This window comes from Streptomyces sp. NBC_00029 (assembly GCF_045160505.1).
Classification (GTDB): domain Bacteria; phylum Actinomycetota; class Actinomycetes; order Streptomycetales; family Streptomycetaceae; genus Streptomyces.
In genome coordinates, this window is the sequence record NZ_CP108292.1 from 1 (window position 1) to 57671 (window position 57671).

Genomic DNA, 57671 nt, shown 5'->3' on the forward strand with positions numbered 1-57671 from the left:
GAGACACGACGCGGAGTGACTGCGTCACTCCCAAGGGGCTGCAGCCGCTGCGCGACGCCGGGCGGAGTGTGGCCCGATGGGCCGTCACCTGCGGTGACGGCGGGGTGGTCCCGGTTGTTCGGGAACCGCGGGTCCGCGGTGGCAGGCTGGCAACGGAGGGAGGGCCTGCCGCGGGGTTCTTCGGCTTAATTGTAGCAGGTCAGAAGGGGTTTTGATGGTGTGTCAGGTTGTCTGTAACGGTGTCTCAGGACCGGATATCGGGGTGTGGCCCCTGCGGGGCCGAGGTCGTTCCGCTCGCGCTGCGCGCTCCCTCTCAGTAGCAGTATGCACACGGTCCCGCGCAGTGTCCACCCCGCCGGCCCCTCCCCCGACACGCTACACAACGTAACAACTACCCCGGACCAGCATCAGCGAGTGGTCTACACCAGAAAGATCGCCAACAAAAGGGAAACCACCAATTCCCGACCCACCCAAACCGACCCAACGTCAAATACCAAAACCGAAACACCCCCTGACCGAATACCAAAAACACAACCCCACAACCGCCCGCCAAAACCGCCCACATACCAAAAGCTCAAACGGGTGAATTGGGGGCTGCGAACCCCTCAAAGTTATATAACTTCAGCTAGGGTTGTTCTCAACGGGCCGGCCGAACAGGCCGCCCGGTCCAATCCCTTGGAGGTTCGAATGTCTGCTCTGACGTCCGGTACGGCGGCGGTCATCCCCAGCAGTGCCGAGCGGCTGATCCGCACGGCCGAGGAGAACGACTGGCAGGCCTCCGCCGTGTTCGGCGCGGCCGGCTCGAAGGGCCGGACCGCGGACGCGTGGGTCGTTGGGCTGGAGGCGTACACCACCGCAGGGGAGGTGTCCCTGCTCCTGTACTGGGAGCGCGGTCGCTCGGGCTTCCGGTACGTGGCCAAGGAGTCCCGGGGTGTGCAGGACGGCGTGCGGCTGGAGGACATGCAGCTCAAGGCCGTGACGACGCTGGTGACGGAGGCCGAGGTCACGGACCCGTTCGAGTACGGCGAGTGCGGGTGCGAGGACCCTGAGGAGGTCGACAACCCGCGGGTGTGCATCGAACACGCTTACTGCCCGGCGCGGTTCGACGCGCGGTGTGGGTGGGGCTCGGAGGTGACCCGGAACTACGAGCTTGCAGGGTGGGGCGAGGACGGCGGTACTGGTGGCCAGTACAGCCTCCGGGTGGAGCCCGTTGAGGGTCAGGTGGAGCTCACGCTGGCGGACGTGATCCCTGCCGCGGTGCGGACGGCGGTCATCCCGGGGATGCCGGAACCTGTCGACGTCGGCGACTGCTGCGTCCCGGTGGCGGACGGCTTCAACGGCTTCTGCGACGCGTACGGGGTCCGCCTGTACCTGGTGGGCACCCGTCGGGACGGTCGGCTCATGTGCGCCGAACACGCCGCGCAGCGCGCCGGAGTTCCGGTCAGCGCGCTGCCCGTGCTCGAAATGGATGCCGAGGAGCGGCAGTACGCCGCGGACTGCATCGAGGACAACCGTCAGCACCGGGTGCTGCGCGGGGCGGAGGAGTGGGCGGAGGCGCGCGAGAGGGAGGGTCGTACGATCTCGCACGCGTTCGAGGGGTGGGCGGAGAAGAACTGGACGGGTGACGACTTCGCCGCGGCGTACGTCGCGTGGCTGCACACCACCGGCCACGCCGCGGACCCCGTCCACGCGTGGGCCATCACGGGGCCGGTTGACCGGGTGCAGCAGGCCGAGGTGCGGCTGGAGGCCGCGCGCGGCCAGCTGGCGACCGCGCAGGCCCTGCACGTCTCCTCGCAGCGCTACGGCGGAGAAACCGCGATGCGCGAGGCTTTGGAGCGGCTGCACACCGCGCACGCCATGGTTGCGGCCTCGGCCGCGGACCACGCCGCGGAGGAAGCGGTGCGCGCGGAGGAGTCCGTGCTGGACGCTCCGGCCGCCGTGGCCACGACGTCCGGGGCGAGCGACCGATGCAGCTTTGGTCTGCCCACCGGTGAACTCGGCGGCCGCATCGTGCACGTCAACGGACACATGGCCGGACGCGTCCGGGAGTCGGGGCGCCACTGGTACGCGATCACCCCCGGACGGGATGCTCGGCCGGCCGAGCATGCGGACCGGGATTCCGCGGCCGCCCACCTCGTACGGTGCGCGGACCAGCGCGCGGCCGAGACTCGTAACCGCGTCCGGGCAGAGCGCGCCGCAGCCGCCGCCCACCGCCCCACCGCGGTACCCGCGGCCCGGTACGCGGTCGGCATCGCGCCCGTGACGGTCCCGGACCGTCACCACGGTCGGACCGTCGCCGAGTGGAAAGACGTAGCGGACGGACACGCGTTGCGTGCAGTGCGCGCCGGACGGGCCATCCAGGCCGTACGAGTCGCGGTTGAGGGGCCGGCCGTCCCGTGGACCGACACACCCGACACCAGCGTCCCCGGGTGGGCCGCGCCGGTCCTCCCCCGGATCCGGGACCTCGCCCGGACCGCCCTGCGCCGCGGCGCAGTGGCTCAGGAGCTGTGGATGCGCATCGGGTGGGAGGCGTGGGAGGCCGCCGAGGCCGGCGGAGCCCTCCCGGCCCGCCGCGCGGCGGAACTCGCCCACCGCACCGCGTTCCTAGCGGACGCGTGCGAGCACGCCGCAGCCGAGGCCGCAGCACTGGCCACACCCGTGCAGCGTCCAGCGGCCTCCGAACAGAGAAGTTATAGAAGTGCGTTCGCCTCATGTTCGGTCGCGTCGGACGCCTCGCCGGGGGCGGGGGTGTCGCCACCCCGGGGCCGATCCCGGCCACCCCGGAGCACCGCGCATTCCCGAGGGGCATCGAAACCGAGAAGTTATATAAGTCAAAGGGTAGGGTGGGGGCGTGGCCTGATACGGCCCCGGCGTCCTATCCCTGACCCACGGTGCAAAGTAGCTGCGGCTGACCTCCACTCTCCCGTTGCTGCGCGTTCCGGCTGTTCGTTAGGCCGGACGAGCCGGCTGCAGGACGCGCGAGCCCGACCGGCCGCTACCCGCAGGGATCAGCAACAACCGCCCGGATGCGGTCCAGGCGCTCCATGGTGGCGTCCACGCCGAACATGGCCACGAGACGGGCCACGGCGGACACCGCGTACACCGTGAGAAGCTCGGCACCAGGGCTCCGGGAAGCCGCCCGCACTGCCGAGACGGCGGCAGAGGCCTTCCGTGCCGCCGCCGAGTCCCGTGCCGGTCTGCAACCTCTGCAACCACACCAAGAGCAACCAGGCCTCGACCGAGGCCGGCAAGGTGCTCCTGCACCCGTACTTCGAGCACACCGGCACAGCCCGCTGGCTGCACGCGGCAGTCACCCCCGACAGCTACGGACGGCTCAGGTATTTCGTCACCGCGCCACCGCACTGGGACGAGGTCTTCGCCGACCGCGTCCAGTACCAGTTCGACTTCCTGGACCTGGGCAAGCCCTACAGCATCCGGGCCAACCAGCCCCTCATAGGCATGCGTCACCACCTCACCCAGCAGCTTCACTCCACCAGCCCGGCCGACCTCCGGACCCACCTGGAAGACCTCGCCGCAAGCCACCTGCACGACGACCCCAACGATTGGAAAGGCGTCGCCTACCGCGCATGGGCCGCCGACGACGCCTTCTGCGAAGGATCCTTCGCCGTGACCCCGTAGCCTGACGGGCTGGCGACCCCGCGTGCGATCGGCCGCCGCCCGACCTGTTCGGCCTCCCGGACAGGGGCCTCGGCCCAGGCCAGCCGACGCAGTGGCTCCCGGCAGGGCTGGATCGGCTTCCCGGGCGCCGGTTATCACGAAGCCGCCAGGACGGCGCGAGCGCTGCTCGTGGTAACCCCTCGGCGCCCAGCGCCAGCGGACAGCCGGTGGCACCCACGCCAGATGGCCGCCTCGATTACCCGGCGGCCGCAAGAACTCGCATGCTCAAGAGATGACAGAGGCAGCCGGACACGGGGGCGGAGAAGGACACTCCACGTCCCGGATCGTGAAGGTCGGAGTGATCGCCACCATCGTCGCGAGCGTCGCCGGCCTCATCACCACCGGTGTGGCGACGTTCTACAGCGCCAGGGTGGCGGACGACCAGCTGAAACAATCACGACAAGCTGCTGAGGAGAAGAAGCAGGCCCAAGCCGCCCGGGTCTCCTACTGGGTGGACATCGAACCTGGCGGGATGTCCCGGCTGCACCTCATGAACAGGTCACCGGACCCCATCTCCAACGTCGCCATGACGTTTGTCGTGCCCCTGGAGAGGACCGTCGACAACCGCTGGGATATTGAACAGGCCTCATTCTCTGTCAGGCTGCCCAGCGTGCCCCCATGCTCCGACATGGTGTTCACAACAGACAACATGAAGTACTACGGCAACACGGGACCGAGAGACCCATGGGCCACACCGTTCGACAAACTGCCACCCAGAGCAACAGGCTGGCGGGACTTCAGAAAGAGCCATCCGCCGATCTACGTGTTCGTGGCCGACTTCGACGATCGCGACGGTGTCCGCTGGCGCCGCGCAAAAGGCCTCCTGAGCCGCGACCCTGAGAAATCTGTCCCGCAACTGGGCATGCCGGGGTTCGTATCAACTGTGTCCCCACAGCCCCTCAAGTCCTGTGGAGAACAAAGCAAGCCCGCCGACTAACCCGACCGAAAAGCGAAGGCAGTCCCAATAGGCTTTCTTTTGCCGGTCCTGATCCCGGCGACCGTTCCGGTCGCCGGGATCAGGCAGCCTATCGCTGCGGCTTGCGGGACTGCTTCTGTTCGGGACTGCCGCCACGCCGCAGGTGTCCTGCTGTCCGGGGCGGGCCTTTCCACGGGCCGCTTGGCCGTGGTCGACCGGCCGCGGGCAGCCGAGGGAGAAACCCGGGGCCGGGTTCCCGGCATCGGGCGGGCCAGGGCTTCCCCCATCTTCCGCATGTCCGGGATGTCCACCGCGTCCGGTGCCTGCCCCGGGGCGAGGGCGGGGCGCTGTAGGAGAACGCCGCATTGCCGAGGCGAAGGAGCGCCTCGGCACTCGGCAGGTCTCGCTTCTTCCCGGGCGCCCGTCCGTCGTCCCGGCGGAGCCTGTCGGCGCCCGCCTGCGCCAGCCCGGCGACCTTCTCGCAGGCGCGTACGGAGACCTTGCGGATGAAGTCCGCGACGCGGCTGTCTCCCATGAGGCGGTCGAGGTGCTCCCCGGCCCGGTCCTTGAGGACGCGCCAGACGTTCCCGAAGGCACCGCGGAGGGTCTGGAGCCGCTGCCACTCGGGCAGGTCCTGAAGCGAGCGGGCGTGCGCATCCGCCTGGCGCAGGGCGGTGTTCACCGCCGCAGCTTCCCTCTGAGGATCACGAACCGGAACAGCCACAACCTGCACCCCAGCTTGTTCAGGTCGGGCAGGCGCCTCCGCCGCCCGATTAGTCGGCCGGACCCCGGTCACCGCGTGATCGGCTGTCGGCACGGCAATGCGGGTGGCCTCGCGGAGCAACTGCTGGAGCGCAACGGGAGGTCGAAGGTCAGCGGCAGCTACTTTGCACCGTGGGGCAGATACTGCGCCGCCCGGATCTCCAAAGACAGGGTCACCACCGAGGCAGCCCCGCCGCTGGCTAAACCACAATGCTGCCTGCCACCACGTCATGCGCTGACGATGGACCCCAAAACAGCGAATTTCAGAGAAGGTTGCAACGCTACGCCCCGCCCTCAGTCGGGGCGGGAGTTCCGGCCCAGGACATCCGCCACCGATACCCGCCCACGTGCCGCGCTCCTCGCGGACGCGTGCGAGCACGCCGCCGCCGAGGCCCTCCGGCGGACAGGCGGACAGAGAAGACCTCGGTAGGGGCGGCCCCATTGCCACCCTGGCCGCCTCGGCCCGCCACGCATTCCCGAAAGAGCATGAAGTTATATAAGTAAAGGGTAGGGTGGGGGCGCGGGCCTGATACGGTCCGCGCCCGAGACGAGAGGCGACGCCCCCATGGCCACCGCACCCCGCCAGGTCCCCAAGACGTATCCCGCCGGGACCGGCCGGCCCACCGAACGGAAACTCACCGACGAGAAGGTCGTCAGGGCGGTGAACGTGGCCGGGACCGTGTGGGAGGCGGGCAAGAAACGCGCTGGTCAGGACGAGGTCTCGATCTCCCACGCCGTCGGGCTGTTCCTCGAGGCGTACGCCGCCGGTCTCCTGGACCTGGACGCCATCACCGCGCAGCTCGACGCCCTCGCGGCCGGCGAGGACCCTGCCGCCGTCTCCAGCGCCGGCGCGTGGACGGAAGAAGCCCCTCCCGCCTTCCCGCACCCCAGTTGGAGCAGCGGGGACGGCGTCCCGCGCGCACTCGACATCCTCGACGCCGAGGACCGGTCCTGACCTGCACACTCGTACGCCCCGCCCGGAGTCCGGGCGGGGCGTTTGTCGTTCACGAGCAGGCCCGTTGCCGGGCCACGGTCAGCGCCGGCGGACGGCGAACGCGACGCCGACCGCCGCGGCCAGCGCCCCGGCCACCGTCGCAATCGGCCCGGTGAGCGACGGGTGAGCGAGGCACATGTAGCCAGCCGTTGCGAGGACCAGGGCGCCGACGATGACCAGGCACAGCGTCAGGAGCGGGTCCGTGGCCGGCGGCTGCGGGGGCTGCTGCTGCGGGGTCTGGGGCTGCGGGTCGGTAGCAGTGGACATGAGGTTCCCTCCCGAAAGAGCGGCCGCGGACGATCCGCGGCATGGCGCTGCCCACCTCTCCGGGGGTTGCAGTCCGCGCACTCCGGTGAGGGGCAGACAGCACAGTGCGGAACACGGGGGTTAGGGCGTGTCTCTTTGATGGGTTGGTCAGTTGATCGGATGTGTCCGTCCGATTAGTGATCACTGATGCGATGTGGGACCGGATCGAGCCGCTGATGCCGGCCGATCCGGTCCGTGGTCGGCGATGGGCCGATCACCGCCGAACTCTGGAAGCCATCGCGTGGAAGTACCGCACCTGCTCGCCCTGGCGGGACCTGCCGGACGAGCTCGGCTCGTTCCAGACCGCTCACAAACGCCTGATCAGGTGGGCCGTAGACGGCACCTGGGAACGCATCCTCGCCGCAGTTCTGGCAGCGGCCGACGCTGATGCCGATATCGGCTGGACCGTCTCGGTGGACTCCACCGTCTGCCGAGCCCACCAGCACGCCGCCGGTGCCAGGAAAAAGGGGCGCCAAGTCGGGCCGAACCTGACGATCATGGCCTCGGACGCTCCCGCGGCGGCCTGAGCACGAAAGTCCACCTTGCCAGCGATAGCCGTGCACGGCCCCTGGCCCTCCGTATAACCGCAGGCCAGGCGGGCGACGCCCCGGCCTTCGAGACCGTCATGGCAGGCATCCGTGTTCCGCGAAGCGGACTCGGACGACCGAGGACCCGACCCGATGCCGTCCTGGCGGACCGTGCGTATTCATCCCGCGCGATCCGCAATCACCTCCGGCGACGCGGAATCCGCGCCGTCATCCCCCAGCCGTCCGACCAGGTCGGCCACCGTCTGCGGCGAGGCCGCGACGGAGGCCGACCACCGGCCTTCGACGCCGACGTACAAGCAGCGCAACGCCGTCGAACGGTGCATCAACCGACTCAAGCAGTGGCGCGGACTGGCCATGCGAACGGACAAGCTCGCCATCGCCTATCAGGCCGCACTCCACCTCGCCGCAATCCTCATCTGGACAGCCGCTTGACCGCCGAAGCACGTTTCCCGAGAAGATGACCACATGGACGATCTTGTGAAGTTCCTCGTCGCACGCATCATGGACGACAACCACGCCTATGCCTACGTGGCCGACACCCTGGGCGGTGAGGCTCTTCTCGACAGCCATCTCCCCATGCTCGACCTGACCGAGCAACTGGCGCACGACTACAAGGCCATGGACCCCTCGGACTCCCGCTCGGCCGGCCTGGCATACGCGCTGCGAATCCTTGCCCAGTCATACGCCGAACACCCCGCCTACCAGCAGGAATGGCGCCCATAGCCTGTCAAGGAGACAGGCCCTAGTCGAGGTTCTACCGGCCGAGCGAGGCGAGACGGGCCTGTGCCTGCTGCTCACGCCACGCCTGGTACTCCGCGCTCGGCGACGACGCCAGCCCCCACGAGCTGTCCTCCTCGGGGCCAGGTTCCTCGGCCGGTCCGAGGCAGTCGGGGGCCTCATCGGCGAACTGCCCCTGCTGGGCGGCGTCAAGGTCGAGCGCCGGGCCAGCCGGATCCGGGTTCCGCTCCCGCCACGCGGTCATGTGCTGCTCCACCTGATGGTCGAGCATCGCGCCGTACCTCCCACTGCGCTCGAGCAGCATCCGGAACCGGAGCTCCTCCGAGGCCTTCGCCTCCGCCCAGCCTGTCACCGAGGCCGCGGTGGCCTCGCGCGCAGCAGCCTCGGCCCGCAACCGCTCTTCTGCCTGCGCACCAGCCCGGGCCGCAGCCCGCCGTTCTTGGGCGCGAACCTGGCAGGCGCGGCAGTCCTCACCGCCGATGATCACGCCGTCCTCGCATCCCGGGTCGGGGCAGTCCTGTTGCAGGATCGCTGCGGCCAACCAGGAGTTGCGGTTGATGATCCGGTCGCACCCCTCCGGTACCTCGAGGAACACATCGCTGCTCTGCGCGGGCAGATGGAACGGCACCGGGCGCAGTTCATCGAGGAGCAGCCGCAGCTGCGGGACGCGCTCAGACTGAGCGGGGAGCAGCATGCGGATGCGGTGGCCGCGACGGGGTCGGAGCGGAAGCGTGCTAAGGAGCTGTCCCTCAAGCTGGCCGCCGCCGCGAAAGAGATCGGCGCGTTGAAGAAGGGGCTGGAAGCCGTCACCGCCCGCCCTGAGGAGAAGGAGTCTGGGCGGGCCGGGTTGGCCGAGCTGGTGGTGCGGCAGCAGGGACAGCTCGTGCACGCCGCTGGGTATACCCGTGACCTTGAAGCCAAGCTCGCTTCCGCGCGCGCCGCCGTGGAGGCCATGGAACGGGAAATGGTGGTCCTGCGGCGCCAGGTCGAGCGCCTGATGGAGGAGACCCGCCCCGCCAGCGTGGCCCAGCCGGCCGATGCGGACGACGCAACGCAGGCCGACCCAGGCGAACCACCGTACGACTGGCACGACCCCTCACCCCCACTCACCAGCGATGCAGCCGATGCAACACAGGAAAAAGCAGGTCAACACCACCGCACCTCACCCGCTCCCCCGGCGGAAGGAGAACGGGCCGCAATCTGGCGCAGCGTCGACGCGCGAGCGGAAGACCCCGGTACTTTCGCCATTCGCACGCCCGTTCCCAAGCCGGTAGCTCCTGATTATTCCGCCATGTCCAAGAGTGAGCAGATCGCGGCAGCCGAGGAAATCCTCAAGGGGCAGGGTCCTGCAGCGTGGCCGCGCCAGGCGGAATCCGTCTCCGCCACCGGGGACACAACGGCGCCTCCCCGAGTCGGCCCGCGCAGCGGGCCACCCAGGCGCAGCGCACGCCGCCCCCGCAGCGCACGCCGACGCCTGCACGCCATGCCCCGGCGGCCGGGCCACGTGCCCGACGTGGGCAGATCGGGCTCGTCGCGGTCCTCGCCTGTACCGGGTTCCTGGCCTGGTGGCTCGGAGACAACACCGTCGGCGACCTCCTGCCCTGGACCGACCGACCCGCGACCACCACCTCACCCAAACCCAGCCCCTCCCCCACCCCCTCAACCTCACCGTCCCCCTCCCCGTCACCTGAGGCCTCGGCGTTCGACACCAACACCCCAGAACTCGGCACGACCCAGGTGCTCGCGCTGCCCGCCTGCGCCGACGACCGGATCCTCCTCAACGTCGCCGCTCCCAACGAAGTCGACACCGGTAAAGACGCCCGCATCGAGGTGCGTCTCATGCAGCCCTCCCCTGCCGGGAATCCCTGCCGCCTCAACATCAGCCCCCAGGCCCTCGTCCTCACCATCAAGAACACGGCCGGCGACACCGTGTGGAACTCCGCCCACTGCGCCCCCGTACAACCATCAGCGCGCTGGGCCCGACTCGACGAAAAATCCATCGACGCCACCTTCACCTGGGACCAGCACACCAGCAGCCCCGCCTGCCCCACGGCCGCACCCTCCGTACCTCCAGGCGTCTACATCGCAGAGGCCTCCCATAACCAGGTCACCGAACCGGCACGGTCCTCATTCGTCATCCACTGAGAACGGCGGTCGGGCAGGTCTCGTCGTCGTCTGGGCTCCGGACCGACGCCCTTCGAACGGTGATCTGGCCTGGGATCCGGAAAGCTCCGCCGCGACACCGCAGCCGTGCTCCATGATGTCCGCATGGGTGGGTGGCGATTCAAACAGACGGTCATCATCCTCGGTGTCGGCGCCATGCTCGCGCTCGCCGGCTACTACGCGTTGCACACTCTGCAAGAGAACGACCAGATGGCCAGCGTCGTGGCCTCCTTCGTGGGCGTCATCGCGCTCGTACTGGCGCTTCTCCAGTACCGCCAGCAGGGCGTCCAGCTTCCCTCGGCTCTTGACTCTTCGCAGGTCGCGGATGTTCTAGCCGTCAGGGTGGCGAGTCAGTGGGACGAGGAGTGGCGGGTGCGTGAGCTCGAGCGCCCCTACCTCCTGCCTGTCGCCTGGCAGGAGGTTGAGGGTGACTTGGTTGAGGACTGGGGCCGGCTGGCTTCCATTGCCACCGGGTGGCCGGGCGGGCCTCCCGGGGAACCCTCGCAGTGGCCGGCGGCAGCCACGAGCTTATGCGGGGTGGACGGCGAGATCGGCGACATCTTCCTCCGGCGTGTGCCCACCCGCCGTCTGGTGGTGCTCGGGGAACCCGGAGCCGGTAAGAGCGTGTTGTTGACACGGCTCCAGGGCGAGTTGCTGAGCGAACGCGCGAACGGCGGACGCGTGCCGGTCGTCTTTCCGCTCGCGTCATGGGACGTGAGTCGACAGACGTTTCGGGCGTGGATGACGGAACAGCTGGTGCAAGACCACGGACCTGCCCTGCTCTCCGCCTCGGTCTCCGTGGTGGGCCGCCGGGAGATGAACTCCCGGGCGAGGATCCACGCCGAGAAGTTGATCGACGAGAAGCGCATCTTGCCGCTGTTGGATGGGTTCGATGAGCTGCCTCGCTCGTTGCAGCCCCGAGCACTCGCCGGTATCAACGACTTGCTGCCGTCCCAATGGCCGCTGGTCCTGACGAGCCGAACGGCGGAGTACCGCGAGGCGCTCAGGAGCGAGCGAGAAGTAACGGGCCCCCTGCTGGCGGCGGGCGGCATACGACTGATTCCCCTGACACGGCAGATCGCTATGGAGTACCTGCGGAGCGACGCCGGCGCCGCCCATGCGCGGTGGGACGAGGTCGACTCGGTGCCCGCCGGCTCGCCCGTGACGCAAGCACTGGCGACGCCGCTGGGAGTGTTCCTGGCGAAGACGGTCTTCAATCCCCGCACGGGTGAGCCGCTCAACGCGGTACCCCACCCGAGGAGCATGCTTGACCATACGAGCAGGGAAGACCTTCTGGCCTTCCTGTTCCGATCGTTCCTACCAGCCGCCTACCGCAGCGATCCGCAGAGGCCGTGCCGTTGGACGCGAGAGCGCGTGGAACGGACCCTGCGTTTCCTGGCCGGCCACCTCGAACGAACACCGAACGACGACCAGCTGCGCTGGTGGCAGCTGCGGCGACTCTATCCGCACATGGCGGTCCGGTCTCTTGTGGGCGCACTCGCTGGTCTCCTCGCCGGCGGCACGGTGTTCGTCGGGTCCCTGCTGCTGACCGGAATCGGATTCGCGCTGTACTTCTTCGTCACCACGCTCGCGATACCCGGCGAGCAGGAGATCGGCCGCGTCACATGGGCCGCGTTTCGCTACACCGCGAAGGTGTCCGACCTCCTCGCGGTATCCAAGGCCATGAACTGGGGTGTGCTGACCGCGGTGATCACCGCGGTCACCGGATGGATCACCACCAGACGGTGGGAGGATGATCTGCCAGCAGTCGGAGTTCGCTGGTCCTGGCAGCAACTCAGGTTGGACGGCTTGGGGCTCGTTTTCCTGGCGATGGCAGCGGGTGCGGTCGTGACCAGCGGTGTGATGGCCGCGATCTCTGATGAACCTGCCGCCTGGTTCTCCGACACCGCAGTCATCGCCGTGCTGATTGTGCCCCTCGTGGCCGCGAGCGCCTTGGTCCCGCGCCCCGTAGCACCAGACCAAGCCGCTGGTCCCGCATCGCTCGTAACGCTGCACCGCCGGACGCTCCGTGCCACCGTGCTCCGGATAGGACTTGCCACGGCCGTGGTCACCGGCCTCCTGGTCGGGGTCAGCGTGGGTGCGGCTGAGGGATACCCGCTATCCATCCTCTTCGGAGTGTTCTCGGCCCTCGCCGTCGGTGCGATTGCGGGGCTCACGACCGGGCTGGCCTCCACGTCCTGGGCGCCCTACGCCGCGGCCACCTCACTCCTCGCGCTCAGGGGCCACGTGCCCTGGCACCTTCAGGCTTTTCTGGCCGATGCCCACCGCCGGGGGGTGTTGCGCCAGGCAGGTACGGCGTACCAGTTCCGCCACCGTGAACTGCAACGCCATCTGGCGGGGCGCTCCTGACAGGCGCGCCTCTGTCACAGGGGCTGCGCGCTTCAGCGGACAGAGGAGCGAAGGCCAAACGGGATGCCGTTCGAGCAAGGGGTGGATCAGGCTCCGATGCCGACGGAGGAGACGTAGGCGTAGGCGGCGTAGTCGGAGTCGAGGTCGGTGATGACGTCGTCCCAGATCTCGTCCACGAGAGCCTCATTGCGGGTGGCCCAGGCGTGGACGAGGTCGGGCCAGATGGAGCGGTCGCTGAGGGGGCGGCTGTACTTGGCGTCGACGTGGCTCTGGTCGACGGGGTAGATGAGACGGGGCGGGTCCGCGGGCAGTGCGGGAGCAGAACTTTCCTCCATGCCGCCCGTGCCGGGCCTGCGCGGCCGTCTCGCCGCCGAACTGGCGCACGCCAAACAGTGGAATCCCCCGACGTCCTCCGCCGAGCAGGGGCCGCCCGTGTCGGCCCATCGCCGTCTGGGCGCGGGATCCTGGCGGACGGACCGCTGATCGGTCGCGCCTGCGGAGCGCGACCGCGACATCGAAGGCCGCGGACAGCGTCGCCCCGACCCAGCCGAGCGCTGCAGTCGGGGCGGTCCGCGCGCGGGACGGGCCCCGGCCAGCTGCCCCTGAGTCCTGCTCAGGGGCAGTGTCCTGGTGAACACTCGACGCGTCTTGGGCGCAGACCCCCTTCCTGCGGCTGCTCTCCGGTCAGAGGCGCGTCCCGCGTCCTCTCAGCGCCCGGTCCCCTCCTCGTTCCGGTGCTCCTGTTCCTTGTCCTTGTCCTTGCGGTCGCGGTAGATCTCCAGGCCCACGGACAGGAGGGCGGCGGCGATGGAAAGAAGGTCCGCCGCGATGGCGATGGTGTCGTTCATGAAGTTTGCTCCTACGGTCTGCTGGTCCCGCGATCTGCGGCGTGAGGCAGACGATGGAGGGGAGTTGGGTTGTCCGGACCCCCTGGACAGGACACCGCAGGTAGGTTCCGGACGGAGAGGTGGTTGTCCGGGAGAGACCGGACGCTTCAGAACGAAGACGCAGGCGGGGGCAGCATGCCGACAGCAGGACGAAACGGTGGAGGCGGCCGACCCTGGGGGCCGATCCGGGCAGTGAACCCGCAGGCCCACCGGCTCGCGGTCTTCCTCCGTGCCCGGGTCGACGAATCCCAAAGAACACTCGCCACCCTGGCCACCGACATCGCCATGTCCAAGGCTCAGATCAGCGTCTATCTCGGCGGGAAGATCCCGACGCAGAGGTTCGTGACCGCCATCGTCGACGCGACGGTCCCCGCCCCCTTACGCGAACGCCGGCACCAGGAGGCCAACGCACTGCTGCGAGACGCACATAATCCGCCCAGGCCCGCCCCCGGAATCGCCGCGCCTTCCGTGGGTGCAGTGGAGCTGGCACACATCCAGGCCAGGCAGATCGACATCTACGACCGGCTCACCCGTTCCCTGGAACAACAGGCCGACCTGCGGCTGGCTGCGGACAACTCCGCGAAGCTCGTCATGGTCCTCCTCGGCATGATTCACAAACTCCAGAACCGGGTCACCGGGCTGACCGCGGAGCGCGACCAGCTCGCCCACACCGATCACGGCACTGCTCTGGAGACGGCGCAGCGCAAGCTTGGCCGGGCCGAGGCTCAGACGGAGAAGGCCAGAGAGGAACTGGAGCGGGCGGAGGAGAAAAGGCGTCAAGCCGAGGAACTCTCCGCCCGGCTCCAGCAGAGGATCGACGAGCTGACCGACGACCTCGACCGACTCCGCGGCGACGAACCCTCGCCTCACGACCACCTGCCAGGCCTCGCCTCTGCCCTGCCGCCGCTCGCGCCCGGCCCGGTCTCCGAGGACCCCGAAGGCGACGACATCGATACCGCCCTCGCCCGCGCGTCAGCGATCAACGAAACCGACGCCAATACGGTCGACCGCATCACCACGCAACTCGACGACGCCGTCCCCATCAACAATCCGACCGTGCCGAACAACCCCTCCACCAGCATGGACGTCCCGGACAACAGCTTTACGGAACAAGACCTCACCTCCCGGATCTTCGAGGCGGAAGGCACCGGAACGTCTGGAGACCCCGCCACGGCGCGCGACCTGTATGCAGGAATCGTCGCCGACTACGCCCGCAGTTTCGGTTTCGACCACCCGGGCGCCCTTGCTGCCCGCCAGCATCACGCGCTCTGGATCGGAGATTCTGGAGACGCCCCTACGGCGCGCGACCTCAACGCCGTACTCATCGCGGACTACACCCGCGTCCTGGGACCCGACCACCCCCACACCCTCGCCTCACGCCACAACCACGCACGCTGGACCGGAATAGCAGGAGACGCCGCTACGGCGCGCGACCTCGGCACTGTACTGATCACAGAGTTCACCCGCGTCCTGGGACCCGACCACCCCCACACCCTCATCTCACGCCACAACCACGCTCACTGGAGCGGACAAGCGGGGGATGCTGCTAGGGCGCGCGACCTCTTCACCGAGCTGACCGCCGACCGCGGCCGCGTCCTCGGACCCGACCACCCCGACACCCTCTTGTCCGGCCGATCTCTCGCTAACTGGACCCGTAGGGCGGATATGCCGGGCTCATGACGTGCACAGCATGGGTGGCTTGGCTCTGTTCACGGTTCGTGAAGCCACCCCGCCCTGACCGCCCCGGTCGCGGCCGTCGGCGGCGTCGGCGCCGCCCTCGCCACCGCTGTAGGCATCGCTCTGACGAACCACGGGCGACACAGGTGGCCGAAGGATGTCCACACGGGGGTGTTCACGAGTGGACCTGACCAGCCAATGTCCCGGCCCGTTGAAGATCGCTTCCCAAGTGAAGGGTGATCGCTTCCCGTTCCGGACAGCACCTAGGACGGCTGGGCGACGGGCACGCGAAGCCTGCCCTCACCGATTCGAAAGGTGAGGGCAGGCTTCATGTCGCTTCGTTCTGTCGGCGGCTACGAAGGCCAGCGGCTCGGAAGGCTGTCACTGCTACTGCCAACCGGGAGTACCCCGTGGTCAGGTGTGATCGTCCTCCAGGTGCCCTTCGGGTCTTCCCGTGTCAGGAAGAGGATGACGCGCTGGCCCTCGCGCAGCGGATCCCCGTCCGGGTAGGGGTCGCCGCCCGAACACTTCTGAGGTGTGGAAATGACCTTGAGGTTGCTGTAACCGATGTCATCTCCCTTCAGAACAGGAAGCCCCTTGGTACTGACCGAATAGGCGTGCGCTTCGGTACCGAAGACCGCCTCGTTCCCCACCCGCTCCGTGACGTCTGCGGTAACGACGTAATCCGCATCCTTGAGGGCTTCCTGCGGATTGGAGTAGACGGGCCACTCGGGGCATGCATCACCTTCGGCACCGGAGGCCGAGGAGCAGGCCATCAGGCCACCGAGAAGAAGTGGGACCAGCAAGAGTCGTGCCTTCATGGTGGGCGTCCTGTTCCCGCAGGCTCCGGAGTCATCCGGTGGCGAGCGTTCCCATGTTGTACGTAGAGGTGTACCCGATCCAACTGTAGTGTTTCGCTCCTCCGAACGTTCCGGAGTGCACACCTCGTGCGACGTTGCCCGTGGAGCTACTGGCAACGGCACCGCCGCTGTCACCACCCGCGCTGGAGTATGAGGCCGCGGACTGCCCGTATACGACACAGCCGCAAGTGCTGCTGGTGTGGCTCGCGTTGGTAGACGAGATCGTCCCGCAGCGCGCATTCTCCGAGTTACGGCCGAACAGGCAGGCGGTGGAGCCGACAGACCCCAGCGATGATCCCGTCACCACCCGGGCCTTGTTCGCGGCATTCTGATACAACCAAGGCTGGCCGCCGCTCGGGATCGAGATGAAGCGCATATCGGCGTGGGTGCCGTTCGTGAGGGCATTGGTGCCGGTCAGGGAGCCGTAGGTGGCACTCCCCGAGGCGACCGAGCCGCTGTTTGTGCCCCACCAGCAGTGTCCGGCGGTCAGCGCCCCGCGCACACCGCTCCGGTTCACGACCCAGCCGATGCTGCAGAGCGAGTTTGACTTGCTGATGCCGACACCACCGCGGCGGGGCGAGTCACAGGCGTTGCGGGACGTACACGCCTCGTCAGCCCCGTCACCCTCGGTGATGATCGCGGGGACATCGAGCCGGGCCAGGACATCTCGTACGCCGGCCTGCTCGACTCCCGGGCGGAGGACTACCTTGAGCCCGTTGGTGGTCACGTCTTCCTCGACGGAGATGACGGGTATATCGCTGCCACCCGCCTTGGCGGCCCACTTCCACACGGCTTCCATGGCACCGGTGAGCTCGGTAGTGGAGTGCTCGACGACACGGAATTCGACGTCGGAGACCGTGCTGCCCGAATTGAGAGCTGATTTCATGAGCGCGTCCTGCCGATCCGATGCCGGCAGGGCTCCGGCAAACTGGACGACCAGGCGTCCATCGCGGCGGTTGTCGAGGAAATGCCCGGCAAATTTCTCCTGCTGGGAGAATTCGCGCACGACGGGCTCAACCGCGGACACAAGCGCGTCACGACGCTTCATCTCCGACGCCTCGGCAGCCGTTCCAATGAAACCCCACTCGTTGACGAGCCCCTCCTCACGGATGCCTACCGAAGGGGTCAGGGCCTCCCGGCCCCGGAGGATTTCGGCCAGCTTGCTCTCCGTGGCCTCGAAACCAAGCTCCCTGCGCAACCGCAGAGAATCGTTGACAACGCCGCCTTCCATCTGCTGAAGCAGCACATTGGGTGCAGGGGCTGACGCGGGGCGTGCGACTGCAGGGGCAGCGGCAGCGGTAGGGACGGCCATTCCGGTTACCGTCAGAATGGCCAGCATTATGGATCTGAGCTTCATTGAATCCCCCCGGAAATGATTGGCGCCACTGACACAGGGACGCCCCTCGGGGCTACTACGGAACCTCTGAGCCCTGAGGCATGGCCAAAATCTGCTGAGACAATAGAACTTGCTTCCGGCTGTTGCAAGAGCACCGCGAACCGGACACTTCCATTCCGCGACTCGGGGAGATTTCGCGCGCAGCATAGATGAGCAGCGCCTCGATCGGCCGCCCATGGAGCTTTACAGCTGAAACCGTTCCTGAAGTTGTCTCAATAACCCCGACCGCCGCCCCCGAGTCCACGGGGCAGTTGGATCAACTGCTTTCCAGGCCGTCGGCAGAGCCGACTCCACCGCGTGATCGTGGCCTGGGAGGAAGGGGCAGGAGTCGAGCAGGTCCGCCGTCGGCGAGTGCTGCAGGAGATCAGTGACCGGCTGGTCCTGGTCACTGTCCGCTTCGCTCACCAGCGCGGGCTCTTCCGGGGATGGCGAGGCGACCTCGCTGTCGACACGACCCCGTTCCCCGCATGGCACCAGCCCCACCCGGGCTGGAAGGACCTGTCGTCGATCGAGATCACGGCGGGCCGGCGGCACCCCGCAAGACATCCCCTGGAAGAGAAGCGCGTCAGCCGGCATCCGCAACTCGCCTTCGGCGCCGGCCTCGACACCCCCGAGAACCGGATCGGCCCGAAATGCCATCCACAGCCTCACCAGGCTCGTCCCGTTCGGGTTCCCCACCGGGTTCCTGGCCGCCGACCGCGCCTACACCGACCAGCAGCCAGGCCACGCTCCGCCATGCCCACAGACGGCCGGAAGCGCCGCATTGATGCAAACCACCCCAAGCAACCCCCTCCGGCCGACGCCTGGTCAGTGACCGCGGCAGGCCGAGCAATCGGACACCACGTCGAACAGACCCCGGAAACGCCGAGATCCCGCCCCGCCTTGCGGCGGAACGGGATCTCGTGACGTTCACGAGAGCTACTCGCGAACTGTCGACACGGCTGTGGGCGGGGGTCAGGCTCCGATGCCGACGGACGAGACGTAAGCGTAGGCGGCATAGTCGGAGTCGAGGTCGGTGATGACGTCGTCCCAGATCTCGTCCACCATCGCCTCGTCGCGATCCGCCCACGCCTGGACGAGGTCGGGCCAGATGTACCGAACGGTAATCGAGCGGTCGCTCAGGGGGCGGCTGTACTTGGTGTCGACGTGGGTCTGGTCGACGGGGTAGATCTCCATGCGGCGGCCTTGGCCGTTGTTGTCGAGGTGGCGGGCGAGCCAGCCGGAGCGGATCAGGTTCTCCCGTCGGCGCCACCAGTACGCGGCGTCGATCCGCTCCCTGGACGCCGGGGAGGGTGTGGCCTTGCCGCGGGTCCAGGAGCGCAGGGTGCAGGTGCTGACGCCCTGTTCGGCGAGGGCCTGGCGGCCGGCGGGGCTGTCGAGGTAGCGCAGGCGGGCGGTCAGGCCTCGGTGGGAGGTGACGGGCGAGACGATGCCGGAGGTGTGGACGATCCGGTTGAGTTCCAGGATGAGGGCTTCGCCGCCCTTCATGCCGCGGGCGTCGTGCCTTTGCCATTCGCCCCAGCGGGACCACAGGTCCTCGGATCCTGCCATCAGCGCTTACCCCCCAGCGTGTAAGTCTGCTTTTCCTTCACCTGGTTCAGGTCCCGGCCCTCGGCGAAAACTGTCCGCCAGTCGCCGATGACATGCAGTTCGTCGGTGCCGGAGATTTCCACGACCTGGATTCCTGCCTTGTGGATTTTGTTGGCTTTCATCCACAGATTCGCGAATGCTTTCGCTCGCATAATGTGCATCCAGTCCGGGCGTCGCATATCACGGTTCGCGGTGGACTCACCCAGGGTGGAGACCAGCTTAGAATACATGGATTTCACGTAGTTGACGGTCAGTTCGTCGCCATCGGCGAGAGCTGATTTCCGGACTTCCGCAAGGGCGCGGCGCAGTTTTTCCAACAGGACTTCTGTGCCGCCGGAGACGAGTGAGCGGTGGATGGTCGGGGCGTCGGCGAGGCCGTCTCGGGCGCAGTCGAGGAGGAGGCGGAGGGTGGATTCGGTGACCCACAACTCGCCCGGCTCCATCCGGTTGCCCAGCGGGTTGGGCAGGTCGGTGTGCTCCCACTCGGCCGGAGTGATCAGGTGGACCCCGGACTTCTTCCGGTCGTGGACGCCGCTGGTGTCTTCGCGGAGCTGTCCGATCGGGAGCCAGCACTTGAAGGCCGAGAGGTAGGCGGCGTTCATGTCCAGGGCCGTCACCTCGAACTCCTCGCCCTGCTTGGCCGCCTTGAACACGTGGGGGTTGCGCCACTTCGGCCGGCCCTCCCAGATCTCGTCCGCGCCCTTCTGGGACCGCTTCTTGAGGACGTCGGCGGTCGGCGGGAACTCCGAGTGCTCGTACCGGCCACCGACCCGCGAGGCCTTGAAAAACTTCATGACATCCGGGATCGCGGACTTCAGGAGCATGACCTGAGCGGCCTCCAGGTCTCCAGAGCACCCCTGCAGAGCCTCGTGCACCCGGCTCGTGATCTGGTCGATCAGCGACCCGGAGGCGTACGCCCGCGGACCGCGCACCACCGCCGGCCCCGCCGCCGGCACAGGCACGGACTCGACCTCCGGCACGACCGGATCCGCCCCTGCCTCGGGCGCGGGTGTGGGCTCCGGTGTCGGGGGTGCGGCGGGAAGTTGCGGCGGGACGGGGGCAGGCGCGGGCACGGGCGCCGCAGGGGCGGGGGTCGCTGAGGCGATGGCGGCCGCGCACTCCTCGGCGCTCAAGTGCTGCGCGAACCCGTCCACCTCCTCGTCGCACGGCTGCCCGCACAGCACACACCGCAGCGCGGGCGCGTCAGCCGGCTGAACCGGCGGCCGCGGGGCAGGCGCCTGCGGGGGCTGGGCAGGTGCCTGTGGGGGCTGGGCGGGGAGCTGGACGGCGGGGAAGGGGAGTTGCGCGGCCGCGGGCGGGGCGGGGGTTGCGAGGTCGGCAGGGCGCAGGGCGGGGATCGAGCCGTGCAGGACGCCCACCGCATGCGTGGGGCCAGCCAGGAGGTCCAGGACGTGCAGGCCGAAATGCGCGGCGAGGCCGTCAACGTCTTCGAGCGACCAGTGCTGACGGCCCCCTTGTTTCCGGGAAATCTGGGCCTGCGACAGTCCGAGCCCATCAGCGAGGACGTGCTGACGCTCACCAGAGCGCGACATCAACGCAGCGACCGTGAGCCTGAGAAGTTCTTCCGTACCCATCACCATGATGCGACCCTAGACTATTTGATGCGGAAAACGCATCAACGATGCGTTGATTGCCTCGTCGATTTGGGCGGTTCCGGTCGCAGGTCCCCCGCTTCGGCACCCATCGGGTGCGCGGGCACCCGCCCCTATCGCGGACCGTGGGCCGCCGAGAAAGGCGTAGCAGCAGAAGGTGTCGTTCCCCTGGCCAGAGCCGCGTCCTTGAGGCGGTTAGTGGCGCGGTGGAGACGGCCTCGACGCCGAGGTGGTCAGGCGGGTGTCCTCGCCGGCCTCGCCCTCGACGAGGACGAGCTTGAGCGGCGGCTCGACCTTGGGCGTCCGGCAGTATGTGGTCGCCGGGCGCAATAGACGTGCCCGCACGGGCCGGGCGGGCGCCGCTCGGGGCGAGCACGGGGCGTCCAAGAGGCCCCCGCAATGCGACGGCCACCGGGGCGATCCTCAGCCCGTACCGACCGAGTAAGTGAGACGAAACCTCCAGTGGAGTATCGGCTGATCGATACGCTTCGCAGATCACCAACGTCGCTCTTGGGGCGATGTGCACACCGTTCCGGGGGGCAACATGGCGATCACCTTCGCTGTCGCCGAGATCATGCTCAATACAGGCCTCATAGTGGAGCCGCCGCAGGATGGCATGACGCTCTTCATCGGGTCCAACAACAGTGGCAAGTCGCTCCTGCTCCGTGAACTCGACGCGCAGATCGAGCTCCCCGGTACAACAGCTGGCAGGACCACCCGGTGGATCCGACAAGCCCTCCCACGGCACAGCGGGAGCAGCGAGGAGTTCACGGCCTGGCTGGAGGAGGGCGGATACCGGACTTGGACACCCAGCACGGCTGAGCACTACGTCTCTCCGAGCGGGGCGGTGCTCCTCAAGGACTCCATGCCGCATCGCTGGACGTCCTTCTCGCTCGCGGAGCTGACCCCCTTCCTCAAGCAAACGCTGTGGACCGAAGACCGCCTGCAGGTCGAATCAGAGGTGGAGCACTGGGACTTCTTGTTGCCGCCGCAGTCCAAGCTCCAGTACCTGTACGAGGACCGCGCAGCAGAGTCGCGCTTCTCTGAATTGGTGCATCAGGCGTTTCGCCACCACGTCTGTGTAGACCGGTACGACGAGCGGATCCGACTCCGCGTTGGTCGGCCTCACCCCGACCTGCGGGACGCCCTCCCGGGGGCGGCGCGAGAAGTCGCCGCAGCGTACCGAAACCTGCCCTTGGTGTCGGCGCAGGGCGATGGGTTCCGCAGCTTCGTGCAGATCCTGCTTCAGGTGATGGTGCGGCCCGCTCCCATTGTCATCATCGACGAGCCCGAGGCGTTTCTGCACCCGCCGCAAGCCCGCCTTCTCGGCCGTCTTCTGGCCGGCATCCGAGGGCAGACGCAGTTGTTCGTCGCGACGCATAGCGCCGACTTCCTCGCCGGAGTCCTTGAAGCGGAACAGGCTCGCCCGGTGTCGATCGTCCGTCTCGACCGGTCATCCGGGGCCCCTGCCGCCCGGCTGCTGAACCCGGACGCCGTGCAGGGCCTGCTGCGCACTCCCCTGCTCCGGTACTCGAACCTGTCCTCGGGTCTGTTCTACGACCGGGTCGTGCTCTGCGAAGCCGCCGGTGACTGCCAGTTCTACGCCGCGGCCTTTGACGCCACCAAGGATGCATCGGCCGCACACGACAACACCCTCTTCCTCCACACCAGTGGCAAAGCGCCTCTGGGCGACACCGCGCGGCGGCTACGGCAGTGCGGTATCCCCACCGCAGTCATCGCCGACTTCGACTACCTCCGGTCTGGTCTCGCCGCGGCCGTCACGAGTCTCGCCGACGTCACCGAGCACCTGGACCCGGACCTCAAATGCCTCCGAGAACATGCGGCCGGATCCCGGAGCGAGACCTCCGCAGGCGGCTTCAAAACCGAGATGAACGCGCTCCTGAAGGGCGTCAAGGCCAGTGACCCGCTTCCGGATCGGGTCCTCGGTGAGCTCACCAAGCTGGCCAAGGGCGGTGACCGGTGGGGGGACCTCAAGAAGTCCGGCCTGGCCGGCCTTCAGGGCGATCCGTACAACGCTGCGGAGCGCCTGCTGCAGGCGGCCGCCGACCTCGGCCTCTTCGTCGTACCCTGCGGCGAGCTGGAGTCCTGGGTACGTCAGGTGCCCCGAGGCGACAAGGGGCTCTGGTCTCAGAAGGTCTTCAATGACGGATGGCACGCAAAGCCGACCGACGAGCTGAAAGCCTTCTGCAGCAGCATCCGCGCGTACCTCAGGGACGGAGCGGCGGACTACGCCAGAGCCGCAGCACAGGCCCTCCAGGTCAGCTCCCGCCTCGACCGCGAACACGCTGTCGTCACCAACAGCAGCGACGCCCCCCTAACGGAAGTACGGGTCATTCGCGCCACCTATACCCACGGCGGCCGCCACCACATCCAACCGCTATGGGGCACACCCGAAAACAAGACCTCCGGTGTCCTGCCGGCGGGAGACGAGTTCTCCGTGCCGCTCTTCCTGATGAGCGACGGCGAGGGATATGAGGAGTTTCTCCCGCAGGGCTCCGCGGACCAGGAGCTCATGGTTCACTTTCGTGACCGTGCCGGCCTGTGGTGGGAACGCATCGGCGACAAGCCTCCCACCCGGCTGCCCTCCGGCCCTTCCGAACCCGACCTCGAGCCGCAGTAGCCGGCCATCACCCCACCTCGTCGATAAGCATGACGTGCGGGGCGCCGCCACCGATTTCCACCAGCTCACCCCTTCACAGCTGCTCAGGTGCGTCGCCCCACGCCAGTGACACTGCACCTCGTGGACTCTCCAGAGGCGCCGGGGCCCCTCAGATGCCTCCGAGTCGGCGGCATGCCGCCTCGACCAGGGCGCTGCCGGAGTGCGCGAGGGGGTTCGTCAGGACGGCGTCGATGACGTGGGCGGTGATCTGGGCGAAGGCGCGGAAGTTGCCCCGTGCGCAGCGTTCGTCGGCTCGGGCGATGTGCTGTGGCGGCACCCTGCCCCACAGCGGGTGGAAGGCGGGCAGGAGGGCCTGGGCCTGAGCGGGGGTGAGTGGCGGGATGTGCTGGCGGGTCAGGATGCGGGAGGCGAGTTCTGGTAGCCGCTGGAGGGCTTGGGTGCTTCCGGTTCCGGCCAGGATGAGGGTGGTGGGTGCGCCGGGGTCGACTGCCAGGCGGCAGAGGTATTCCAGGGCGGGTGGGGAAAGCCGTTGGATGTCGTCGCACACCAGCACGTGCGGGCTGCGCAGCGCGGTGGCCAGGGCCTGGTCGGTGGTGTTGCGCCGGTTGTCGGGGCGCACCTTGAGTGCGAGTGCTTCGGCGATCGCGTGGCGTAGCTGGGAGATCGTGGCGCCCACGGGTATCGGGACGCGGCGGATGGCCGGGCCGGGCGGCAGGCGGGCGAGGGCGTATTGCAGGGCGATGGTCTTGCCGGTCCCCGGGGCGCCGTCGATGTTCATGACGCCGCCGGCGGCCACGACGTGCCGCAGGGCTGAGGCGGTCTGTTCCAGGGCGTCGGTGACCACCACGTCCGCTTCGGGGATCAGCGTGTCCACGCCCGCTGCGGCGCAGTGGGGGCCGGCCACGAAGGGGTGGTCGCCCTCGCAGGGGCAACGGCGGGCCCGGTACAGGGGCGTGGACAGGTCGGCGGCAGGGCGGGGACCCGGCTTCCGGCTCTGCCTCAGGTCGTGTTCGGCTGCCAGCAGGGTGTCCATCCGGGCCCACGTCGTCTCGTCCCAGGCGGGGGCCTTCAACAACCATCCCGCGCGGGCGGGCGGGGTTCGGGGCGGGGGTTCGTCGCGTGCCTGCCACAGCCAGCGTGTCACCGTCTTCACCGGCACCCGGGCAAGGCTGGCCGCGGCGTGACGGTGCGGGCCCAGCAGCCGACCTGCCTCGTCGATCGCGAGCAACCGCTCGACCAGCACCGCATGGGACAGCATGCCGTCCCGGATCACCTGCGCCATCCGTCAGCCCCTCACCAGACGAAGGAGGCCAGCGCCGTCGCGGCGGCCAGAGGTCGGGAGCGTGCAGGCTCGCGCACGCTGCCCGCAGTATCCACGCCGCCAGGTAGTCGCGGTTCCTGAAGCGGACGCCCTTGGTGGAGAGCACCCGGACACGGCCGTCGTCCTCCAGGGTGAACGTCCACAATGCGTCCGCGCGGATCTCGCGCGACGGCGTCGGATCCGCCTCCCACACCTGAAGCGGGGACCGGCCCTTCAACGGCCCCGGGTGGTGGGAGGTGTTCCACCAGGCCACCCAGTCCAACAGGCGGGCGGTAAAGTCCTCGAAGTCCAAGAGCACCTCGTCCTTCGGCCGCGCCCGGCGCCGGCCCGGGCGCGGCTGACGTACGTAGCCGGGCAGCGCGGCCAGGAACATCGACTCAACGGCCCGGTTCAAGCCCTCCACCGTGCCCTTGAGGTGCGGGGTGTAGGCGGGCAGGTCCTCCACCTCCACGGCCAGGGCGTCGAACGCGGCGATCACCGTCCTCGACAGGAAGTCCTTGCCCCGGTCCACGCGTACCTTCTCCGGGAGCCCGCCCTGCGGCCCGAACGGCTCCTCGCGCACCACGGCCGCCCGGAGCGCGGCCAGGACCGACTCCCCCGACGGATGCCCCGGGGTGACCGCCACACCCATGATCGTGTTCGACGCGCAGTCCACGAACCAGGTGACCCACGGCCGACGCGCAGCGCCCTCGACGTCGACCAGGACCGGGGCCTGGACGTGATCGGCCTCCCACACCTGGTTCCGCCAGCCCCGCGGCCGGGCCAGGAACACATCATGCTTGCGGGCCTCACGCTCACCACCGGCAAGCCCCGCCCGCTCCCCAGGCGTCAGATCACGCCGGATCGCACGGTGCAGCGTCGGAACCGACGGAGGCGGATCACCCTCGCCCCGGGCCGCACGGGCGGTCAACTCACGGTGGACAGCGGCGACGTTCCCCTTCCACAGCCCTAGCAGAGCCCGAACCTCCGCAGTGACCGTGAACCGCCCGTGATACCGGGCCCGCTCCCCCGGCGCGGCAGCCGCGTCCGTGTCCTCCTCGGCCGCAGCCAGCCACCGCCACGCCGCCCGCTCCCGCACACCCAGAGCATCCGCAGCCACTCGGACATGCCGGGTGGTGAGCTTCCCCTCCCCACGCAAAGCCAGCAGACTACGCACCGCGGGCCCCCGCAACGCCCGCACCGACACGGCCGGCAAAACCGCGTCCGTATCCCCGCCCGACCCCGGCGGGTGAGTCCCCTCATCCACCCCCCGATCACACCGACCACCCACCGGCCAGCGGCCAGCGGCCAGCGGCCAGCGGCCAGCGGCCAGCGGCCAGCGGCCAGCGGCCAGCGGCCAGCGGCCAGCGGCCAGCGGCCAGCGGCCAGCGGCCAGCGGATCAGAACTCACGAAACCGAGACAGCGTCACCCCACATGCGGTAAACCCCCGGACAGCGATCCCGAACCGATCTCTCACCCCCCAGACAGTGGCACCGCCCCTGAAAACAGCCCTCAACCAGCAACAACCCGGCTGCCTCTCACACCACCGCCCCGAAACCGAGAGATCGCACGTGGAGCCGATACGCCGCTGGTGATCACAAACGGTCACCGGCTGGTTGGGTTCCTCGGAGAGCCGGTGACAGTTGAATACGAGAGCCCACCGGTATCAGCCCCCTGTACCCGCCGAAGGTTCCCGGTCACAGCCCTACGTGCGCGTTGGCCGGGCCCGGACGGGCGGGACTCGGCTTCATGCGTCCGGCCCACCCCGGGTGCCACACCCCGCGGGTCCGGCGACGATCACAACCAGAGGCATGTGTGCGGCGGCGGAGGAGGAGCGATGACCCACCTGGCGCGAATCTCCCTGGCGGACGGCGGCTCCCTGCTGGTCGAGGCTCCGACGACCACAGAAGGGCCGGTGAAGGCGGGCCGGCTCGGAGAGGCCATCCACGAACTCCCGATCAGCCTGCAGTCGGCCCTGGGGCCGGTGACAGAGGCAGCGAGCGCCGTACTCGCCCAGCTGCGCAAGGCCGGCCCCGACGCGATCACGTTCGAGTTCGGCGTGGACCTCGCCTTCGAGGCCGGGGCCGTGATCACCAAGAGCAGTGCCAACTGCCATCTGCGCGTGACGATGGCGTGGGAGAAGAAGTCCGACGACCCCGGCACGGGCCCGAAGGCGGGCTGACCCCATGGACATCAGCGGGGCCGTGGCCCAGGTCCTCGGACCGGACGACCGGGTGGCTGGCGTCGGCTTCCTCGTCGCCGAGGGGATCCTGATGACGTGCGCGCACGTCGTACGCGCCGCCGGCGGCGGCCCCGGTGAGAACCTGCGCCTGGTCTTCCCGCACGCGGACGGCACCCCCGAGGTCGAGGGCCTTGTCCTGACGGACGCGTGGCGCGCCCTGGAGAACGAGGACGTGGCTGTCGTACAGCTGAGCAACGACACAACGGCGGGCATCACCCCCCTGCCCCTGGGCTCAGCGTCCGGCTCCCGTGGCCACAGAGTGCACTCTTTCGGCTTCCCGGCCCAGGCCCCCGTCGGCGGCCACTTCGGCTACGGCAAGGCCGGCGGCCTGCTGCCCGCTACCGGGGGCCGCAGCGCCCACCTCCAGCTGACCGGTGCCAACGACCTCACCACCGGATTCAGCGGCGGCCCGGTAGTCGACGAGGTGACCGGCCTGGTCATCGGCATGCTCACCGAGATCACCGCCCCCGACGAACACGAGCGCGGCCAGGGCATCGCCTACGTCACCCCGACCGAGGTCCTGCGGGAGATCTGGCCTGACCTGACCGAGCAGGACGTATGCCCCTACCGGGGACTGGAGTCCTTCACCGCGGAACAGGCCCAGTGGTTCGAGGGCCGCAAGGACGCCGTCCGGCAAGTCCTGGCCAGCCTCTCCGAGCAGCAGCGGGTGATCCTGCTCCTCGGCCCCTCTGGCTCGGGTAAGTCCTCACTGGTCCAGGCGGGTGTAGTGCCGGCGCTGGCGGCGGGCGAGGTACCGGGCAGCGACCACTGGCTGCCCGTGATCGCCCGTCCCAGGCAGAACCTCCTTCTCGAACTCGAACGTTCCGGACTGCCCGGCGCGGTCAGCGGCGGAATCGCCGCGGCCGTCACGCGCAGGCTCGAGGACGAACCCGGGCGCCGACGCGTCATCTTGGTCATCGACCAGTTCGAAGAACTCCTCACCCTGCCAGCCATCGGCCGGGACCGGGACCTGCGCCTGGCTGCCACGAACGAGATCACCACGGCGGTCAAATCAAACGCCGCGCTCTTCGTGATCCTGGTCATGCGCGACGACTTCTACCCCCAGCAGGCCGCCCTCGCCCCCAAGCTGCTCGAAGCCGCGATGCCGGGCCTGCTCAACATGCCAGGCACGCTCAGCCAGGAGGACCTGCACGACATCATCACGCTGCCCGCCCTGAGGGCCGGCGCCCATTTCGAGCCGGGCCTGCCCGAGCACATCATCGCCGACGTCCTGGCCAGTACCCCCGAGGGGAAGACCACCCGCCAGGCACCGGTCACGGTGCTGCCTCTGCTGGAGCTGACTCTTAGCCAGCTGTGGCAGCGACGCCACGAGGGATACCTCACCCACGACGCCTATCGGCGCATCGGCGGCGTCACCGGCAGCCTCACCACCTGGTGTGACACCGCCCTCGACCAACTGCCCCCGGATCACCTGCCCATCGCGCAACGCATTCTGACCTCCCTGGTCCGCTCCGCCGACCCCCGCCACAACATCCCCGCCATCCGTAAGCAGGTCACCCTGCAGGAGCTACGGGAGCTGGCGGCCGACCTCGCCGAGGGCCCGGACAACGGCAAGGCCGTCGACGAAGTCCTCGACACCCTCATCCGTCACCGCCTGATCACCACCCACACGCCGAGCGTCTCCCTGTTCCGCAACGCCCCTCCGGCCCTTCCGGTGGCCGAATTGATCCACGACGCCCTCATCCGGGACTGGGGCACCCTGCGTGAGTGGGTCAGGCAGGACCACCGCTTCAAGAGGTGGCTTGACCAAACTGATACACGTCGGGACCGCTGGGCTGAAGGGAACGACACCGGAGACCTTCTCGCGGGCACAGCGCTCGCGGAGGGCCTCGACTGGGCACAGCAGCGCCGCCTGCCGGCCGATATCGACGCCTTCCTCACTGCAAGCAGGGACCACCAGCAGGCCGGCATCCGGCGCAGCAGACGCCTCAACGCGGTTCTGGCCGTGCTGCTGGTGCTCGCACTGTTCGCCGCCGGAGGAGCGATCTGGCAATGGCGGACGGTCAGCGAGGAGCGGCAGACGGCTCTGTCCCGCGAGCTCGCAGCACGGTCCGGCACGCTGATCGACTCGAACCCCGATCTGGCTGCACTTCTGGCCATCCGCGCCTACCGCACCAGCCCCACCTCCGAGGCCGTCGAAAGCCTGGAGAACGCAGCCGCTCTCCCGCTCCGTCTACGCTTGGCCGGCCACACCGAATGGGTGAACGGAGTGGCGTTCAGCCCCGACGGGCGCACCATCGCCACCGCCAGCAGCGACAAGACCGTGCGGCTGTGGGACCCGGCCACCGGCACGCAACGCACTACCTTGACTCGCAATGCCTCCGGCGGACTGGTTGCATTCAGCCCCGACGGAAAGACCTTGGCCACCGACGTCGACGACAACACCGTACGCATCCTCGATCTGGCCACTGGCAAAGAAGGCGTCACCCTGACCGGCCACGACGACGCCGTGTGGTCGGTGGCATTCAGCCCCGACGGGAAAACACTCGCCACCGGCAGCGGCGACAAGACGGTACGCATCTGGGACACAGCCACCGGCAAAGAAGGCGTCACCCTGACCGGCCACGACGACGCCGTGTGGTCGGTGGCATTCAGCCCCGACGGGAAAACACTCGCCACCGGCAGCGGCGACAAGACGGTACGCATCTGGGACACAGCCACCGGCAAAGAACGCACCACCTTGACCCATAACGCTTCTGGGCTCTCGGTGGCGTTCAGCCCCGACGGGAAAGCACTCGCCACCGACGCCGCCGACTACACCGTACGCGTCTGGGACCTGGCCACTGGCAAAGAACGCCTCACCCTGAGCGGCCACGACGACGCCGTGTGGTCGATGGCATTCAGCCCCGACGGGAAAACACTCGCCACCGGCAGCGGCGACAACTCCGTACGCGTCTGGGACCTGGCCACCAACAGCGAGCGCATCACCCTGACAGGCCACACCAACGGGGTGAGTTCCCTCTCCTTCAGCCCCGACGGAAAGACCCTTGCCACCGCCAGCCACGACGAGGCAGTGAGGCTCTGGGACGTAGCCGTCAGAGAAAACCGTGTCACCCTGAACGGCCACGACGACGCCGTGTGGTCGGTGGCATTCAGCCCCGACGGGAAAACACTCGCCACCGCCAGCTTCGACCACACCGTACGGCTCTGGGACATGGCCACCGACAAGGAACGCGCCACCCTGAAACACCCCAACGCCAAGGTGTGGTCGGTGGCATTCAGCCCCGACGGGAAAACCGTCGCAGCCGCTGGCTCCGACCACATCGTACGGCTCTGGAACACGGCCACCAGCAAGGAACGCGCCGTCCTGAAGGACCACACCGACGAGGCAACCGCGGTGGCGTTCAGCCGCGACGGGCACAACCTCGCCACCGGAGGCGTGGACAGCGCCGTGTTCGTGCGGGACGCGACCACCGGCGAGGTTTACTGGGAACTCACTCTGAGCAACACCGTGTCCGACATGGCGTTCAGCCCCGACGGGAGAACTCTCGCCACCGGCACCGTCGACAACGACGTAGTGCTCTGGAACTTCGCCGACGAAAAATTCGTCACGCTGTCCGGCCACAAAGGACCGGTGAACTCGGTGAGGTTCAGCCCCGACGGCGAAACCCTCGCCACCGCCAGCTCCGACGGAACCGTATGGCTGTGGAACGCGGCCACCGGCACCCACCGCTTCACCTTGCCCGGCCACACAGGGCCGGTGAATTCGGTGGCGTTCAGCCCTGATGGAAACATCATCGCCACAGGCAGCGACGACAGCACCGTGCGGCTGTGGGACATGAAGACCCGCGAGATCCGCGAGAGACTGCCCCAACCCAGTGAGGTCAATTCAGTGGCGTTCAACCCGGACGGAACCACCCTGGCCGTAGGCAGCGCCGACGGCAGCGTGCGACTGCTGGACGTCGTCCTCCGCAAACCCGCCGACGCGATCAAAAAGATCTGCCAGGCCGTCAACCGCAATCTGACTCCCGGGGAACAGAAGGCCTACCTTCCCCACCAGTCCGTCGGCCCGCTGTGCCCCAACTAGGGAAATGACCGCGAGGTCAATGCCCCAGCAGCAGCTCCGCCAATGCAGCCCCGCCTCCCCATCCCCGACGGAAGAAGGCCCTCGCCGCCCAGCTCCTCGAACCACCAACGCCGCTCTTCGCACAGGGCACACCCGCCAGCTGCCACAGCCGGCAAAGCGGCGCCCCGAACCAGCACCCGTTCCCGCAGAAGCCGGGTCCCGCTCTTCCTGATCCACCCGTCGATCACACCCACCCACCGCTGGCCGGTGGATCAGAACTCACGAAACTAAGACAGCGTCACCCCACACGCGATAAACCCCCAGGACAGCGATCCCCACCGATTTCTCACTTGGCTTTATTCACGGGTTGTGGTTCTGGCTCACTTTCCGTGGACCGTGCACGCTGAGTGACGGGTCTCGGACGAGTCGGCCTTGGGGAAGTTGCCCGGAATTGGCCCGTACCGGGTGCGGTGTGGCCGACAGTACGGCCCGTGGAAGAAGTAGTGCTCCAGCTGGAGGAGTTGCTGTTCCCGTCGATCGCCGACGTGGCGGTACTGTCCGTAGCCGTGAACGACGAGGCGGTACGCATAGAGGCCCGAAGCACAGCGGCTGGGGCCATCTGTCCCGGATGCGGGATCTGGTCACGGCGGGTTCACAGCTCCTACCTGCGGTTTCCTGTTGATGTGCCCAGTGGAGGCAGACGGGTCGCTCTCTGTTTGCGCGTCCGCAGGTTCCTCTGCCCGGTGATCTCGTGCGAGCGGCGGACCTTTGCCGAACAGCTGCCGGGTTTGACCCGTCGGTACGGTCGGCGGACCGAGCGCCTGCGGGCGACGCTGGCCGCGGTTGGCCTCGCGCTCGCCGGTCGCGCCGGTGCCCGCATGGCGAGTGTGTTCGGTGTGTCCGTGAGCCGCAGCACGGTGCTGCGGCTGGTCGAAGCGTTGCCCGACCCTGAAGTTCCGGCCCTGCGGGTGGTCGGCGTCGATGAGTACGCGACCCGCAAAGGGCGTCACTACGGGACTGTCCTGGTCGACGTCGAAAGCCGGCGTCCGGTGGACCTGCTGCCCGACCGGGAGGCGTCCAGCCTGGCCGATTGGCTCGCGAAACGACCAGGGGTGGAGGTGGTCTGCCGCGATCGGGCACCGTTCTTCGCCGAAGGTGCCGCGGCCGGGGCGCCCCAAGCGGTGCAGGTCGCTGACAGGTGGCATCTTTGGCGCAACCTGAGTGAGGCTGCGGAGCGATGCGTCGCAGACCACCGAGGATGCCTGCACGTCCTGGCGCCAGATCCAGTCCAGCCTGCCCCCGAGCCGGAGAAGTTCGAAGATCCCTTCGGCTCGCCCTGGCCGAGGGGACACCGCTTCGCTGACCGCACCCGTGTCAACCATGCGACCGTCCACGAACTGCTGGCCACCGGGCTCAGTCGGAGGGCGATCGGCCGCCGACTCCGGATGACCTCTCGCACCGTCAAGCTCCTCGCGGACGCAGCCACCCCGGAGGACCTGTTCCAGGGGCAGTGGCAGGGCCGGCCATCCAAACTCGACGTTTTCAAGCCCTACCTAGATGACCGCTGGAACCAGGGCTGCACGAACGCCTGGAGGGTGTGGGAGGAGATCGTGCCGCTCGGTTATCAGGGCAGCTACCAGCGGGTTCGCGCCTATTTCCGGGAGAAGCGGCTCTCGCCAGGCTCCGTCACGCCTCGGCCACCGTCTCCTCGAGTCGTCGCCGGATGGATCCTCCGCCGGCCGGAGACCCTCACCGAGACGGAGCATCTGCGGCTCAAGGCCGTTCTGGTCCACTGCCCTGAACTCGAAGCCCTCACCGGCCACGTCCGCTCCTTCGGCCAGATGCTCACAGAGCGCCAGGGCGAACGGCTGCCACAGTGGCTCGATGCCGTTCGGCGAGACAATCTCCCCAGCCTCCATACGCTCGCCGCAGGCATCGACCGTGACCGCGATGCGGTCATCGCCGGCCTCACCCTGCCCTGGAGCTCAGGCGTCGTCGAGGGCCACGTCAACCGAATCAAGATGCTTAAACGCCAGATGTTCGGCCGGGCCGGCTTTCATCTCCTCCGCAAGCGCGTCCTGCTCTACTCGTGAAGCGCAGGGCAGACCGCGGTGGGGGCCAGTTGGATTTCCCGTCCGCAGTCGTCTGATGGGGAGCCAATTGGCCACAGGATAGGTGACGGTCAGTGACTGGGTTCGCGCTCGTCATCCATTTTGTTCGGCGGTTCCCGCGACGGCCGGACCGAGATCGGTGGGGAGGTGGCGCACTGCCAGGGCGACGGCTTCCCCGGCTGTGGCAGCCTCGCCGAGAACGTCGTCGGATAGCGGATGCCTCTTCACGCGGAATGGGCTGCCACTGTGTGACGGGACGATGGCCACCTCATCGCGGAACGGGTATCCAGTGCAGGAGCTGAAGCCGAGCGTCCAGTGGCTGGAATATACATAGAGCCGTCGCAGCCGCGGTTCGGCATGAGCCGCTTCCACGAGTTCGTCGAACCCTGAGAAATCCGGTTCCTCGGCCGCCTGCTCCCGCATCGTGCGCCACTGCAGCTCCACCACCGCGGCCGGCCCGTGTTCGTGAGCTTCGGCGCGCTTGCTGGAGCGCAGAAACGACAGCTCCGCCCGCAGCTCCCGTAGGCTCCTGCCCTGCCCCCATGCCGCTCCTGCCCTGACGACATCCGCCAAGTTGGGCGTGGCTCCGGTGATGAGTTCGACTCCGTGACTCCAGCCGGAGACACCGAACCAGCGGCTCTCGGCCCCGATGTGAACGGATAGCGGCTTGCGCTCAGGGACCGACGAGGCGATGCCGGCCGAAACGAGCGGGCCCCAGTCGCCGGGAACCACTGTGAGGTCGGCACCGAGTTCGGCCGCCAGCTGTTCCAGCGCTGCGGCCAGGCTGCCCGCAGCAGCCAGATCAGGGTAAAGGTCAGAGTCCACCTCTATATTCTGCCGTCGTGACGCCACCAAGAGAACGGCGATCAGGCGTCGCAGCGAGAGCCGTGGACACGTAACTCCAACTGTCCGTTGCTCACGGCCCGGGGAGCCATTGACATCACACTCAGTCAGCCCCCACGGAAAGTGAGCCAGAACCCGACAATTGACGTCACTCTGGCCTTCGCGGCTCCTCCTGCTCATGCGGGTGATCGGAAGTCGCTGCGTCAGGGATGATCGAAAAAGAGTCTGGGCTCGCGAGGGGAAGGGACGGCGTGATGGCGATCAGTGCGCTGCATCCGGAGAGGACGGCCAGGCTGGAGGTGCTCGTCAACGAGTGCCGGCCGTTGTTGACGGGTGACGGCGGGATGGTCGCAGTGCAGCGGCTGCTGAGTGAGCGTCGTGTCGAGGTGCTCGATGCGGTGGTGATCACGCGCGAGCTGCTTGGGGCGGGTCCCACGGCACTTGGTGAGGCGAAGACGATCGTCCTGACGAGTCCGGGCAGGGGGCGCGAGCTGAGGTGGCACGATCAGTTCATGGATGACCTGGAGCAGAGCGGTGGCCTCGACGAGCACTGAGGCAGCTCCGCCCGCTGAGTCCGCAGCCCGCCGCCCGTGATGTCGGCGTACACCCGAATGTGGCTCTGGCAAGATTTTCGTAGGCGGAGATCATCTCGGTGACACGGTCGGTTGGTCCGCATAGCGGCGGCGGAGGTGGGCGATCAGGACGACTCGGTGGCGGAGAAGGAGGACACCGGCGCGGCCTGCCATGATCCGTTTCTGCAGCTTGACGTCGGTGATGCGGCCTTCGTTGACCCCGGAGTTGTAAGGGGTTGTGATTCCCTGAGCGACGGCATGCCGGGCTTCGCGTAGGGCTCCGGCGAGGCCCGCGAGAGGGGCCAGTCCGCTGTTTGCAAGCTCGCTCAGCCAGTCCGGCAAGGGTGCCGCGTCCTGGTTGTCGACCATGGTGGCGAAGCGGCGGACCAGGTCGTGGGTGAGCTTGAGTTCGGGGCAGTGGTCGAGGAGCCGGGGCAGGCGCTCATTGATGTGCGGGCTGCGGCGGTGTGGGTGGGTGGTGATCCAGCGGGCCGCTTCGCGAGGTGAGGGCGGTCGTTCGCGTGGCTCGTCGATGGGCAGGCCCCGACGGAGGGTTGCGACGGCCATTTTCACGCGCTGGTAGTGGCCGAGGTAGCCCTTGGTCTGCAGTTCTTCGTGCAGGATCTTCGCGCTGTGCTGTCCTTCGTCCCAGCGTTGCCGCAGGTAGTCGAGGTAGGGGTCCAGCGTGGAGGGCTTGCGGGGCGGCCGGCGCATTACTTCCTGCCAGGTGCGGGCTCGGGCGTACTTGCCGACGGTGCGGCGGTCCAGGCCGAGCTCGCGAGCCACGGAGCTGTGGCTCCGGCCGGTGCGGGTCAGGGCCTGGACAGCCCCGAACAGACTCTGGGCGTGACGCCCGGCCCGGGTGTCCGCCGCGGTGCCCTTGCCGGTCTCGCCGGCCGGTGGGGGATCGTCTTCACTGACTGCGGGCAGGGCTGCGGGTAGACAGCTGCGGTGGGTGGAGGCGATGTCCTGGACGCGGCGGGAAAGGCCCTGCCAGAGGTGAAATCGGTCGCTGACCTGCACGGCTTCGGGGGCGCCTGCGGTGATGCCCTGTCGGTAGGTGAGGGAGCCGTCGCGGCAGGCGACCTTGACGCCCGGGTGTTCACGGAGCCAGCGGCCGAGCTGTTCGGCGTCGCGTCCTTCCCAGAGTGTGAGCGGGAGCCGGGTGGTGGCGTCGACCAGGAGAGTTCCGTAGGTGCCGCCGTAGAGTGCGAAGTCGTCCAACCCCAGCACCCGGGGCGTGACCAGTGGCGGAAGTGGCACCCGCATCAGCTGGGACAGGAGTGCGACCCGCGAGAGCCTGATGTTCAGGATCCGCAGCATCCGAGAGCCGCCCCGGCCGGCCAGCACCACGCCGACGTCCTCCACCAGGCGCTGCAGTCGTGGCGTCCGCCGCTGGTAGCGCACGGTTAGCCCCGGTACTTGCTCGGCGAAGGTCACCTTCGGGCACGTCGTGTTTTCGCAGTACAGACGGCGTACGGACAAGTCGACGCGCCGAGGCTTAGCCTCGTACAGGGGCCGGTCGCCGATCGTCGCCCAGTCCAGGGGGTATTCGGCGGCGCCGCGCCGTCCGCACGCACACACCGCCCTGAGGGCGTCGGCGCGCGGGCGGCGGTACCGGCCGTCGTACGCCGACCAGTGCCTGGTCGACGGCACGTCCGGACCACTCCCGACATCGAAACACACCGGACCCGGCTCAACACCACCGATGAGGACACCTACCGCGCCCGCGTGCGCGTCCCCGAAATCCACCGTCCACCAGTCCCACTTCACCAGCGCACACCACCCTCTAGCAGGCCCCCGTCGGCAGACCGGCCGGATCACGCCAGCCACCCTGCCCCGCCCGCGCACCCGCCCACACCGCGGCGGCCCTCAACAACCAGCGCGGTTGGATACCGGAGCCGGGTGCCGTCTGCAACTCGCCGATGACCTGCAGGCCGACTTGCGCTACCGGCCAGGTGGCACGTCGGGCTTCGATCTGTTTCAACCACAAGCAGTCCATGCTCGTCGTGAGTTGAGGTGGGCGGCTACACAGGGGTCAGTGGGGGGGCACGGCCCCGGTCATCGGCCGGCGCTGGAGCAGACGGAGACGGTCGGCGACGAAGGCCCACTCCAGGTCCTGCGTCCCGCCGAAGACCTGCTCGCAGCGGGCGGTGAGTTCCCGCAGGCTCTCCAACCGCGTCTCGTCGAGGCAGAGTCGGTGAATTCGGTCGGCGGGGACCGGGACCTGGCTCGTTCCGCCGGCCAGCGCGGGCTCCACGGCCAGGTCCTTCATGCCCGCCGTGCGCTCGATCACCCTGCCGTCGCGGCGGACCCGGTAGTGATCCGGTACGACCAGGCCGCTGACCACGGCTTCACCCAGGCCCCAACTCGCCTCGATCACCAGGACGTCGGAGCCGTCGAGGGGGTCTCGGGAGAACAGGACTCCGGCGCACTCGGGTACCACCAACTCCTGTACCACCACTGCCACTCTGGGCCGGCCGGGCAGCCCGAGCCGCTCACGGTAGGCGAGCGCGGCGGCCGAGTGCGCCGAATCTCTGACCGTTCGGACCGCCTCGGTCAGCCCGTCCGAACCCCGTACGTTGAGGCAGGTGAGGTGCTGTCCGGCGAAGCTCGCCCCGGCCGAGTCCTCGCCCAGCGCGGATGAACGTACGGCCAGCCCGCCGCCCTGCAAGTCGGTGGTCGACACGTGCAGGGCGGCGAGCGCCTCGTCGTCGCCTGCTGCGACGACGTCGACAAACAGCCATTCCAGAGCGATTCCTTCCGGTACCGGTAGACCGGCCCGGGCGGCAGCCGCGAGTTGTGAGGCCTTGCCGCCGTACCGGCTCTCGTCGGTGGCCAGGCGGAGCGGCACCGGGGCGGACCACGTGCTCGGCGACAGCGGACCGGTCATCGGACCACCGCCGCCTCTCCGGCCCGGCCGTCGACCCGCACCCGGGCGCCGTCGGGTATCACCGCCGTGGCATCCGTGCATCCGACGACTCCGGGGATGGCGAACTCCCGGGCGACGATGGCGGCGTGGGAGAGCGCCCCACCGCGATCGGTGACGATCGCGCCGAGCAGCGGCAGGACGATGTTGAAGGCCGTGGTGGTCGCGCCGGTGACCAGGACGTCCCCGGGCTGGATGCGCTCGAACTCGGGCACGCCGCTGATCACCCGTGCAGTGCCCTCGTACACGCCTGGGCTTGCGCCGAGCCCGTGCACGGTCCGCCCCTCGGTCCGCGCTGCCGGGTTACTGAACATGGCAAGGACGATGGCCCCGAGGGCGCGTTCCAGGCGTGCCGCGGCGGGCGGCAGCCAATCAGGCGGCAGTGGGTCGCCCGGGGGTGGACCCAGCATCGGCGGCGCGTCCGCGTACCGGGCGTGGTCGCGGTAGTGCGCCCGGGCGGCGAGTTCTGCGGCGTCGGGCCCGGAGCCCGTACGGACCAGGGCACGCAGCTCGGCGTAGCCCGCCTCGGCCAGGTGGGCGGGTGCGTAGATCCGGCCCTGCTCGGTGAGCCGTCGGCCGGCCGCCAGGATGGCGCGCCGGGTGAGGCCGATGGCCGGCAGGTCCGCGCACGACCCGCGCTCGTCGCGCAGCCGGGAGACCAACCGCGCCTCGGCGAGCAGCTCGTCGAAGCGGGAGCGGTGCGGCGCGGGTACGGCGTCGCGAAGGTCGGCCGCCGCGTCGGCGCGCTGGTCGGGGCGGGCGTCCGCCTGGGGCCTCGTCGAGGAGGAGACCGCCGAGCGAATGGCCGCGAGCACGACGGCGGGCAACTCCGCCACGCAGGGATCGCCCACGTCCTCGCCATTGACGGGGCGCCAGCCCGCTGTCTCCAGGTAGTCGGCAAGGGCGGTACTCGTACGTCCCGCGACGGCCCCCAGCGCCGCCAGCAGCTCCTGGGGTCGCGCCGGGGAGGCGAGCAGCTCGCTCGCCCGGGGGTCCGCTGCCACGGCGGCGGCCAGCTCGGCCAGTTCCTCCCGGTCCGCCAGCGGGTCGGGGCTCGATCCTGCCAGCGGGGCCAGGATCTCGCCGGTGGTACGCCCGGTCCACTCCTGACAGTGTGCGAGCAGATCGCCCATCGGCAGCAGTGCCGGCATGTTGAACAGGTGGTGCAGGTAGCCGGCTCGGCGCTGGTGCTCCCGGCATCGGTCGAGGTAGGCGAGCAGACTGCCGGTGTCGAGGAGACCGGGCTCGACCTGCTGCAGTTCGCGCCGCTCGCGCTGTAGCCCGGGTCTGACCTCCTCGTCCCATCGGCGCAGGTCCTCGCGCCACAGCTTGCGCTCGAAGACGGTCACGCTGGTCGCGAGCCTGGTGCGGATCTCGGGATGATCGGCGACAAGGCGTTCCCAGACCTCCCTCGGCGGGTGGTCCGTGGCGTCCGGCGGGGCTCCCAGCGGCTGCGGATGGTAGTAGCAGAAGCCGTTGACGAAGGCCCAGTCCAGCCGTTCCAGCAGCGACCCGTACCGGCGGAGGCTCTCTCCGAAGCCGCGATGCATCTCCTCGATGAAGATCTCGGCGTGGAACCTGGTCACCGGGCGGGTGAAGTGGGTCGGGTCCAGGAACCAGGTACCCGGCCCCGGCGGAGCGAAAGTGCGTTCCGTGGCGATGCTCATGGCTCTCCTCCTCGCCGGTCATCCGCTCGGGTGGCGTAGCGGGCCGTCCGGGTCTCGCCGCAGCTCGTCCGTGAGCACCCGCACCGCCCAGGCGGCGGCCATGCCGGCCTCCGCCCCGTCGAGCCCCGCCTGCAGCCGCATGGCCTGCCAGGCCGGGGCGCTCACCAGCAGGTACAGCACGGCGACCGCGCGGCGGCGGGCTACCGGGTCGGCGTCCGCCGTGAGCTCGGCCAGCGCCGCCTCCACCGAGTGGAACCGGTCCCCGCGGCCCTGCTCCCGCAGCGGCCGGGCCGCCTTGGAGTTCAGCATGGCGAGGATCAGTGGCGCGTGCTCGTCGTACGAGCGGTAGAGCTCCGGCGCCACGCGGCGCAGCCCGCCCAAGGTGTCCGGGTAGGACTGCGTGAGCACGTGCAGATTCTCCTGGGCCCACCCGCTCCAGTCCGCGAAGAGTGCCTCCCTGGTCGGGAAGTGCCGGTAGACGGTGCGGACGGCGACGCCTGCGCGCTCCGCCACGAGCGGGATGGTCAGCTCCTGGACGCTTTCGTCGGCGATGGCCTCGGTGAGCGCGGCGAGGATCAGCTGCCGGGTCTGCTCAAGCTGCCCGGCACGCAGCGGACTCTCGTACGCGCGCTTCTCTTTCATGGCACGTCGACAGTACTCCAATTCATGCCAAACTGTCGAGAAACGGTATAAATATTCCCAAGGAGGGATGGAGGCTGAGGGGGATGCTGGACGGACATCCGGCTCTCATCGGCTGCCTGGGAAGGTCGGTGAGCGCGAGGGCCGGGAGGTGGAACCGAGCGCGAGGATCATCGACGCGCACGCAGTCGGTGCGGGCCGCCACGTCAGTGCCGACCGCCTCACGCGGCCACGACGGCGCCAAGAAAATCCATGCGACCCCGGTATCTCCCGGGCGCACCCGCCGGGCCCTTCAGGCGTGGGCGCGGTCGTGGCGGGCCAGGTGGGCGGCGGCGATCTCGGCGAGAGCCGGGCCGGTGCTCTCGTAGGCGAGGGGGGCCAGGTCCGGGGGCGGGATGTAGCCCTCGGGCATGGCCGCATACGCGCGGTCCAGCAGGTCGGCGTAGCCGTCGGCCAGGGTCTGGGGCCATGCGCCGGTCAGCGGGGGACGCATGCGGGCCTCGGCGGCGAGCGCGGCGTGATGCGCGGCTGCCTCCGCGGCTGCCTCCTTCACCGTGAGATCGGAGATCAGCTCCCGGCCCGGGTCGAAGGCGGCCAGTACTCCGGGGAGCGGATCGTCGGTGGGAGTGGGTGCCAGGAGGGCGTCGGCGAGGGCGGCGGCGATCAGCGGGGAGGCGTGCAGGCCGTCGCGGTGCGTGCCCGACGCGACCCACAGGCCCTCGCGGAGGGTGGGGCCGATGACGGGGTGGCCGTCCAGGCTCAGGGGACGGTTCCCGTGATGGGTGTGGGTGATGCCGGCGCCGGCGAGGCGGTGGTCGAGCTGGCTGAGTGCGGCGTCGAGGAGGAAGCGCAGTGCTCCGGCGGTGGGCCGGGGGGGGGTGAGGGCGGGGTGGGCGCTGGCGCCGAGGTAGAGGGAGCCGTCGGCCTGTGGGACGGCGTGGAGGCCGCAGGCGTAGGCGCGGTTGGGTGTGCGGATCACGGCGGGCCATGTCTCGGGCCCTGTGACGGTCACCGCGGTGCCCGCCGCGGCAAGGACCGGGACGACGGGCAGGTCCGGGTCGAGGGCTTCGAGGATCGGGGTGGTCCAGGCGCCCGCCGCTACCACCGCGCGCGGAGCGCGGAAGACGCCGGCAGGTGTGTCGAGGAGGTAGCCGCCCTCCGGGGCTGCGGTGAGAGTGCCGGCCGGGGTGCGGATCGTGTGGGGCAGCGCGGCCAGGGCCGTGTCCAGGGTGGCGAGCCAGGCCCGCGCGTCGAGGAAGCCTTCCCCGGGGAGGTACCAGGCGCGCAGGGCACGGTCGTTGTCCAGCGGCCGATACCCCGGGATGCCCGCCGGCGTGGTCTCCTCGCAGCCCAGACCGTACTCGGCCGCCGCCTGGGCCACAGCGGTGAACGAGGCGTCGTCCAGGGCGGAGGAGACCGCGTTCAAGATCATGAATGTGCCGGTGCCGTATCCGTCGCGGTCGGGGGCGGCGGCGCCCGCAGCGGTGCGGACGCGGGCCCGCCAGGACGGCCAGAGCCCGGCCGCCTCGACCGCGAGGTCGGTCCGCAGCCGACCGTGCCGGGTCCGCAGCCCGCACTCGGTGACCTCACCCAGCGCGCCGAGCATCGCCCCCGCCGCACCCGACGCCGCGGCGTTCGCCGCCGCCCCGCCCGTATCGCCGGCCAGCACCACCCGGACCGAGGGCTCCGCCACCGCGAGCGCGAACGCCAGGGAACGGCCCACCACTCCCGCGCCGACCACCAGCACATCCGCACCCTGCACCGCCATGCCCCTACTCCCCGCGTCACAGCCCAGAACCCGGCTCCGGTCGGGCTCGCCCTCACCCGCCGCAGGGCGGCCTCGCGAACCAGGCCCTGAACCCTCCATCCACCCACCCCCGGCACATCAAGATCAAGACGACTCCCGGCCACCCCTGAAAGATCACCCGACTCAGCCCCTGAGCCGATACCCGACCGCCCCCGAGTGCTCTCCGCCCGGTCTGCACGAGCGTGGAGGGCGGTGTGTGGTGACTGCAGCTCAACGTCGAGGAGACCTCAATCGGGGGCCGCCATCGCGGCCCCCGCTCCTCCCCGGACGGCCTACAGGCAGTCGGCCGGCTCCGCGCCACAGGTACCCGCGTGCGGGCCGTACAGACTCGGCCGGCGGACAAGGCCTACGGGGCGGGGGTGAACTCCACGTCCGTGCCACCGCAGCCAGCCGCGATGTCCCACAGCCGGTCCTGCTCCGCCGCGGCGACCGCGAGGCCCCAGCGGAGCTTGGTCGCGGTCCACTCGGCGCCGTACCGGCACAGCGCATCCGCGGACGGCGGCAGCCACTCCGCCGGGTCCTGGTCCACCTTCGACCGGTTCGAGCGGGCCGTCACCGCCACCAGGGACGCCAGCTGGCCCTGGTCGTTCGCATACGCCTCGCGCCGCGCCGCCGTCCACGCGGACGCCCCAGCTGGCAGGGCGCGTCATTCCAAATGAGCGGTATTGCAGCCGCCTCAGCGGCAACGGCTCTGGCGGGCGAGATCTGGGTGCCCCCGCGACTGCTATCGCAGGGTGTCAGTGCTGCGCGGCATAGTGCCGGGCATGATCAACGACTTGGAAAGCATCAACTGGGCCTCCCTGGGACACGCCTACGGGCCGGCCGGTGATGTTCCGCAATGGCTGCACGACATGGCTTCATCCGACGACGAGATCCGGGAGAAGGCATTCAGCAGCTTCTACGGCGCGGCCCACCATCAGGGAGACGTGTATCCGTGCACGGTGGCCAGCCTGCCGTTCCTGTTCGGCATGGCCGACAGCCCTTCCACACCTGATCGGGCGTCAGTGGTTGCGCTGATCGTGAGCATCGGCCGTGAAGCCGTCGATCGGGACGAGGCCGGCGGTGTATGGATCGGCATCGACGGTGAAGAGACCACTGCCTACCAGGACGCCGCAGCCCTGATACGTGGACGCGGCGAGGTATTCGTCGGCTACGCCTGTGATCCGGACGCGCGGGTGCGTTCGGCCGCGATCGCGGGACTGGGGCTGTTCCTGGACGACGCCGAGCGGGCGGTAGGGGTCCTTCGGGACCGGCTCGACGCCGAAAACGGCACCATGGAGCGGCTGCTGGTGATCCGGACGATGGGCGATCTGGCGCTGCGGCTCCCGGCGGCTGGGAAACCAGCGCGGGCATGGTTCGACCTCCTCGCCGACGGCTCGGCGGTGGATGCCGACGTCCGTCTTGCGGCGCTCGTGCAGCGGGCTCGCTGCGTCCCCGAGTCCATCGACGACACCACGGTGCCCGCCGCGATCGCGCTCCTCCGCCGGATCACGCCGATACCCCTGCCCGAGGAGAGCACGGAAGCAAGCGAGAGCCCAGGGTCGACGGAGCTGTGCACGTGTGCTCTTGAGTCCGAGCCCGACCCTGGTGTTCCTGGGCACGTTGCTGCCGCCTTCGCCGACCTCGACCGCCGCGGCCGGGTCCACGCGCCCACGACGTCCATGCTGGTGACCTTCCACGAGGTCCTCGACGCGCGTGTCGAGGACCGGACCGCGCTGCTCTGCGAGCAGCTGCGCAGCCCGGATGCGGCCACCCGGTACGACGCGATCGACATGGCACGCAAACTGATCATCTCCTGGCGAGGAGACCACACTCCCCTGGTGCGGCTCCTCGCGGCGTGCCTGCTGCCACGCGACTCCTACACGTCGGCGGCTGCAGCCGAGGCGCTCGGGGACCTGGCCGAGCTTGCCGAACCGGCCCGGGAAGCCCTCGCCGCCTACGTCACCACCCAGCGCACCACACATCGACCTGATGCCTGGGCCAGCCCACACGCCGAACTTCGCCGCGCCCACCAGCAGGCGGTCCTGGCACTCGCCGAGCTCGGAGACGAGCGAGCCCTGCCCGGAATGCTGACCGCGCTGGACACCGGCATCGACGCCTGGCGCGCCGTGAACGCGACCGGCCAACTGCCCCAGGCCGCTGCGGAACTCACGCCCCGCCTCATCCGTCTCCTCGCCGACATCGACCACTCCCGCGAATGGCCCGATGTCAGTCCCACCTCTCTCGCGTCCGCGCTCGCCGCACTCGGCGACCCGGCCGCCGTGCCCGCACTCGCCGATGCCATCAAGGCCGCCGTCCAGCGGGGGCAGTGGCGCACGGCCGCGCCCATCTTGAAGTCGCTCGCCTCGTTCGGCCCCCGCGCCGTCACCGCCCTGGAGACCGTCCGCTCCCTGACCGAGGTGGAAGACCAAGGAACCCGTACGGCCGCGACCGGCGCCGTCTGGGAACTTGAGCGCCGCCCCGAGCAGGTCGTTCCGCTGCTGCAACACCTCCTCGACGACAGGCGGAACTTCGACGCGGTCAACCTTGCCGGCCGGATCGGCCCTCCCGCCGCGGCCGTGCTGCCCCGCCTGCGCCAGATACTGAACGACCAACTCGAACAGAACGCACGCAACGAGCAGGACGGTTCAACCGTGCTGAACGACTCCTGGACCCTGGTCCATGTGGCGTCCGCGCTCTGGGACATCAGCAGAGATGGGGAAGACCCCGCCGTCGTGCTGGCGCTGCTGGCCGCCTGGAAGGACAACAACTCCACCGCACGCCATGTCGTTGCCTGCCTCAACCGCATGGGCCCAGCAGCGCACCCCGCCCTCCCCCAGATCCAGTCCGCGCTCGCGCAGCCCCGCCGCGGAGGTGACCCCTGGGGATGGAACATCTCCGTCGACCTCGAAATCCAGCGCGCCTGCCAGTCCATCCTGACGCGTACGCAAGCCTCCCGGGCCACCTCCTGACCGCAGTAGCACCGCCACCGCAAGGCCAGGCCCAACGCGGTGACGGCCCCTTCTCCGCCAGCCCTCGACCTACGGGGCGGGGGTGAACTCCACATCCGTGCCGCCGCAGCCGGCCGCAATGTCCAGCAGCCGGTCGCGCTCCGCCTCGTCGACCGCGAGGCCCCAGCGGAGCTTCGTCGCGGTCCACTCGGCTCCGTAGCGGCACAGCGCGTCCGCGGCCAGCGGGAGCCACTCCGCCGGGTCCTGGTCGGCCTTGCTCCGGTTGGAGCGGGCCGTCACCGCGACCAGGGAGGCCGGCTGGCCCTGGTCGTTCGCGTACGCCTCCCGGCGCGCCGCCGTCCAGGCGGAAGCGCCAGCTGGCGGGGTGCGTCATTCGGATCGAGCGGTGTTCCTGTGCGTGTGGTTCACGGTGCTGTGGCGGGTGGTGCGCAGGGGGCTGTGCCAGGTGTTTCTATCGGACTGGGCGGGGGCCAGCGGCAGGCTGGGGGAAGGAGTTCTACGCTCCCTTGAGCGGCGTTAGGGACGCGTATGGATTTCACATGAGGCGCTGTGGTCGCCTCCGGGCAGGCGGGGCGCGGGGGTCACGGGGTCGCGCTGAACGGGGCTTTCCCCGTTACTACGAGGCCTGTTCGGCCCGGGACGGATGATGGATGGTGCGCTGGGCACAAGGCCAGGGCGGGTGAGGGGACTGGTCCCTCCGGTGCGGGGCCGCATCGGCGGCAGACCCATACTTTCTGCGGGCGACCGCCCGGACGTCCCGCTCACTGCTTGGTCAGGTGCAGCCCGTAGAGCGCGATGACTGGAGCCCTCCGGTCACCGCCGACGATACGGACCTGGACGTCCGGATGGCCCGGCAGGCACGCGTTCACGTTGTCACCATGCAGCCACATCTGGACCGAGGTCGACATCTGGGGGTAGTCAAAGACCCATTGGCCCCGTTCCGTGCACGTCCCGATCCGCAAGGTGTACTGGCCGCCCCGCCCGGGCTGCGTCTCCTCGGTCAGGGTCAGGGAGGCGGCGTCGTGCGGAGCGGTCCAGACCCCCGGATAGTCGGTGTACGGCCCGGCGCAGGAGCCGCAGGCCGCCACGACCAGCGCGGCGAGGGCGACCGCGGCCACGACGCGGGACGGCCCGCTCGGCAGCTCGGCTCTGTGGTCGGCGCAGATGACGGTGGCCACACACGAGGCGACCATAGCGACGACACACCAGCCGACCCACGGTCCCGATCCCGCCGCGCCCAGCACGATCAGAAGGGCCAGCGCGAGGATCCACGAGGCGGCCGCCCGCCACAGGGCCGTGGTGTTCCGCGGAAGACGCAGCGCCAGCACCGCGACCACGACGGGCAGGACCGCCAGCGCCAGGCCGAGCAGCACCGCGCACTCCTTGGCGAAGGTGCCTTCATATTCCGGCACCAGCACGGTGGTGTCCGCCAGGGCGAAGGCCCCCGACAGCCCCACGACCTCCACCGCGAGCGCCGACCACAGGACGACGGCGAACCGTCGGCTGGCCGTTCCGTCCCCCACCGCTGTCACCACTTCTCTCCCCACCCCAGCCCCCCCACATTTGAGCACGTTCAATTCCAGGGTGCATGGTACGGGACCCCGGCCCCCCGGCCCCCCGGCCGCGAGCCCAAGACCGCTGCCAGCAGTACATTCGGTGCGCCTTGGGCGCGGCCTCCCCACCGCTCCTGAGTCCGGACACTAGGCTCGCCGGCGCAGTGGGGCGGTGCAGGCGTAGGTCGGTCCTCCAAGCCGGGGCCGCGCTGCAAGACGTGGGCGGGGCACAGTCGTAGCGCACCAGGTCCGTCTGCAGCGCGCTGGCGGCCGCCGCCGGACCCGGGTACGTCCTCGAAGCCCACGCCCAGGCGCAGCCGCTGGACCCGCAGCGGCGGCGGAGAGCGCCGTGGTCGACGGCCCGGTCCGCGCTGACCTCGGCGACAAGGACGGGGCAGACGAGGGTGGTGTCGAAGACGACGGAACTGGGCCGCGCCGTGGCCGGCCACCGAGTGACGAGACCTGCGGCGCCGCAGGCGCGGGTGGCGGCCGGCGCTGCGACGCCTCGAACGACAACCGGCCCGCCTCGGCGTACCAGACGACGAGTTCGCCGTTGAGGACCAGGCCGTGCGGCGACTGCGCCTCGGCGGCCGCCCACCAGGTCCGGCCACCGGTCGTACACCAGCGCCCCGCGACGGGTCTGCACCAGCACGCTGCCGCCCGGGCCGGCAGCGGTGAACAGCAGCGCCCGATGACCGTCCAGCTTCTGCTCGTACGCCACCCCCGCCCGCAGTGCCGCCGGGCCCGGCACGGCTTCCGCCGCCTGCGCCAGCATCGGCTCCACCGGCGGTCTGAGCGTCACGGGGCCTCCCTCGCGGCTTGTCGGGCCCCCTCTTCCAGGGTCCGCCATCCACGCCGGAGGCGGCTCTGCAGGACGGCCGTCGCATCATCCATCTGAGGGGCGCAGCGGGCCCGTCGGAGGCGCCCTGCGGGGCGTGTCGCGGGACGCCCATCGCGAGGATGGCCGGCTGCCATGGGCGTGCCTGTTCACACCGCTGCTGGGCCCGGCACCTCGGCCGCCTCCTGAAGGGAGGCGGCCGTTCGCGTCAGCGGCGCAGCGCCTCGGCCGGCTGGATCCGGCTGGCCCGCCAGGCCGGATAGAGGCCCGCGGCCAAACCCGTGGCCAGGCCGACCACAGGAGCGGCGGCGACCGTGCCCGGATGGACGACGGGCGTCCAGTCGCGGGCGAGGGAGACCGCGACCACGGTAAGGGTGCCCAGGGACGTGCCCAGCAGACCCCCCAACCCGCCCAGGGCCCCCGACTCCGCGAGGAACTGGGCGGTGATGTGCCGGCTGCGGGCGCCGAGCGCCCGGCGCAGTCCGATCTCGCCGGTGCGCTCCATGACGGCCACGAGGGTCGTGTTGGCGATGCCCACCGCGCCGATGACCAGACAGATCCCCGCCAGCAGCAGGAACAGCTGGTCCAGGTCCGACGTGACGCTCTTGCGCAGGGACTTCGGGTCGGGCGGAGGAACGGCCTTGAGGTACTCGGGGTGGTCGGGGCGCAGTGCCATGGGCACCTCGCGGGCGATCTGCTGCGCCGCGCCCACCTTCGTGGAGATCAGCATGGAGGCGGGCGTGTCGGTCGGCGGCCCCCAGATCCGTTCCGCGGTGGTGCTCGGAACCATGACGGAGAGCAGCAGGTCGGGCTTGCGGTCGACGTCGTCGAGGATGCCGACGACGGTGAACGGCTCGTCGCCGATGAAGATCGCCGGATGGGTCCGCAGCGTCGTGATGCCGAGACGGGCGGCGATGCCCGATCCGATGACGGCCACGGGCTGGGCCGAGTCGGACAGGTACGCGTCGTAGGCGCGGCCCTGGGAGAGCCGGGGCCCCGCCGCCCGGAGGGCCCCGGGCGACAGGGCGATCACGTCGACCTGCGCGGCCGCGCCGGCGCCGACCGGGGACGAGCGCACGGCGGTGGCGCCGTTCAGCCGCACGGTCCAGAACACCCCTGCAGCCTCTACTCCGTTGAGCCTGTCGACGCGTTCGTCGGCGTCTTTGGGGAAGGCCGGCCCTGCAAGGTTGTCCACCTCGCGGGCGATGTCCACGACGGTCACCTCCGTCGCGGACAGGACGGTGAACCGTGCGTCGATCTGCGAGGACGTGGTGGCGGTCAGGCCGAGGACGGCCACGAACGTGCCCACCCCGAGGACGGTGCCGAGCGCTGTCAGGGCCGAACGGGCCGGGCGCTGCAGCATCCCGGCCACGGACTCCGAGAGCAGGTCGCGCCAGGCGAAGGTGGAGGGTTCGACGAGGCGGCCGCGGTGACGCCGGCGGAAGGCTCTCACGCGATCACCCGGTCTTCGAGGGAACCACCGAGGGAACCACCGAGGGAGCCGCCGGGCGAGTCTCCGAGGACGCCGTCGCGGATCGTCACCATACGGCTCCCGTGCCCGGCGGTCTGCGGGTCATGGGTGATGACGACCACGGTCATCCCGTCCGCGTTCAGCTCGTCCAGGAGCGCCAGGACCGTCCGCGCGTTGTGCGTGTCGAGGTTGCCCGTGGGTTCGTCGCAGAGAAGCAGCGACGGCCGGGCCACCAGGGCCCGGGCTATCGCCACGCGCTGGCGTTCGCCGCCCGACAGCCGGGCCGGTACGGCGTCGACGCGGTGCGCGAGGCCCACGTGGTCCAGCGCCTCGAGGGCGCGGGCGCGCCGCTCGGAGCGGGGCACTCCGGCGTACACCATGGCGAGGACGACGTTCTCCAGCGAGCTGCGCAGCGGGAGGAGATGGAAGGACTGGAAGACGAAGCCGATGCGCCTGCCCCGCAGGCTCGTGCGGTCGGCGTCCCCGAGGCTTCCGGTGTCGATCCCGTCGAGGAGGTACGAGCCCGTCGTCGGCGCGTCCAGCAGGCCCACGATGTTCAGGAACGTCGACTTCCCCGACCCGGAGGGGCCGACCACGGTGACGAACTCGCCGCGCCGGACAGTGAGGTCGCACGGCTTCAGCGCCTCCACCGGCGGCGGGCCCGGGTAGACCAGACCGGTGCCCCGCAGCTCGATCACCGGCGGAAGCGGGCCGGTCCCGGAGTCCGCGGGCGGTGCCCCCGGTGCCCCCGGTGACTCCGTCCCGGCCGGCCGGCGGGCGGTCACTGCGCTGTCCGTACGTCGACGCCCGTCACCACGGCCTCGCCCTCGTGCAGCGCACCGGGCTCCACCGGAACGACCTCCACGAAGCCGTCGCCCGTGGTTCCCGGACGCACCTCCACCCGTCGCTCGGAACCGTTCGCCGCGACGACGGTGACCGTGGTCCGGCCGTCGGCGCCCGCCGAGATCGCGGAGCCCGGAACCACCAGGGCCGCGCCCTCGGTGGACGCCGCCTCGACCGTCAGCCGCACGTCCTGGCCCGACAGGCCCGGATCCAGCGGGCTGTCCGGCCGGACCACGACGAGATAGCCCTCCCGCCCCGCGGGAGCGGCGCCCTCGCCCTCCGTGTTCTTGTCCGTGGCTTCGCTCTGCCCGGACTGCATGGTGTCCGCGACCGACAGGACCTTCCCGGTGACGGTGGTCCCGCTGAGCTCCGCGAGGATCCGGACCTTCTGCTGGGCGCGGACCATGCCCTTCTGGTGCGGCCGGAGCCGCCCTTCGACGACGAGCTCGCCCGCCGACATCGTCAGCACTGGTCCCGACACCGTCGAGCCGACCTTCACCGTCACCGAGGCCACACGGGCGGGGAACGCCTTCAGGAACACCACTTCGCCGGCCGGCAGCATCGGCCCGTCCGCCGCCCGGGCCTCGGACAGTGCTTTCTGCGCGTCGTCCAGATCCTCCTGCGCGCGGGTCACCGCCTTGCGGAGATCGCTCGTGGAGCCGCCGGTGGTCGCCTTGCCGCCGGCCGGTTCGGTTCCCGCGGTAGTCCCGGAGTTCCTCTGCAGCGCCTCCCGGGCATCCTCCAGGGCCCTCCGTGCGCCGGTGACGGTCTCCTCCGCCGCCTTCACGGCGGCGCCGCCGCCGTCTGCCTGGGCCGGCAGTGGGTCGTAGCCGATCGATGCGTAGAACGCGGTGAGAGCCGCCTTCGTCCCGGCGCCGAACACGCCGCGCCGGTCCGAGCCGGTGCCGTGCCCCGTCCGGCCCAGCGCATGCTGCAGCTGGGCCACGTCGTCGCCCTCTGCGCCCGGCTTGAGGTCCCGGTACACCGGAAGTCCGCCCTCCAGGGCGAAGACGGGGCGGCCCGACACCTCCAGGAGCACCCGGCCCGCGGCGACCGTGTCCCCAGCCGCCACCGCCACCTTGGTCACGACCGGCCGGGCGGCGCCCGCTCCGGCGTTGACCGCCGGCGTGACCGGAATCGTCTGGTCGGCGGTCACCTTGCCCCGCAGGACGAGGGTCTCCGTCAGCACCCGCCGCTCGACCACCGCGGTGAGCACGTCGGCGGGCGGCGGCCCCGCCTCCGCCGCCGCCTGCGCGGGTGACTTGATCACCGTGGACGCGCCGACGCCGGCCGCCGCGGCCAGCACCGCGCCCACCGCCATCGCCGCCACCCAGCGCCGCCGCCGCGACAGTCCGCTCCCGGCGCCGGGTTCCCCGGCGGCATCGTGCGGGTCGTCCGCGCCCGGTCCGCCCGCCATGAGTTCCGAGGACACGGCCCTCTCCTTCGCGCCGTCCGACTCCTGCATCAGCCCTGGCCGAGCGCGTCGGCCGCGTTGCGGAGCCGGGTCTCGTTGGCCTTCCTCGCCTCTTCGAGGGCCTCAGCGTTCGTCTCGATCGCGCGCTTCTGGTAGGCGGTCTCCACGGCCATCCATACGCCCGCGACGTTGTGCTTCTGCTTGCACTTCGCGTCGGCGGAGGCCACCGCCCGCTCCTTGTCGGTCGGCTCCGGCGTGGCGAACTCACGGTCGTTGTTGGAGTCCCACGGCCCGTCGTACGAGTAGCCCGCCTGGTCCATGCAGTCGCTCCACTGGGACCAGACGGCGCGGACCTGCGGGTCCCGCTCGGCCCGGCTCGCGTTCTCCACGACGAGCCGCTCGACCAGTTCGTCGGGGCCGGACGCGGCCTTGTCGGCCTTCTGCTGCCCGTTCAGCTTGGCCCGCTGGGTGAGCACGCACTGCCCGGCGGCCTCCTGTGCGGTGGCGGAGCCGTCCTGTCCCTGCTCCTTACCCTTCGCGCCCTGACCGGTGGTCCCGGTGACGTGGTAGCCGGTCTGGGATCCCTCCTCCGGGTCGAGCAGGCCGTAGCGGCGGCCGTTCCGGCTGCCCTCACGCACCGGGGGACGCTGCGGCGGAGCCCACGCGAAGCCCTGCTTCGTCATGCAGTCGGTGACGAGGGTGTCCAGGGCGTCCTGCACCTTCCGGGCGTCGCGGGGGCTCAACTGGTAGGCGTCCAGAGGCAAGGTCAGCTGTTCGGCGTCAGTGATCTTCGGCACCTGGCCGATGGCTATCGGCTTGCCCGGCGTGTCCGGGTCCGCTCCGCCGGCCTCCGCGGCAGAGCACCCGGTCAGCAGAACAGCGGTCGAGGCGAGAAGTCCCGCGTACGGCGCGAGGGAGGATCGTACGGAGCGGCGGGGTGCGTCGGGCACGGTGGTGACGTCCATTCGGAGGATGGGGGAGGGCGGGAACTGCAGAGCCGTCGCCGCCCCGCGCCGAGACGCGTGGCGGCGACGGCCGGAGGGGGTCACCCTCAGAAGTCACACTGCGAGTAGCCGCCGACACCGCCGTCGTTCCAGCAGTGCGAGCTGTACTGGTCGTTGTAGCTCACCGAGTTGGCGCGCCCGTACTCGGGGAGCGTCTGCCAGGAGCCGCCGTAGTTGGAGTTGGTGAAGAAGCGGACCTTCCAGTTGGGGTCCCAGCTGTCCAGCGAGGAGGCCCGGTCATTCGTGGACTCCTCCGGGTATATGACCGTCCACGTGTTGTTCCAGTAGTTGGGGTCCGCGTACTGGTGGTCGATCCACGCGCCATTCAGGTTGCTGTCTCTGTAGATGCAGACCTCCTTCGCCTCGCAGAAGGAGTTGAACTGGCTCGCGCTGGACGACCCGGCGGCGGTGAAGACCATGGCCATGGAGGCCGCAACGACCGCTGTCAGACGAAGAGCGTGCACCGTCTTGTTCATGAACGAAATCCTTTACGTGGAGTGCTCGGAAGAGCCCCGTGGACGCGGCTCCGGGGACGGGAATCCGGAATGGAGATGCGGGGGCAGGCTGAAGACGGACGGTTCGTCAGAACCGTCCTCCTCAAGCCACTTGGTGGGGCAGGCTGATTTCTACACTCTGTTGAACTCGACCGACAAGTGGTGATCACTCTGTGGTCCTTATCCGCCCCGCGTTTCAGGAAAGCGGCAGGTCACGCACTCGGTCGGCGGCCTCCTCGGCGGTCGCCACCACCGCCACGCCCACCGGCGCCGGCGGGCTGCGGCCACGACGACCGGGCTCCGGCCCTCGCGGTCCGCTGCGAGCCTCGACGGCGGGTCCGCCGACCGCATCCGGAACGACTGCGGGCAGTCCGCGAAGGCGGCGAGCCCCATCCGCCCGGTCGCGAGGAGCACCCTCTCGCCGAGCGCGTCCAGCGCTCCACTGCCCCTCCAGGGAGCCCACTTCGCGCCGGTCGTCCCCCCTCGACCGGGACCCAGCGCCGCCGGCGCCCCCGCTGGGCGCCGACGAAGTCGCCGACCAATGGATATGGTCAACGCCTCCCGCGGCGCCCGCCGCGCAGGGACGGACTTGGCCGAACAGGCCCGCCAGATCCACCGGGCCCTCCTCGACCACGGCCGACGGACCTTCGCCACCGGCCAGCTGCTGCATCGCCCTGGACGGGACCGGCGCCCAGCTCGTCAACGCAGGCCACCCCTGGCCCCTGCTGCGCCTGTGCGACGGCGCGGTCGACGTGCTGCACCTGGACGTGGACCTGCCCTTCGGCATCACCACTCAGGGCCTGTACCAGGTGCAACAACTCGACCTGCGCCCCGGCGACCGCCTTCCTGCTCCACACCGACGGCATGCAAGAACGCGACGCCGAAACAGTCGACCTGCCCGCCCTCCTCCGCAAGACCGCAGCCGAGCATCCACGCGAGGTCGTACGCACCCTGGTCGGCGCAGTCACCGGCGCCTACAACGGCCGGCCACCCAAAGACGACGCCACCGTCCTCTGCCTCGACTGGCACGGCCCCCACACCGCAGGCGGCCGCCCAATTGCTTGAGACCGCGGGCACTGGCCCCGGCCGACTCTTTTCCCCCGCTGGGCGGAATCGACATAGTGGCGTCCGGCGCTGCCATACCGCTTTCGGTGGATCCCGGTGCGTGGGCGGCCCGGTCCGGGCAGCCTGGAAGCCGCAGGGCCAGCCGGTAGGACAGCTCGAACGCACCCCGCAAGGAGGGGTTGGTCGTCGTGGACAGCGTGCTGCTGGCGTTGGGGGCCGCGCACGAGGGGCCCTGGGGGTGCTGTTGGCCGACGGGAGTGAGCCGGGCTACTTCGACGTGGGCAGCGGTCCGATCGTGCGGTCGTCGACCGAGTGGCACGCCTAGGACGGCCGGTTCGACCGGCCCCGGGCCGCAGTCCCGCGGGGCAGCTCGTGCGGCTTGCGGGAGAGGGAACGGCCGTGGGCGCACTCTCTCCGCGGGTCCCGGGGCTCGCCGGTGACCCGGCGGACGCGGGTCGGTGTCATGCCGAGGCCGGTGGGTTCGTCGATCCGGCGGCACGGCGATACTCGGCGTTGATCCGCTGAGCTTCTTCCAGCTGGTCCTCGAGGATGACGATGCGGCAGGCGGCCTCGATCGGGGTGCCCTGGTCGACGAGTTCCCGGGCGCGGGCGGCGATGCGCAGCTGGTAGCGGGAGTAGCGGCGGTGGCCGCCCGCGGAGCGGAGCGGGGTGATCAGGCGGGCTTCGCCGATGGCTCGGAGGAAGCCCTGTGTGGTGCCGAGCATCTCGGCGGCCCGGCCCATCGTGTAGGCGGGGTAATCGTCGTCGTCGAGACGGCCGAACGAGTCGTCTGCTGTCATGGAACCTCTCTCGTGGAACATGTGGAGGGGCCCTGGTGCCGTACGGCACCAGGGCCCCGAAGGAACTGTTACACCATCTGCCGGCCCTGATACTGCGCCGACCTTCTGTATCCGCTGACCCGCCCGAACGGGGACGGGAGATGCGGGGATCGCGGTTGCTTGACCGGAGACCACCTCACTGTCGATGTCCTGCGGTACCCGGGCTCAGCCTGCCGCCCGGGCGATCCTGATGGCGCCTCAACTCCTCCGTTCATCCCTCGGATGATCAATTGCTTACCAAGCGGGGAACTGCGAACTGCGTGTACTGCTGCACTCGTACTGCTGGTACTTCGTATTTCTTTACTGCTCGTGGCCTGACCGAGCGCCACGCTCCGGCAGCCAGCCCCGTCGCCCATCCTTCATCTGCTCTGGCTCAGAACCCCACTGCCGAACGTCCCGGTGCGCGCGCCCGCAGCCGACGCCTTCACCGAGGTGCTGCTCACTTCACTTCACTGCTGGGTACTGCCATCACCGCGGTACTGCCTGCGGCGGCCCCTGATGACTGCGGGCCACCCGGTCCGGCCGTCAGTCCCGTCGCCGTCCTGCACAAGCCTGGCTTCGGAACTCCACCGCCGTACCGTCCAACAACTGCAACTGCGGGTACTACTGCCCGGCAGTTCGTCTCTGCCGGGCCCTTCTTGACTGGGCTACGAGAGAAACCATAACCACACCACCACCCAATGTCTACTCCGGCCGACATAGATTTTTGGATGCGTATCCCTAAGATAATCGGGTGCCGCCGGATTTAGCGGCTGCGGGCGGGGGGACACAGCGACTGGGCGGCGCCGCCGCCTGAGTCCTCATGCGCTGAGGGCCTGTGCCCCGCTCCCCGCCCGGGCTGCCTCAATCATGGGCGGGGTAAAAGATCTTGAGAGAAGGTGAGCAGGGCGTGTGGGTGAACGGTGATGATCGGTGCCGTGTCGTGCATGTGGGTGGCGAGATGGACATCGACCGGGCGCCGATGCTGTACGACGCCCTGCACGCGGCGATCACCCAGCCTGGCGGCGCCGAGGAGATCTTCGTCGACCTGTCCGACCTGTCGTTCTGCGACTCCTCCGGCCTCAACGCCCTCATCCACGCACGGCAGACAGCCGCAGAACACGGCCGGCGTATCATCCTGCGCACCCCGCCGCCTCAGCTCCGGCGCCTGCTGGAGATGACCGGCGCCGACACGCTCTTCCCGGTCACCGACAGCTGACCGGGGCAGCACCCGGCCGGAGTCCCCCACACGGATCGCACACCGGGCGGCCCACGATCGGCCGTGGCACGGTGGCAAGGCGATGAGAGGGTCCACGCACGGCAGGGCCCGGCCGGTTGACGCCACCCCGGCCGGGCCCCGCTACGGGTGATGTCGCGCTCGCGTTCCGACGCTGGACTCTACGGGGCCGGCCGACCCCGTAGCGCTGAAGAATGGCACTACGGATACTCAGACGTCCCAACCGGGCATATCCGCACACTGCTCGAAGTGGCGGCATGGCACCTGCGGGCCCGGGCTCGACGAGAGCTGCGAGCCGCGCTGGACCCTGTCGACGCACGCGTCCTCAAGCGGACAGTTAACGACCCTTTCGCCGCAGAACATCTGCATTGGTGGCTCCGGCGTATCGAGATCTGAGGCAGCCAGACCCGATCCTCGCGCCATCGAGGCGGCCCATCGCGGCCGCGATGTCCGGCCACACCGGGGGAGGAGAGGATCGCGTCGCGGACCAGGCTCTCCGGCATCGACGTGCGCAGGAGGTCGGCCCTCCGGTCGGTGCATGCGGCCTTGATGCGAGCCGCGTTCTCAGTGACGGCCTGGCGGACCCCAGCGGTCATCCGGCCCATCTGTGGCTGAAAGGCGCCGCGGTCGACACCGGCCTGCTGCAGGCCCACGAGCTGCCGAGCCATCAGCAGCCAGTCAAGACCACGCACCCCCGGCCCCGAGGAGAGCGAGCCGTCCACGCGCAGTCGTCCAGGTCCAGCAGACCGGAGCAGCCCACCGTCTCCGCGGGAACACGCCACGCGACACCGTCCGCAGCATGAACTGGACGCCGGCGAGGGCCACTCGGTCAGGAACACGCAACCGCCCGGGATAGCGGCGCCGCCGCTGCTCGCCTGGCTGCTGGCCGGCCTCGAACGGGGTGGATCGGCCGTGAGATCCGCAGCCCGGGAATGAGCCCGTGCTCGGGCGTCGGGGGCGCGGTCACCCGCGCCCCCTTCTGTCGTGCCGTCAGGTGAGCGGGTTCAGGTGATGAACCACAGCAGCGTGACCCTGATGTCGAGGTCCTCGTGCCAGTTCACTCCCACGCGGACCCCCACCTGCCCCCGGTCCTTGGCCACCAGGTTGTGGAGGGTGACGACCGCGGTTCCCATGACGGGCTTGTCGGTGGCACGGCTGTATTCCGTGACGGAGCCGAGCACCATGGCGTAGGCGCCTTTGAAAGCGGGGACGTCCAGGATCCGCTCGAAGATGCCGTGGCCCCTAATCTCGAAGGATTGGGAGGCCATCTCCGGATTCAGCAGGGCCTTGCCTGCGATCCCGTCCACGGACGGGATCGCTTCCTCGGTCCGAGCCTGCACCATGCTGTCGCTTGCCGTGTCCCCGGTGGCGGGTTCACGAAGAGTGTTGTGCGTCATGTCCTTGTCCCTTCGGTGAGGAGGGATCCCGACAGGGCAGCGGCATGACTGTGCCCTCACGTCATACGCGCCATGCCCGTACGGGGATCTCCGACGGACCGGACCGTGTGCGCCGGCGGCTCGACGAGGGAGAACGTCTCGGCCTCGCTGTACGAGCCGACCGGGTGGGTACCGGTCTTCCTTCTCATGGTGGGCCGGATCCACGTTGCTGCGACCCCCTGATGTCAGGGATGGACGGACGGCGGACCAGGGGGCAGCGGATCAGCGGGTCGGCCCCCCGCACGGAACGCATCGGGGACACCGCGAGGCTGAACGGATCAGGGACGGCCCCGGGGTTGACCGGGGCAGGCGCCGCCCGGCGCTGACCGGATCAGCGGGTCAGCGCCGCGCTGAGTTCGTCGCGTCCGTCCGCTCCGGTCTTGCGGAAGACTGCCTTGAGGTGGTCGTTGACCGTGTACGCGGACAGGTCGAGGCGGCGGGCGATCTGCTTGACGGAGGCTCCCGTGCGGAGCTGTGTGACCACGTCGCGTTCCCGGGGGGTAAGGGAGTACCACGCGCACAGGGACGGCAGGACGAGGTCCCAGGTGGCCCCCTGGACGACGAGGGCGACATCGCCTGTGGCGCCCGCGTCGAGCACCTGGCCCTGGCAAGTGGTCCAGCGGCCGCAGGCCGCCGGGGGCGCGCACACCAGAGGGAGCGCTCCGCCCTGACGGCGGGCTTCCGCCCGGGTGACAAGGGAGAATGACAGGAGGAAGGCTTCCGGTACCCACGGGGGGATGGCGTGCGCCGCCCACTGGTCTAGCCATAGCTGCGCCTGCGGGCTGACCGCCTTGACCCGGTGGTCGGGGCCGATGGTGATCACGCCCGCCGACAGGGGCGGAACCTCGGGGCAGAGCGGGCCGGTGGTCGCGTACCGGCGCAGGGCGGCCAGCAGCGCCGGTACGAGCCGGGCCGCCCGCTCGGCGTCGTCCTGGCCGAATGGCACTGCACCCGCGCAGCGGAGCAGCCCGAGCGCTCCCCACACGCCCCGCCTGTCCCGCAGCAGCAGACGCAGCTCGGAACTCGCCCCGTGGGCGGTGAGAATCTCCCGCATGCGCGGGTCCGGCACTGGCGAGCCGTCCGTCCCGGCCCCCACGACGACGGCCGGGGTCCGCAGGAGCGTCGGGATCGCAGGACGCTGCGGGCCGCCTCCCAGATGCCGGTGCATGACGAGCTCCCTGACCAGCTCGGGGTCGTACTCGTGCCAGAAGCTGAAACTGCCGAGTCCGGGACCGGTCGCGGGGTCAGTTCCCACCAGGCTCAGCCCGTC

At 69.7% G+C, this 57671-nt stretch carries 41 protein-coding genes and 5 pseudogenes (1 of these 46 running past the window's edge); 18 read left to right on the plus strand and 28 right to left on the minus strand.

The genetic code is table 11. The features are described from left to right. The first annotated feature begins 687 nt into the window (after nt 1–687). The 4 genes from OG753_RS00005 (at nt 688) to OG753_RS00020 (ending at nt 6311) form a co-directional block, all read left to right on the plus strand. Nucleotides 688–3108, plus strand: a complete 2421-nt coding sequence (locus OG753_RS00005) for a hypothetical protein (protein WP_405786524.1) — start codon at nt 688–690, stop codon at nt 3106–3108. Nucleotides 3109–3171: 63 nt separating this feature from the next. Next, nucleotides 3172–3639, plus strand: coding sequence for a hypothetical protein (locus tag OG753_RS00010; protein WP_405786525.1), 468 nt, complete (start codon nt 3172–3174; stop codon nt 3637–3639). A 271-nt stretch (nt 3640–3910) separates the two neighbouring features. Next, nucleotides 3911–4615 (plus strand): hypothetical protein, encoded by a 705-nt coding sequence (locus OG753_RS00015; protein WP_405786527.1) that lies wholly within the window; start codon nt 3911–3913, stop codon nt 4613–4615. Nucleotides 4616–5921: 1306 nt separating this feature from the next. Continuing rightward, nucleotides 5922–6311: a hypothetical protein gene (locus OG753_RS00020; RefSeq protein ID WP_405786529.1), complete on the plus strand. Its 390-nt coding sequence runs from the start codon at nt 5922–5924 to the stop codon at nt 6309–6311. A 78-nt stretch (nt 6312–6389) separates the two neighbouring features. On the opposite strand, the gene OG753_RS00025 is transcribed toward OG753_RS00020, so the two are convergent. After that, the gene (locus OG753_RS00025) at nt 6390–6617 is read right to left on the minus strand and encodes a hypothetical protein (RefSeq protein WP_405786531.1); all 228 of its coding nucleotides are present in this window, start codon (nt 6615–6617) and stop codon (nt 6390–6392) included. Nucleotides 6618–6778: 161 nt separating this feature from the next. Here OG753_RS00025 and OG753_RS00030 point away from each other — a divergent pair. Together OG753_RS00030 and OG753_RS00035 are read left to right on the plus strand one after the other, a co-directional pair. Beyond that, nucleotides 6779–7636 (plus strand): annotated as a pseudogene (locus tag OG753_RS00030) (IS5 family transposase). Between the two features lie 33 nt (nt 7637–7669). Continuing rightward, a complete protein-coding gene (locus OG753_RS00035; protein ID WP_405786533.1) occupies nt 7670–7927 on the plus strand; it encodes a DUF6221 family protein in 258 nt (85 codons plus the stop codon). Nucleotides 7928–7958: 31 nt separating this feature from the next. Here OG753_RS00035 and OG753_RS00040 read toward each other — a convergent pair whose 3' ends face one another. Further along, nucleotides 7959–9032, minus strand: a complete 1074-nt coding sequence (locus OG753_RS00040) for a hypothetical protein (RefSeq protein WP_405786535.1) — start codon at nt 9030–9032, stop codon at nt 7959–7961. A gap of 263 nt (nt 9033–9295) precedes the next feature. Between OG753_RS00040 and OG753_RS00045 the strand changes: the two genes are divergently transcribed. Together OG753_RS00045 and OG753_RS00050 are read left to right on the plus strand one after the other, a co-directional pair. Then, nucleotides 9296–10087, plus strand: coding sequence for a hypothetical protein (locus OG753_RS00045; protein ID WP_405786536.1), 792 nt, complete (start codon nt 9296–9298; stop codon nt 10085–10087). Nucleotides 10088–10210: 123 nt separating this feature from the next. After that, nucleotides 10211–12475, plus strand: a complete 2265-nt coding sequence (locus OG753_RS00050; RefSeq protein WP_405786538.1) for an NACHT domain-containing protein — start codon at nt 10211–10213, stop codon at nt 12473–12475. 86 nt (nt 12476–12561) lie between these two features. Here OG753_RS00050 and OG753_RS00055 read toward each other — a convergent pair whose 3' ends face one another. Next, the gene (locus OG753_RS00055) at nt 12562–12810 is read right to left on the minus strand and encodes a hypothetical protein (RefSeq protein ID WP_405786540.1); all 249 of its coding nucleotides are present in this window, start codon (nt 12808–12810) and stop codon (nt 12562–12564) included. On the opposite strand from OG753_RS00055, the gene OG753_RS00060 reads away from it, so the two are divergent. Further along, entirely contained in the window at nt 12809–12958 is a 150-nt protein-coding gene (locus OG753_RS00060) for a hypothetical protein (RefSeq protein WP_405786541.1), read from the plus strand. The genes OG753_RS00055 and OG753_RS00060 overlap by 2 nt on opposite strands. A gap of 224 nt (nt 12959–13182) precedes the next feature. On the opposite strand, the gene OG753_RS00065 is transcribed toward OG753_RS00060, so the two are convergent. Then, the gene (locus OG753_RS00065; RefSeq protein WP_328959675.1) at nt 13183–13323 is read right to left on the minus strand and encodes a hypothetical protein; all 141 of its coding nucleotides are present in this window, start codon (nt 13321–13323) and stop codon (nt 13183–13185) included. 231 nt (nt 13324–13554) lie between these two features. Between OG753_RS00065 and OG753_RS00070 the strand changes: the two genes are divergently transcribed. Next, the gene (locus OG753_RS00070) at nt 13555–15042 is read left to right on the plus strand and encodes a tetratricopeptide repeat protein (RefSeq protein ID WP_405786543.1); all 1488 of its coding nucleotides are present in this window, start codon (nt 13555–13557) and stop codon (nt 15040–15042) included. A 350-nt stretch (nt 15043–15392) separates the two neighbouring features. Here the strand turns inward: OG753_RS00070 and OG753_RS00075 are convergent, their stop codons facing one another. The 4 genes from OG753_RS00075 to OG753_RS00090 all read right to left on the minus strand — a co-directional run bounded on the left by OG753_RS00075 (nt 15393) and on the right by OG753_RS00090 (nt 20438). Then, the gene (locus OG753_RS00075; protein WP_405786545.1) at nt 15393–15860 is read right to left on the minus strand and encodes a hypothetical protein; all 468 of its coding nucleotides are present in this window, start codon (nt 15858–15860) and stop codon (nt 15393–15395) included. Nucleotides 15861–15891: 31 nt separating this feature from the next. Further along, entirely contained in the window at nt 15892–17238 is a 1347-nt protein-coding gene (locus OG753_RS00080) for a S1 family peptidase (RefSeq protein WP_405786546.1), read from the minus strand. A 1011-nt stretch (nt 17239–18249) separates the two neighbouring features. Continuing rightward, nucleotides 18250–18846, minus strand: coding sequence for a hypothetical protein (locus tag OG753_RS00085; RefSeq protein WP_405786548.1), 597 nt, complete (start codon nt 18844–18846; stop codon nt 18250–18252). Next, nucleotides 18846–20438, minus strand: coding sequence for an acyltransferase (locus tag OG753_RS00090; RefSeq protein ID WP_405786549.1), 1593 nt, complete (start codon nt 20436–20438; stop codon nt 18846–18848). Before OG753_RS00090 ends, OG753_RS00085 begins: the two co-directional genes overlap by 1 nt. A gap of 604 nt (nt 20439–21042) precedes the next feature. Here OG753_RS00090 and OG753_RS00095 point away from each other — a divergent pair. Continuing rightward, nucleotides 21043–23139, plus strand: coding sequence for an ATP-dependent nuclease (locus OG753_RS00095; RefSeq protein WP_405786551.1), 2097 nt, complete (start codon nt 21043–21045; stop codon nt 23137–23139). Between the two features lie 148 nt (nt 23140–23287). Here the strand turns inward: OG753_RS00095 and OG753_RS00100 are convergent, their stop codons facing one another. Then, the gene (locus OG753_RS00100; RefSeq protein ID WP_405786552.1) at nt 23288–24421 is read right to left on the minus strand and encodes an AAA family ATPase; all 1134 of its coding nucleotides are present in this window, start codon (nt 24419–24421) and stop codon (nt 23288–23290) included. 1856 nt (nt 24422–26277) lie between these two features. Here OG753_RS00100 and OG753_RS00105 point away from each other — a divergent pair. The 3 genes from OG753_RS00105 to OG753_RS00115 all read left to right on the plus strand — a co-directional run bounded on the left by OG753_RS00105 (nt 26278) and on the right by OG753_RS00115 (nt 32802). Continuing rightward, nucleotides 26278–26622, plus strand: a complete 345-nt coding sequence (locus OG753_RS00105) for a CU044_2847 family protein (RefSeq protein ID WP_405786553.1) — start codon at nt 26278–26280, stop codon at nt 26620–26622. Between the two features lie 4 nt (nt 26623–26626). After that, nucleotides 26627–30730 carry a trypsin-like peptidase domain-containing protein gene (locus OG753_RS00110; RefSeq protein WP_405786555.1) on the plus strand — a complete coding sequence of 1368 codons (4104 nt, stop codon included), beginning with the start codon at nt 26627–26629 and terminating at the stop codon, nt 30728–30730. Nucleotides 30731–31200: 470 nt separating this feature from the next. After that, a complete protein-coding gene (locus tag OG753_RS00115) occupies nt 31201–32802 on the plus strand; it encodes an ISL3 family transposase (protein ID WP_405786557.1) in 1602 nt (533 codons plus the stop codon). A gap of 111 nt (nt 32803–32913) precedes the next feature. Here OG753_RS00115 and OG753_RS00120 read toward each other — a convergent pair whose 3' ends face one another. Further along, nucleotides 32914–33645, minus strand: coding sequence for a DUF6193 family natural product biosynthesis protein (locus tag OG753_RS00120; protein WP_405786558.1), 732 nt, complete (start codon nt 33643–33645; stop codon nt 32914–32916). 272 nt (nt 33646–33917) lie between these two features. On the opposite strand from OG753_RS00120, the gene OG753_RS00125 reads away from it, so the two are divergent. Continuing rightward, nucleotides 33918–34217, plus strand: a complete 300-nt coding sequence (locus tag OG753_RS00125; RefSeq protein ID WP_405786560.1) for a hypothetical protein — start codon at nt 33918–33920, stop codon at nt 34215–34217. Nucleotides 34218–34307: 90 nt separating this feature from the next. Here OG753_RS00125 and OG753_RS00130 read toward each other — a convergent pair whose 3' ends face one another. The 6 genes and pseudogenes from OG753_RS00130 to OG753_RS00155 all read right to left on the minus strand — a co-directional run. Beyond that, entirely contained in the window at nt 34308–35891 is a 1584-nt protein-coding gene (locus tag OG753_RS00130) for an ISL3 family transposase (RefSeq protein ID WP_405786562.1), read from the minus strand. Between the two features lie 382 nt (nt 35892–36273). Further along, nucleotides 36274–37128 (minus strand): PEP/pyruvate-binding domain-containing protein, encoded by an 855-nt coding sequence (locus OG753_RS00135; protein WP_405786564.1) that lies wholly within the window; start codon nt 37126–37128, stop codon nt 36274–36276. After that, on the minus strand, nt 37125–38831 hold the full coding sequence (locus OG753_RS00140; RefSeq protein WP_405786565.1) for a PEP-utilizing enzyme: 1707 nt from the start codon (nt 38829–38831) through the stop codon (nt 37125–37127). Before OG753_RS00140 ends, OG753_RS00135 begins: the two co-directional genes overlap by 4 nt. 18 nt (nt 38832–38849) lie before the next feature. After that, complete coding sequence (locus OG753_RS00145; RefSeq protein ID WP_405786567.1) at nt 38850–39473, minus strand: TetR/AcrR family transcriptional regulator; 624 nt, start codon at nt 39471–39473, stop codon at nt 38850–38852. 289 nt (nt 39474–39762) lie between these two features. Next, nucleotides 39763–41238: an NAD(P)/FAD-dependent oxidoreductase gene (locus OG753_RS00150; protein WP_405786569.1), complete on the minus strand. Its 1476-nt coding sequence runs from the start codon at nt 41236–41238 to the stop codon at nt 39763–39765. Between the two features lie 385 nt (nt 41239–41623). After that, nucleotides 41624–41920, minus strand: a pseudogene (locus tag OG753_RS00155) (HNH endonuclease); the annotation flags it as partial. Nucleotides 41921–42041: 121 nt separating this feature from the next. Between OG753_RS00155 and OG753_RS00160 the strand changes: the two are divergent. Then, nucleotides 42042–44228 (plus strand): HEAT repeat domain-containing protein, encoded by a 2187-nt coding sequence (locus OG753_RS00160; RefSeq protein ID WP_405786570.1) that lies wholly within the window; start codon nt 42042–42044, stop codon nt 44226–44228. 69 nt (nt 44229–44297) lie between these two features. Here OG753_RS00160 and OG753_RS00165 read toward each other — a convergent pair. The 7 genes and pseudogenes from OG753_RS00165 to OG753_RS00195 form a co-directional block, all read right to left on the minus strand. Beyond that, nucleotides 44298–44585 (minus strand): annotated as a pseudogene (locus OG753_RS00165) (HNH endonuclease); the annotation flags it as partial. Between the two features lie 404 nt (nt 44586–44989). After that, a complete protein-coding gene (locus tag OG753_RS00170) occupies nt 44990–45760 on the minus strand; it encodes a hypothetical protein (protein ID WP_405786571.1) in 771 nt (256 codons plus the stop codon). A 1067-nt stretch (nt 45761–46827) separates the two neighbouring features. After that, nucleotides 46828–48072, minus strand: coding sequence for an ABC transporter permease (locus OG753_RS00175; protein WP_405786572.1), 1245 nt, complete (start codon nt 48070–48072; stop codon nt 46828–46830). Then, nucleotides 48069–48788, minus strand: a complete 720-nt coding sequence (locus OG753_RS00180) for an ABC transporter ATP-binding protein (protein ID WP_405786573.1) — start codon at nt 48786–48788, stop codon at nt 48069–48071. The genes OG753_RS00175 and OG753_RS00180 overlap by 4 nt, the downstream gene beginning before the upstream one ends. A gap of 83 nt (nt 48789–48871) precedes the next feature. Further along, on the minus strand, nt 48872–50365 hold the full coding sequence (locus OG753_RS00185; RefSeq protein WP_405786574.1) for a peptidoglycan-binding protein: 1494 nt from the start codon (nt 50363–50365) through the stop codon (nt 48872–48874). Between the two features lie 32 nt (nt 50366–50397). Further along, nucleotides 50398–51312 carry a hypothetical protein gene (locus OG753_RS00190; RefSeq protein WP_405786576.1) on the minus strand — a complete coding sequence of 305 codons (915 nt, stop codon included), beginning with the start codon at nt 51310–51312 and terminating at the stop codon, nt 50398–50400. 86 nt (nt 51313–51398) lie between these two features. Then, nucleotides 51399–51827 carry a peptidase inhibitor family I36 protein gene (locus OG753_RS00195; protein ID WP_405786577.1) on the minus strand — a complete coding sequence of 143 codons (429 nt, stop codon included), beginning with the start codon at nt 51825–51827 and terminating at the stop codon, nt 51399–51401. A 565-nt stretch (nt 51828–52392) separates the two neighbouring features. Here OG753_RS00195 and OG753_RS00200 point away from each other — a divergent pair. Next, a pseudogene (locus OG753_RS00200) lies at nt 52393–52910 on the plus strand (PP2C family protein-serine/threonine phosphatase); the annotation flags it as partial. Nucleotides 52911–53371: 461 nt separating this feature from the next. Here the strand turns inward: OG753_RS00200 and OG753_RS00205 are convergent. Next, nucleotides 53372–53710 (minus strand): MerR family transcriptional regulator, encoded by a 339-nt coding sequence (locus OG753_RS00205; protein ID WP_383204160.1) that lies wholly within the window; start codon nt 53708–53710, stop codon nt 53372–53374. A 934-nt stretch (nt 53711–54644) separates the two neighbouring features. Between OG753_RS00205 and OG753_RS00210 the strand changes: the two genes are divergently transcribed. Beyond that, the gene (locus tag OG753_RS00210; RefSeq protein WP_405786578.1) at nt 54645–54947 is read left to right on the plus strand and encodes an STAS domain-containing protein; all 303 of its coding nucleotides are present in this window, start codon (nt 54645–54647) and stop codon (nt 54945–54947) included. A gap of 760 nt (nt 54948–55707) precedes the next feature. Here the strand turns inward: OG753_RS00210 and OG753_RS00215 are convergent. The 4 genes and pseudogenes from OG753_RS00215 to OG753_RS00230 all read right to left on the minus strand — a co-directional run. Further along, a pseudogene (locus OG753_RS00215) lies at nt 55708–55844 on the minus strand (IS5/IS1182 family transposase); the annotation flags it as partial. A gap of 125 nt (nt 55845–55969) precedes the next feature. Continuing rightward, a complete protein-coding gene (locus OG753_RS00220) occupies nt 55970–56362 on the minus strand; it encodes a hypothetical protein (RefSeq protein WP_405786579.1) in 393 nt (130 codons plus the stop codon). A gap of 56 nt (nt 56363–56418) precedes the next feature. After that, nucleotides 56419–56550: a hypothetical protein gene (locus tag OG753_RS00225; RefSeq protein WP_405786580.1), complete on the minus strand. Its 132-nt coding sequence runs from the start codon at nt 56548–56550 to the stop codon at nt 56419–56421. Between the two features lie 182 nt (nt 56551–56732). Further along, nucleotides 56733–57671, minus strand: the 3' portion of a protein-coding gene (locus OG753_RS00230; protein WP_405786581.1) for a helix-turn-helix transcriptional regulator. 126 nt of this gene lie beyond the right edge of the window; the window shows 939 of its 1065 coding nt (coding positions 127–1065); its start codon lies beyond the right edge, outside the window — the gene reads right to left on this strand; it ends in the stop codon at nt 56733–56735.

Bases quoted from the DNA above. Each gene is read 5' to 3' on its own strand.
- OG753_RS00080 (WP_405786546.1), bottom strand. From the start codon at position 17,238: ATGCTGGCCATTCTGACGGTAACCGGAATGGCCGTCCCTACCGCTGCC.
- OG753_RS00015 (WP_405786527.1), top strand. From the start codon at position 3,911: ATGACAGAGGCAGCCGGACACGGGGGCGGAGAAGGACACTCCACGTCC.
- OG753_RS00050 (WP_405786538.1), top strand. From the start codon at position 10,211: ATGGGTGGGTGGCGATTCAAACAGACGGTCATCATCCTCGGTGTCGGC.
- OG753_RS00075 (WP_405786545.1), bottom strand. From the start codon at position 15,860: ATGAAGGCACGACTCTTGCTGGTCCCACTTCTTCTCGGTGGCCTGATG.
- OG753_RS00195 (WP_405786577.1), bottom strand. From the start codon at position 51,827: ATGAACAAGACGGTGCACGCTCTTCGTCTGACAGCGGTCGTTGCGGCC.
- OG753_RS00125 (WP_405786560.1), top strand. From the start codon at position 33,918: ATGGCGATCAGTGCGCTGCATCCGGAGAGGACGGCCAGGCTGGAGGTG.
- OG753_RS00005 (WP_405786524.1), top strand. From the start codon at position 688: ATGTCTGCTCTGACGTCCGGTACGGCGGCGGTCATCCCCAGCAGTGCC.
- OG753_RS00090 (WP_405786549.1), bottom strand. From the start codon at position 20,438: ATGTCGCGCTCTGGTGAGCGTCAGCACGTCCTCGCTGATGGGCTCGGA.
- OG753_RS00025 (WP_405786531.1), bottom strand. From the start codon at position 6,617: ATGTCCACTGCTACCGACCCGCAGCCCCAGACCCCGCAGCAGCAGCCC.
- OG753_RS00085 (WP_405786548.1), bottom strand. From the start codon at position 18,846: ATGGCAGGATCCGAGGACCTGTGGTCCCGCTGGGGCGAATGGCAAAGG.
- OG753_RS00060 (WP_405786541.1), top strand. From the start codon at position 12,809: ATGCCGCCCGTGCCGGGCCTGCGCGGCCGTCTCGCCGCCGAACTGGCG.
- OG753_RS00110 (WP_405786555.1), top strand. From the start codon at position 26,627: ATGGACATCAGCGGGGCCGTGGCCCAGGTCCTCGGACCGGACGACCGG.
- OG753_RS00135 (WP_405786564.1), bottom strand. From the start codon at position 37,128: ATGACCGGTCCGCTGTCGCCGAGCACGTGGTCCGCCCCGGTGCCGCTC.
- OG753_RS00020 (WP_405786529.1), top strand. From the start codon at position 5,922: ATGGCCACCGCACCCCGCCAGGTCCCCAAGACGTATCCCGCCGGGACC.
- OG753_RS00160 (WP_405786570.1), top strand. From the start codon at position 42,042: ATGATCAACGACTTGGAAAGCATCAACTGGGCCTCCCTGGGACACGCC.
- OG753_RS00225 (WP_405786580.1), bottom strand. From the start codon at position 56,550: ATGAGAAGGAAGACCGGTACCCACCCGGTCGGCTCGTACAGCGAGGCC.
- OG753_RS00140 (WP_405786565.1), bottom strand. From the start codon at position 38,831: ATGAGCATCGCCACGGAACGCACTTTCGCTCCGCCGGGGCCGGGTACC.
- OG753_RS00100 (WP_405786552.1), bottom strand. From the start codon at position 24,421: ATGGCGCAGGTGATCCGGGACGGCATGCTGTCCCATGCGGTGCTGGTC.
- OG753_RS00095 (WP_405786551.1), top strand. From the start codon at position 21,043: ATGGCGATCACCTTCGCTGTCGCCGAGATCATGCTCAATACAGGCCTC.
- OG753_RS00055 (WP_405786540.1), bottom strand. From the start codon at position 12,810: ATGGAGGAAAGTTCTGCTCCCGCACTGCCCGCGGACCCGCCCCGTCTC.
- OG753_RS00205 (WP_383204160.1), bottom strand. From the start codon at position 53,710: ATGACAGCAGACGACTCGTTCGGCCGTCTCGACGACGACGATTACCCC.
- OG753_RS00145 (WP_405786567.1), bottom strand. From the start codon at position 39,473: ATGAAAGAGAAGCGCGCGTACGAGAGTCCGCTGCGTGCCGGGCAGCTT.
- OG753_RS00105 (WP_405786553.1), top strand. From the start codon at position 26,278: ATGACCCACCTGGCGCGAATCTCCCTGGCGGACGGCGGCTCCCTGCTG.
- OG753_RS00220 (WP_405786579.1), bottom strand. From the start codon at position 56,362: ATGACGCACAACACTCTTCGTGAACCCGCCACCGGGGACACGGCAAGC.
- OG753_RS00190 (WP_405786576.1), bottom strand. From the start codon at position 51,312: ATGGACGTCACCACCGTGCCCGACGCACCCCGCCGCTCCGTACGATCC.
- OG753_RS00150 (WP_405786569.1), bottom strand. From the start codon at position 41,238: ATGGCGGTGCAGGGTGCGGATGTGCTGGTGGTCGGCGCGGGAGTGGTG.
- OG753_RS00035 (WP_405786533.1), top strand. From the start codon at position 7,670: ATGGACGATCTTGTGAAGTTCCTCGTCGCACGCATCATGGACGACAAC.
- OG753_RS00065 (WP_328959675.1), bottom strand. From the start codon at position 13,323: ATGAACGACACCATCGCCATCGCGGCGGACCTTCTTTCCATCGCCGCC.